The organism is Candidatus Thiothrix putei (assembly GCA_029972225.1).
Lineage (GTDB): Bacteria > Pseudomonadota > Gammaproteobacteria > Thiotrichales > Thiotrichaceae > Thiothrix > Thiothrix putei.
On the sequence record CP124756.1, the window covers coordinates 3,546,022 to 3,602,803 of the forward strand.

The 56,782-nt window shown below is 48.0% G+C and carries 63 protein-coding genes and 4 pseudogenes (2 of these 67 running past the window's edge); 26 read left to right on the forward strand and 41 right to left on the reverse strand.

Annotation, left to right across the window (positions count from 1 at the left end; all coding sequences use genetic code 11):
* The 3 genes in view from QJT81_18150 to QJT81_18160 are tightly spaced (each overlapping or abutting the next) and all read right to left on the reverse strand, a layout consistent with a single transcriptional unit that may run on beyond the window.
* A protein-coding gene (locus QJT81_18150) for a glycosyltransferase family 2 protein (GenBank protein ID WGZ93691.1) crosses the window boundary here: on the reverse strand, window positions 1-400 show its 5' portion. The gene continues 362 nt to the left of window position 1, outside the view; 400 of the gene's 762 nt are visible here — the first part of the coding sequence; it begins with the start codon at window positions 398-400; its stop codon lies off the left edge, out of view.
* Window positions 387-1,496 (reverse strand): glycosyltransferase family 9 protein, encoded by a 1,110-nt coding sequence (locus QJT81_18155; GenBank protein ID WGZ93692.1) that lies wholly within the window; start codon window positions 1,494-1,496, stop codon window positions 387-389. Before QJT81_18155 ends, QJT81_18150 begins: the two co-directional genes overlap by 14 nt.
* Complete coding sequence (locus QJT81_18160) at window positions 1,489-2,748, reverse strand: O-antigen ligase family protein (protein ID WGZ93693.1); 1,260 nt, start codon at window positions 2,746-2,748, stop codon at window positions 1,489-1,491. Before QJT81_18160 ends, QJT81_18155 begins: the two co-directional genes overlap by 8 nt.
* A 117-nt stretch (window positions 2,749-2,865) precedes the next feature.
* Between QJT81_18160 and lpxL the strand changes: the two genes are divergently transcribed.
* The 3 genes from lpxL to QJT81_18175 all read left to right on the forward strand — a co-directional run bounded on the left by lpxL (window position 2,866) and on the right by QJT81_18175 (window position 5,108).
* Complete coding sequence (lpxL, locus tag QJT81_18165; GenBank protein WGZ93694.1) at window positions 2,866-3,771, forward strand: LpxL/LpxP family Kdo(2)-lipid IV(A) lauroyl/palmitoleoyl acyltransferase; 906 nt, start codon at window positions 2,866-2,868, stop codon at window positions 3,769-3,771.
* A 106-nt stretch (window positions 3,772-3,877) separates the two neighbouring features.
* Window positions 3,878-4,483: a DUF6444 domain-containing protein gene (locus QJT81_18170; GenBank protein ID WGZ93695.1), complete on the forward strand. Its 606-nt coding sequence runs from the start codon at window positions 3,878-3,880 to the stop codon at window positions 4,481-4,483.
* Window positions 4,484-4,544: 61 nt separating this feature from the next.
* The gene (locus QJT81_18175) at window positions 4,545-5,108 is read left to right on the forward strand and encodes an ISAs1 family transposase (protein WGZ93696.1); all 564 of its coding nucleotides are present in this window, start codon (window positions 4,545-4,547) and stop codon (window positions 5,106-5,108) included.
* A gap of 4 nt (window positions 5,109-5,112) precedes the next feature.
* Here QJT81_18175 and QJT81_18180 read toward each other — a convergent pair.
* A pseudogene (locus QJT81_18180) lies at window positions 5,113-5,298 on the reverse strand (transposase domain-containing protein).
* 26 nt (window positions 5,299-5,324) lie between these two features.
* Here QJT81_18180 and QJT81_18185 point away from each other — a divergent pair.
* From QJT81_18185 to QJT81_18210, 6 genes and pseudogenes are all read left to right on the forward strand, one after another.
* Window positions 5,325-5,537: a DUF6444 domain-containing protein gene (locus QJT81_18185; GenBank protein WGZ93697.1), complete on the forward strand. Its 213-nt coding sequence runs from the start codon at window positions 5,325-5,327 to the stop codon at window positions 5,535-5,537.
* A gap of 47 nt (window positions 5,538-5,584) precedes the next feature.
* Window positions 5,585-5,779, forward strand: coding sequence for a hypothetical protein (locus tag QJT81_18190; GenBank protein WGZ96515.1), 195 nt, complete (start codon window positions 5,585-5,587; stop codon window positions 5,777-5,779).
* An 81-nt stretch (window positions 5,780-5,860) separates the two neighbouring features.
* Entirely contained in the window at window positions 5,861-6,151 is a 291-nt protein-coding gene (locus QJT81_18195; GenBank protein ID WGZ93698.1) for an IS66 family insertion sequence element accessory protein TnpB, read from the forward strand.
* Window positions 6,151-6,525, forward strand: coding sequence for an IS66 family insertion sequence element accessory protein TnpB (gene tnpB, locus QJT81_18200; GenBank protein WGZ93699.1), 375 nt, complete (start codon window positions 6,151-6,153; stop codon window positions 6,523-6,525). Before QJT81_18195 ends, tnpB (QJT81_18200) begins: the two co-directional genes overlap by 1 nt.
* Window positions 6,526-6,603: 78 nt before the next feature.
* A pseudogene (locus QJT81_18205) lies at window positions 6,604-8,142 on the forward strand (IS66 family transposase).
* An 86-nt stretch (window positions 8,143-8,228) separates the two neighbouring features.
* A pseudogene (locus tag QJT81_18210) lies at window positions 8,229-8,366 on the forward strand (transposase).
* Between the two features lie 281 nt (window positions 8,367-8,647).
* Here QJT81_18210 and QJT81_18215 read toward each other — a convergent pair.
* A complete protein-coding gene (locus QJT81_18215) occupies window positions 8,648-9,760 on the reverse strand; it encodes a glycosyltransferase family 4 protein (protein ID WGZ93700.1) in 1,113 nt (370 codons plus the stop codon).
* Between the two features lie 96 nt (window positions 9,761-9,856).
* Between QJT81_18215 and QJT81_18220 the strand changes: the two genes are divergently transcribed.
* The 6 genes from QJT81_18220 (at window position 9,857) to QJT81_18245 (ending at window position 12,885) form a co-directional block, all read left to right on the forward strand.
* Window positions 9,857-10,048 carry a glycosyltransferase family 9 protein gene (locus QJT81_18220; protein WGZ93701.1) on the forward strand — a complete coding sequence of 64 codons (192 nt, stop codon included), beginning with the start codon at window positions 9,857-9,859 and terminating at the stop codon, window positions 10,046-10,048.
* Window positions 10,049-10,105: 57 nt separating this feature from the next.
* Window positions 10,106-10,243, forward strand: coding sequence for a hypothetical protein (locus tag QJT81_18225; GenBank protein WGZ93702.1), 138 nt, complete (start codon window positions 10,106-10,108; stop codon window positions 10,241-10,243).
* Between the two features lie 167 nt (window positions 10,244-10,410).
* Window positions 10,411-10,701 (forward strand): IS66 family insertion sequence element accessory protein TnpB, encoded by a 291-nt coding sequence (locus QJT81_18230; protein ID WGZ93703.1) that lies wholly within the window; start codon window positions 10,411-10,413, stop codon window positions 10,699-10,701.
* Window positions 10,701-11,075 (forward strand): IS66 family insertion sequence element accessory protein TnpB, encoded by a 375-nt coding sequence (gene tnpB, locus QJT81_18235; GenBank protein WGZ93704.1) that lies wholly within the window; start codon window positions 10,701-10,703, stop codon window positions 11,073-11,075. Before QJT81_18230 ends, tnpB (QJT81_18235) begins: the two co-directional genes overlap by 1 nt.
* The gene (locus tag QJT81_18240) at window positions 11,072-12,712 is read left to right on the forward strand and encodes an IS66 family transposase (protein ID WGZ93705.1); all 1,641 of its coding nucleotides are present in this window, start codon (window positions 11,072-11,074) and stop codon (window positions 12,710-12,712) included. Before tnpB (QJT81_18235) ends, QJT81_18240 begins: the two co-directional genes overlap by 4 nt.
* Complete coding sequence (locus QJT81_18245; protein ID WGZ93706.1) at window positions 12,709-12,885, forward strand: hypothetical protein; 177 nt, start codon at window positions 12,709-12,711, stop codon at window positions 12,883-12,885. Before QJT81_18240 ends, QJT81_18245 begins: the two co-directional genes overlap by 4 nt.
* Window positions 12,886-13,127: 242 nt before the next feature.
* Here QJT81_18245 and QJT81_18250 read toward each other — a convergent pair whose 3' ends face one another.
* The 9 genes from QJT81_18250 to QJT81_18290 form a co-directional block, all read right to left on the reverse strand.
* Complete coding sequence (locus tag QJT81_18250; GenBank protein WGZ93707.1) at window positions 13,128-13,724, reverse strand: hypothetical protein; 597 nt, start codon at window positions 13,722-13,724, stop codon at window positions 13,128-13,130.
* Window positions 13,721-14,836: a hypothetical protein gene (locus QJT81_18255; GenBank protein WGZ93708.1), complete on the reverse strand. Its 1,116-nt coding sequence runs from the start codon at window positions 14,834-14,836 to the stop codon at window positions 13,721-13,723. The genes QJT81_18250 and QJT81_18255 overlap by 4 nt, the downstream gene beginning before the upstream one ends.
* Before the next feature lies 1 nt (window position 14,837).
* Window positions 14,838-15,218 carry a GtrA family protein gene (locus QJT81_18260; GenBank protein ID WGZ93709.1) on the reverse strand — a complete coding sequence of 127 codons (381 nt, stop codon included), beginning with the start codon at window positions 15,216-15,218 and terminating at the stop codon, window positions 14,838-14,840.
* Window positions 15,205-16,176, reverse strand: a complete 972-nt coding sequence (locus QJT81_18265) for a glycosyltransferase family 2 protein (protein WGZ93710.1) — start codon at window positions 16,174-16,176, stop codon at window positions 15,205-15,207. Before QJT81_18265 ends, QJT81_18260 begins: the two co-directional genes overlap by 14 nt.
* A gap of 68 nt (window positions 16,177-16,244) precedes the next feature.
* Window positions 16,245-20,348 carry a methyltransferase domain-containing protein gene (locus QJT81_18270; GenBank protein WGZ93711.1) on the reverse strand — a complete coding sequence of 1,368 codons (4,104 nt, stop codon included), beginning with the start codon at window positions 20,346-20,348 and terminating at the stop codon, window positions 16,245-16,247.
* A 7-nt stretch (window positions 20,349-20,355) separates the two neighbouring features.
* On the reverse strand, window positions 20,356-21,045 hold the full coding sequence (locus QJT81_18275; GenBank protein ID WGZ93712.1) for a class I SAM-dependent methyltransferase: 690 nt from the start codon (window positions 21,043-21,045) through the stop codon (window positions 20,356-20,358).
* Window positions 21,045-22,382 (reverse strand): ABC transporter ATP-binding protein, encoded by a 1,338-nt coding sequence (locus QJT81_18280; protein ID WGZ93713.1) that lies wholly within the window; start codon window positions 22,380-22,382, stop codon window positions 21,045-21,047. The genes QJT81_18275 and QJT81_18280 overlap by 1 nt, the downstream gene beginning before the upstream one ends.
* Entirely contained in the window at window positions 22,372-23,202 is an 831-nt protein-coding gene (locus tag QJT81_18285) for an ABC transporter permease (protein WGZ93714.1), read from the reverse strand. The genes QJT81_18280 and QJT81_18285 overlap by 11 nt, the downstream gene beginning before the upstream one ends.
* A gap of 7 nt (window positions 23,203-23,209) precedes the next feature.
* Entirely contained in the window at window positions 23,210-24,154 is a 945-nt protein-coding gene (locus QJT81_18290; protein ID WGZ93715.1) for a glycosyltransferase family 2 protein, read from the reverse strand.
* Between the two features lie 31 nt (window positions 24,155-24,185).
* On the opposite strand from QJT81_18290, the gene QJT81_18295 reads away from it, so the two are divergent.
* Together QJT81_18295 and cpsG are read left to right on the forward strand one after the other, a co-directional pair.
* Window positions 24,186-25,544, forward strand: a complete 1,359-nt coding sequence (locus tag QJT81_18295; GenBank protein ID WGZ93716.1) for an exopolysaccharide biosynthesis polyprenyl glycosylphosphotransferase — start codon at window positions 24,186-24,188, stop codon at window positions 25,542-25,544.
* Between the two features lie 25 nt (window positions 25,545-25,569).
* Entirely contained in the window at window positions 25,570-26,934 is a 1,365-nt protein-coding gene (cpsG, locus tag QJT81_18300; GenBank protein WGZ93717.1) for a phosphomannomutase CpsG, read from the forward strand.
* Between the two features lie 44 nt (window positions 26,935-26,978).
* Here the strand turns inward: cpsG and QJT81_18305 are convergent, their stop codons facing one another.
* A complete protein-coding gene (locus QJT81_18305) occupies window positions 26,979-27,554 on the reverse strand; it encodes a Uma2 family endonuclease (GenBank protein ID WGZ93718.1) in 576 nt (191 codons plus the stop codon).
* A 128-nt stretch (window positions 27,555-27,682) separates the two neighbouring features.
* On the opposite strand from QJT81_18305, the gene QJT81_18310 reads away from it, so the two are divergent.
* Together QJT81_18310 and ettA are read left to right on the forward strand one after the other, a co-directional pair.
* Window positions 27,683-27,874: a hypothetical protein gene (locus QJT81_18310; protein WGZ93719.1), complete on the forward strand. Its 192-nt coding sequence runs from the start codon at window positions 27,683-27,685 to the stop codon at window positions 27,872-27,874.
* A 29-nt stretch (window positions 27,875-27,903) separates the two neighbouring features.
* Window positions 27,904-29,568: an energy-dependent translational throttle protein EttA gene (gene ettA, locus QJT81_18315; protein ID WGZ93720.1), complete on the forward strand. Its 1,665-nt coding sequence runs from the start codon at window positions 27,904-27,906 to the stop codon at window positions 29,566-29,568.
* A gap of 30 nt (window positions 29,569-29,598) precedes the next feature.
* On the opposite strand, the gene QJT81_18320 is transcribed toward ettA, so the two are convergent.
* Window positions 29,599-31,077 carry an oligosaccharide flippase family protein gene (locus QJT81_18320; GenBank protein WGZ93721.1) on the reverse strand — a complete coding sequence of 493 codons (1,479 nt, stop codon included), beginning with the start codon at window positions 31,075-31,077 and terminating at the stop codon, window positions 29,599-29,601.
* A gap of 230 nt (window positions 31,078-31,307) precedes the next feature.
* On the opposite strand from QJT81_18320, the gene QJT81_18325 reads away from it, so the two are divergent.
* Together QJT81_18325 and wecA are read left to right on the forward strand one after the other, a co-directional pair.
* A complete protein-coding gene (locus tag QJT81_18325; GenBank protein ID WGZ93722.1) occupies window positions 31,308-32,219 on the forward strand; it encodes a LysR substrate-binding domain-containing protein in 912 nt (303 codons plus the stop codon).
* A 106-nt stretch (window positions 32,220-32,325) separates the two neighbouring features.
* Window positions 32,326-33,477, forward strand: coding sequence for a UDP-N-acetylglucosamine--undecaprenyl-phosphate N-acetylglucosaminephosphotransferase (gene wecA / locus QJT81_18330; GenBank protein WGZ93723.1), 1,152 nt, complete (start codon window positions 32,326-32,328; stop codon window positions 33,475-33,477).
* Here wecA and QJT81_18335 read toward each other — a convergent pair.
* The 9 genes from QJT81_18335 to QJT81_18375 all read right to left on the reverse strand — a co-directional run bounded on the left by QJT81_18335 (window position 33,431) and on the right by QJT81_18375 (window position 40,697).
* Window positions 33,431-34,318 (reverse strand): type II secretion system protein GspK, encoded by an 888-nt coding sequence (locus QJT81_18335; protein ID WGZ93724.1) that lies wholly within the window; start codon window positions 34,316-34,318, stop codon window positions 33,431-33,433. The two genes, wecA and QJT81_18335, sit on opposite strands and share 47 nt — an antisense overlap.
* A complete protein-coding gene (locus QJT81_18340) occupies window positions 34,308-34,925 on the reverse strand; it encodes a prepilin-type N-terminal cleavage/methylation domain-containing protein (GenBank protein WGZ93725.1) in 618 nt (205 codons plus the stop codon). Before QJT81_18340 ends, QJT81_18335 begins: the two co-directional genes overlap by 11 nt.
* A complete protein-coding gene (locus tag QJT81_18345) occupies window positions 34,922-35,317 on the reverse strand; it encodes a prepilin-type N-terminal cleavage/methylation domain-containing protein (GenBank protein WGZ93726.1) in 396 nt (131 codons plus the stop codon). The genes QJT81_18340 and QJT81_18345 overlap by 4 nt, the downstream gene beginning before the upstream one ends.
* Window positions 35,301-35,747, reverse strand: a complete 447-nt coding sequence (locus QJT81_18350; protein ID WGZ93727.1) for a GspH/FimT family protein — start codon at window positions 35,745-35,747, stop codon at window positions 35,301-35,303. The genes QJT81_18345 and QJT81_18350 overlap by 17 nt, the downstream gene beginning before the upstream one ends.
* Window positions 35,722-36,165: a type II secretion system major pseudopilin GspG gene (gene gspG, locus QJT81_18355; protein WGZ93728.1), complete on the reverse strand. Its 444-nt coding sequence runs from the start codon at window positions 36,163-36,165 to the stop codon at window positions 35,722-35,724. The genes QJT81_18350 and gspG overlap by 26 nt, the downstream gene beginning before the upstream one ends.
* 54 nt (window positions 36,166-36,219) lie before the next feature.
* On the reverse strand, window positions 36,220-37,455 hold the full coding sequence (locus QJT81_18360) for a type II secretion system F family protein (protein ID WGZ93729.1): 1,236 nt from the start codon (window positions 37,453-37,455) through the stop codon (window positions 36,220-36,222).
* Complete coding sequence (gene gspE, locus QJT81_18365; protein ID WGZ93730.1) at window positions 37,442-39,172, reverse strand: type II secretion system ATPase GspE; 1,731 nt, start codon at window positions 39,170-39,172, stop codon at window positions 37,442-37,444. Before gspE ends, QJT81_18360 begins: the two co-directional genes overlap by 14 nt.
* A 98-nt stretch (window positions 39,173-39,270) precedes the next feature.
* Window positions 39,271-39,780, reverse strand: a complete 510-nt coding sequence (locus tag QJT81_18370; GenBank protein WGZ93731.1) for a DUF5362 family protein — start codon at window positions 39,778-39,780, stop codon at window positions 39,271-39,273.
* An 86-nt stretch (window positions 39,781-39,866) separates the two neighbouring features.
* On the reverse strand, window positions 39,867-40,697 hold the full coding sequence (locus tag QJT81_18375) for a DUF3025 domain-containing protein (GenBank protein ID WGZ93732.1): 831 nt from the start codon (window positions 40,695-40,697) through the stop codon (window positions 39,867-39,869).
* Between the two features lie 202 nt (window positions 40,698-40,899).
* On the opposite strand from QJT81_18375, the gene QJT81_18380 reads away from it, so the two are divergent.
* Window positions 40,900-41,343: an SPOR domain-containing protein gene (locus tag QJT81_18380; protein ID WGZ93733.1), complete on the forward strand. Its 444-nt coding sequence runs from the start codon at window positions 40,900-40,902 to the stop codon at window positions 41,341-41,343.
* 16 nt (window positions 41,344-41,359) lie between these two features.
* On the opposite strand, the gene QJT81_18385 is transcribed toward QJT81_18380, so the two are convergent.
* The 4 genes from QJT81_18385 to rpoH form a co-directional block, all read right to left on the reverse strand.
* Window positions 41,360-41,836 (reverse strand): hypothetical protein, encoded by a 477-nt coding sequence (locus QJT81_18385; protein ID WGZ93734.1) that lies wholly within the window; start codon window positions 41,834-41,836, stop codon window positions 41,360-41,362.
* Complete coding sequence (locus QJT81_18390) at window positions 41,821-42,606, reverse strand: T6SS effector amidase Tae4 family protein (GenBank protein WGZ93735.1); 786 nt, start codon at window positions 42,604-42,606, stop codon at window positions 41,821-41,823. Before QJT81_18390 ends, QJT81_18385 begins: the two co-directional genes overlap by 16 nt.
* A 58-nt stretch (window positions 42,607-42,664) precedes the next feature.
* Window positions 42,665-43,267: an HNH endonuclease gene (locus QJT81_18395; protein ID WGZ93736.1), complete on the reverse strand. Its 603-nt coding sequence runs from the start codon at window positions 43,265-43,267 to the stop codon at window positions 42,665-42,667.
* A 482-nt stretch (window positions 43,268-43,749) separates the two neighbouring features.
* Window positions 43,750-44,619 carry an RNA polymerase sigma factor RpoH gene (gene rpoH, locus QJT81_18400; protein WGZ93737.1) on the reverse strand — a complete coding sequence of 290 codons (870 nt, stop codon included), beginning with the start codon at window positions 44,617-44,619 and terminating at the stop codon, window positions 43,750-43,752.
* A gap of 159 nt (window positions 44,620-44,778) precedes the next feature.
* On the opposite strand from rpoH, the gene QJT81_18405 reads away from it, so the two are divergent.
* On the forward strand, window positions 44,779-45,678 hold the full coding sequence (locus QJT81_18405; GenBank protein WGZ93738.1) for a hypothetical protein: 900 nt from the start codon (window positions 44,779-44,781) through the stop codon (window positions 45,676-45,678).
* Here QJT81_18405 and QJT81_18410 read toward each other — a convergent pair.
* Window positions 45,650-46,698, reverse strand: a pseudogene (locus QJT81_18410) (IS630 family transposase). The gene QJT81_18405 and the pseudogene QJT81_18410 sit on opposite strands and share 29 nt — an antisense overlap.
* 67 nt (window positions 46,699-46,765) lie before the next feature.
* Between QJT81_18410 and QJT81_18415 the strand changes: the two are divergent.
* A complete protein-coding gene (locus QJT81_18415) occupies window positions 46,766-47,668 on the forward strand; it encodes a hypothetical protein (protein ID WGZ93739.1) in 903 nt (300 codons plus the stop codon).
* Between the two features lie 7 nt (window positions 47,669-47,675).
* Here the strand turns inward: QJT81_18415 and QJT81_18420 are convergent, their stop codons facing one another.
* Both QJT81_18420 and QJT81_18425 read right to left on the reverse strand, forming a co-directional pair.
* Window positions 47,676-48,155 (reverse strand): DUF302 domain-containing protein, encoded by a 480-nt coding sequence (locus QJT81_18420; GenBank protein ID WGZ93740.1) that lies wholly within the window; start codon window positions 48,153-48,155, stop codon window positions 47,676-47,678.
* A complete protein-coding gene (locus QJT81_18425) occupies window positions 48,152-48,628 on the reverse strand; it encodes a DUF302 domain-containing protein (GenBank protein WGZ93741.1) in 477 nt (158 codons plus the stop codon). The genes QJT81_18420 and QJT81_18425 overlap by 4 nt, the downstream gene beginning before the upstream one ends.
* Before the next feature lie 347 nt (window positions 48,629-48,975).
* On the opposite strand from QJT81_18425, the gene QJT81_18430 reads away from it, so the two are divergent.
* Window positions 48,976-49,233, forward strand: a complete 258-nt coding sequence (locus tag QJT81_18430) for a hypothetical protein (GenBank protein WGZ93742.1) — start codon at window positions 48,976-48,978, stop codon at window positions 49,231-49,233.
* A 66-nt stretch (window positions 49,234-49,299) separates the two neighbouring features.
* Here the strand turns inward: QJT81_18430 and QJT81_18435 are convergent, their stop codons facing one another.
* The 4 genes from QJT81_18435 to QJT81_18450 all read right to left on the reverse strand — a co-directional run bounded on the left by QJT81_18435 (window position 49,300) and on the right by QJT81_18450 (window position 53,099).
* Window positions 49,300-49,923 (reverse strand): DoxX family protein, encoded by a 624-nt coding sequence (locus QJT81_18435; GenBank protein WGZ93743.1) that lies wholly within the window; start codon window positions 49,921-49,923, stop codon window positions 49,300-49,302.
* Between the two features lie 75 nt (window positions 49,924-49,998).
* Window positions 49,999-51,888 carry a 1-deoxy-D-xylulose-5-phosphate synthase gene (dxs, locus tag QJT81_18440; protein ID WGZ93744.1) on the reverse strand — a complete coding sequence of 630 codons (1,890 nt, stop codon included), beginning with the start codon at window positions 51,886-51,888 and terminating at the stop codon, window positions 49,999-50,001.
* A 69-nt stretch (window positions 51,889-51,957) separates the two neighbouring features.
* Complete coding sequence (gene ispA, locus QJT81_18445; protein ID WGZ93745.1) at window positions 51,958-52,851, reverse strand: (2E,6E)-farnesyl diphosphate synthase; 894 nt, start codon at window positions 52,849-52,851, stop codon at window positions 51,958-51,960.
* Complete coding sequence (locus QJT81_18450) at window positions 52,851-53,099, reverse strand: exodeoxyribonuclease VII small subunit (GenBank protein WGZ93746.1); 249 nt, start codon at window positions 53,097-53,099, stop codon at window positions 52,851-52,853. Before QJT81_18450 ends, ispA begins: the two co-directional genes overlap by 1 nt.
* A gap of 154 nt (window positions 53,100-53,253) precedes the next feature.
* Between QJT81_18450 and QJT81_18455 the strand changes: the two genes are divergently transcribed.
* Window positions 53,254-53,874 carry a DUF2914 domain-containing protein gene (locus QJT81_18455; GenBank protein ID WGZ93747.1) on the forward strand — a complete coding sequence of 207 codons (621 nt, stop codon included), beginning with the start codon at window positions 53,254-53,256 and terminating at the stop codon, window positions 53,872-53,874.
* 71 nt (window positions 53,875-53,945) lie between these two features.
* Here QJT81_18455 and zapD read toward each other — a convergent pair whose 3' ends face one another.
* The 5 genes from zapD to QJT81_18480 form a co-directional block, all read right to left on the reverse strand.
* Window positions 53,946-54,767, reverse strand: a complete 822-nt coding sequence (zapD, locus tag QJT81_18460; GenBank protein ID WGZ93748.1) for a cell division protein ZapD — start codon at window positions 54,765-54,767, stop codon at window positions 53,946-53,948.
* 59 nt (window positions 54,768-54,826) lie between these two features.
* Window positions 54,827-55,426, reverse strand: a complete 600-nt coding sequence (gene coaE, locus QJT81_18465) for a dephospho-CoA kinase (protein ID WGZ93749.1) — start codon at window positions 55,424-55,426, stop codon at window positions 54,827-54,829.
* Between the two features lie 72 nt (window positions 55,427-55,498).
* Entirely contained in the window at window positions 55,499-55,765 is a 267-nt protein-coding gene (rpsT, locus tag QJT81_18470; protein ID WGZ93750.1) for a 30S ribosomal protein S20, read from the reverse strand.
* A gap of 87 nt (window positions 55,766-55,852) precedes the next feature.
* Window positions 55,853-56,707 carry a ParB/RepB/Spo0J family partition protein gene (locus tag QJT81_18475; protein ID WGZ93751.1) on the reverse strand — a complete coding sequence of 285 codons (855 nt, stop codon included), beginning with the start codon at window positions 56,705-56,707 and terminating at the stop codon, window positions 55,853-55,855.
* Window positions 56,701-56,782: the end of an AAA family ATPase gene (locus QJT81_18480; protein WGZ93752.1), read on the reverse strand. Its footprint extends 716 nt past the window's final position; 82 of the gene's 798 nt are visible here — the last part of the coding sequence; its start codon lies beyond the right edge, outside the window; it ends in the stop codon at window positions 56,701-56,703. Before QJT81_18480 ends, QJT81_18475 begins: the two co-directional genes overlap by 7 nt.

Here is a 56,782-nt window from a genome sequence, read left to right on the forward strand (position 1 = left end):
ATAAGCGCCGCACATGATCGGGATACCAGGAGGTGCAGCGTATCCATTTGTCATGAAACAGGTTTTTGCGGCGAAACGCATAGGTGTCATACGGGCTATTGGTCAAGTCTAGCGTTTTGATGTCGCTGATGGCATCCGCCTCCAAACGTTCATCCGCATCCAAACTCAGTACCCATGCATGTTGGCAGTGATCTACACCGTAGTTTTTCTGTGGCCCGTAGCCGAGGAACGCTTGCGAATACACCTTGGCACCTAATTCTGTGGCAATTGCCACGGTGTCATCGCTGCTGAGGGAGTCAATCACGATGATTTCATCGCAGACTTGCCACAGCGATTCAAGGCAGGCGCGAATATTGTGTGCTTCGTTGTAGGTGATGACTAGCCCACTAATGTTGGTCATGAATGTTCTCTTTTGGAATGTTTTTCATCCAGTTACTAACTGCGGTACTGATGAGCGCAGGGTTTATCTTGTAAAGGCACTCGCTGCGACCGTGTTGATCGTCACAACCGGCTTTTCCACACGGTACGCACGCCATATCGGCTTGAAAAATCGTGATATTGCTGTAAGTCTGCTGTGGTTGGTTGTGTGTCGCCGCCGTTTGCAATGCATTATTCCACGGCGACCAAATAGGTAGCAGTGTAGGGCCAAAAATCGCAAAAATAGGCTTATCTTGCGCGGCTGCAATGTGCATGTTCAGGGTATCCCCACCCACATACGCGCTGGCGAGATGGCTGAGCGCAATGTACTCATCCAGACTGGTTTCCCCAATAAAATCGTAAAGATTGTCCAAGTCTGGCAGTGTGACTTTGATGTGTAAATCCAGCGGTGTGTTCGCGCCTGTCACCACAATCGCTATTCCCAAGGCATTGAGTCGGTGTAGCAACTGTTGGCGTAAGGTGTCTGGATAAATTTTGTAGGCATACTGAGCCGAGGGGTGGAAAATTAAAAACGTGCGGATGCCTTGCGCATGGAGTTTAGCTTGCACCCGCTGCAAGGCTTCAGCGCTATGTTGAATGTGCGTTATTACCTTACCTTGTGGAATCTGCAACACGTTTAAGGCTTTTAAATGGTTGAGAATGACGTGTTGCGTGGGGTCAAGATAATAATAACCATCGAGTAAGCGTTGTTTCCACCAGCTTTTACGGGTGTCGGTTTCAATCAGGCTGATGGCTTGTCGCCCTGCGAGTCGCGCATACAACACACTGCTATCGGTGGTGGTGAGGGAAATTGCCAGATCATACCGCCGCCACAGTTGACGAATTAAGCCGACTTGTTGGCGCATTCGCGCCCACCAGGGCAAGGTTTTCCATACATAGGAATAGCAATAAATACGGCGTACCGCTGGCAAGGCTTTGGCAATGCCCAAGGTATCGTCATTGATGAGTAAATCAATGCCTGCCCCTGCATAATAATCCTGTAACTGTTGTAGCAATGCTGAGCTTAACAATACATCGCCGTTGGAGCGGCGGATAATGACGAGAATCTGTTTAGCCATACTGATGTTCATAATCCGCAAATAACAGCGCCCCTAACCACAAGAACAAAAACGTTAAGTAATGATCCATGAGATAGCCATCCGTCAAAAAGATTACCGCATAGAAGACGGTAAATGCCAGCATGAACGGTCGAAGTGGATTGGTCGAATGCTGATAATGGTTGAACATGGTGTAAAACAGGTAGAGCAATACAGCTAAACCGAATATGCCAAACAGTACCATTTGTTGCACGTAAACATTGTGTGAGTGCGCCAATATTTCACCGCGTGTCGCTTCGGGAAACTTTTGTTGATTAACACGGTAATATTCTTGTTGGTAATCACCTGTGCCAACGCCAAATACGGGATTTTCTTGAATAATCTCAAACGAATTTAACAACATAATAACTCGTAAGCCTACGCTGGAATTGGGTACTTCTTCGTAATGCTGGGCTTCGTAAAATGCTTGATCTACCCGTTCTTGCATAACGGGACTAAGCAGATAAGCTGTTGGTACTATAGTGATTAATAAAGCTAAGTTGAATAGTGCTGGTTTGAAGTATTTGCCTTGGTAATATTGAAACACAAACAAGGATAGCAGCACTAAGAAGACCAACTGTCCCATCCGCCCTTCGGTGATAAATAAGTTAATTCCCATAAGAATGAATAAGATGATGCCAGCGATACGCTGTGTTGTGGATAATGCATCACGGCGCAAAAAAATAGCGTACAGCAGGAGGTAAAGCGTCAGTGCCAGAACAGGGCTATACACAATGTGACTGACAAACGGCGTTGTATCCTTGCTATCTGGCAGTTGTTCTAAACGCAGCCATTCATATGATGGGATCATATCAACGTACAAGCCATAAGATAGCCCCACCATCACTACCATTGACAAAATAAACGCAACCAAATAATGCCGGATATGTTCTGGGCGTACCACCGTCATGAGTACAGGGAGCAATAGGTATTTGATTTCTTTTTTTAAAACAAAACGTGCGCCGTCCCAATCACTTGTCCATAGCAATCCGATAAAATGCAAAAGGATAAATGCCAGGATTGCCCAAGTGATGGGATGATGTTTGATGCGTTGAAATTTTGCAGAAAAATTACCTTCTATCAACCATAGCAGTAAAATCAGAGTCATAATGGCGCTGCCAATGGCTATGCTCATGATAAAACTAAAAGCCAATAAAATCAGCAACCAAGAATTAATTAATCCGATGGTTGATTTCCAATTTTTAAATCCATTTAAATTGTTATTTTTTAACATGTTAGTTATTTCAGTCCTCGCTTTGTACTTACGCTGACTGTGCATCCTCACAGAAAAGCAGGCAAAATCAGAAAGAAAAGTTTACCATAAGCGGTCGCAAACAGTACTAAACCGAACGTGGAAACAACGCTTCAACACACTTTTTCATCACCGCGTTACTGGCCAACTTGGTTGGGGTTGGGGTGTTTATGGCTGGCGGTCAAATTGCCGTGGCGCTTGCAAATGTGGCTGGGTCAAGCCTTGGGGCTATTGATGTTCCATGCACTGCCTCGGCGCCGCGCGATCAGTCGAATCAATTTGGCACTGGCTTTTCCTAATCATTCTGCTGCTGAACGTGAACAGCTCAATCGGGCGCATTTTATTTCCTTAGGGCGCGGTTTGTTTGAATTGGGTTTGAGCTGGTGGGGCAATCTGGAACGTTTAAACCAACACACCACGATCGAAGGCATGGAACATTTGCAAGCCGCGCTGCAACAGGGTGGCGTGGTATTGCTGAGTGCGCATTTCACCAGTTTGGAATTGGGAGGGCGCTTATTGGCACAATACTTTCCCTTGCATGTGGTATACCGCCCGCATCGTAACCCGCTGATTGAATTACGGACGACACGCTTACGGACGCAGCGTTACGGTAAAGCGATTCCGCGTGACAATATCCGTGACATGATCCGCAGTTTGCAACAGGGCTTTGCGGTCTGGTATGCGCAGGATCAGAACTTTGGGCGTAAAAATTCGGTATTTGTACCGTTTTTTGGTGTACCGGCGGCGACGAATACCGCAACCAGCCGTTTGGCGGCGTTAGGTAAGGCGCAAGTCGTACCGTTTTTTACCGTGCGTACTGAAACCGGCTATTTGTTGCGGTTTTTACCGGCTTTGGAAGCGTTTCCGAGTGATTCGGTGTTGGCGGATACCACCTTAATTAATCAATTGATTGAGCAACAGGTGCGTGAGTTTCCAGCACAGTATTTGTGGACGCATCGACGCTATAAGGATAGGCCTGAAGGCGGCTACCGTTATGATGCTTAACATTTATGTAAATGATGAAGCTACCAATTATTTTTAGTCAGGAATATTTTATATCAATGCCAAGGGTAACTACTCAGTCTCCTAAAAAATCAGCTACACTATCGATATGAACCAGCTACCCCGCCCAACACGAGAAAGTCTCCAGCAGTTAAGCCACGCCGAATTGGTGGAGTTAGTGTTGACGCTGTTTGACCGTATTGATCAGTTGACCGCCCGCGTGAATGAGCTGGAAGCACAGCTCAACAAAAACAGTAAAAATTCACACAAGCCCCCGTCATCGGATGGACTGAAACGCCAACCCGCACAGCCGCGTCAGCTTGGACAACGCCCAAAAGGTGGCCAGCCAGGTCATAAAGGGCATAGCCTCGTGATGCACCCATCACCCGATCACGTGGAATATTACGGTGTTGCCGGGCATTGCGACTGTGGTTTGCCGCTAACCGAAGCCCTGATTGAGACAGGTGAATGTCGGCAACAGTGGGACATTCCCGAACCCCAAATCGTGGTCACGGAACACCGCCAACTGATTTGCACGTGTGGTTGTGGCAAGGTTCATAAAGGCGAATTCCCGGCAACACTCGCCCCTTACATCAGTTACGGCGCACGTTTAAAGGCCTATACGGTGGGTTTGGTACAAGGTCATTTCATTTCGCTGTCACGGGCAAGCGAGATTGTATTCGACCAATACGGTGTTCAGGGCGACCGCATATAAATTTGCATTGAAACAATGCAGTTAGCGACACTACCGGTTTTAGCCGTTACGGAAAACCATGATGAGTGCCAGTCTGATAGATCATTTTTCGCCATTGGAAGATCCCCGGATAGAGCGTAACAAACGCCACGCGCTGTTGGACATACTGGTACTGGTGGTCAGTGCGGTATGCAGTAATGCCAAAGGTTGGGAGGCGATAGAAGATTTTGGACACGCCAAACTGGATTGGCTGCGTCAGTACGTGCCGCTGGTGAATGGAGTTCCTTCCCACGACTGCATTGAATATGTAATGACCCGGCTGTCACCCGTCAAATTCCGGGAGTGCTTCATCAATTGGACGCAGGCGGTCAAACGTGAAGTTCAAGAGGTTATCGCAGTTGATGGCAAAACCGCCAGAGGTTCACGTGACCGTGCCAATGGCGGCAAGCCTTTGCACATGGTGACGGCTTGGGCGTGTGAAAACCGGCTGGTATTGGCACAAGAGGCAACCGATGAGAAATCCAATGAAATCACCGCCATCCCCAAGCTGCTTGAACTGCTGGAACTGAAAGACTGCATTGTGACGCTGGACGCGATGGGCTGCCAACGCGCCATTGCCGAACAGATTAAGGAACAGCAAGGGTAAACGGTCATTCTAGCCCGTCGTTGACATCCGCAAACAAATCCGAGCGCAATGGCTTATCCGCAAACCGTTGTTTCCAACATCTTGGCGTAAGGTCTTGCACCTGAGAAGCAGGATGCTCACTAACGCGCAACAGAACATCCATCAGATAGACATACGGGTTAATGTCGTAACTGTTCACGAGCTTGCAACTGCCACAGCTTGAGCTATGCTTGATGAATGAACGATCTGACCATCACCACCGATTTTACCGACATTGCGTTGCCCACCGATTTGGCAGCCTCCCAGCAGCTTAACCGTGATCTGCTGACGTTGGTGGTTGCTTTGCAAGCACGGGTCAAACGACTGGAAGCGGAACTGACGGAACTGAAAGAACGCCTGAATGACTCCTCCAGTAACTCATCTAACCCACCCTCACGAAGTAAGCGGTAAGCGACCAGCACGGCGGCTATAACCACCACCCCACTGAACGGCGGCAACTGTGCTGGGCGCATATCATCCGTAAGTTCAAAAAAATGGCACAACGTTACGGGCGGGCAGGCATCTTAGGGAAACGTTTGCTGCGTCTGGCACGCCTGATTGTCCACTTACATAACCGCAAGCTCGCAGGCGCTTACGCTGACAGACTCTACCGGCAACGTATGGATAAACTCCGCGAAGCCTTTCGGCAGTAAGCGACCATTTCAGCACGTCTAGCCCTCGCGATTTCCACGTCCTAAACTGGTTTCCAACCTGAACAACCGAAGGAAACCTCAATGAAACGCCCTCACCGCCGCGCCAGCGAATGGCAAACCCTCATTAGCCAATGGCAAGCCAGCGGCTTATCCACCCCGGCATTTTGTGAACAGCACAGTATCGGTTACGCCAGTTTTTGCCAATGGCGGCAGCGTCTACGCTCCGCAGATGGCGTGGAGGAACCAGCCGTTCCCGCCAATACCTTCATCGACTTGGGAGCATTATCGGCGGGTCATGCCGCACTGGGGCAAGGCTGGCACATTGTGCTGAGTTTGGGGAATGGTGTTGAACTACGCCTGAGCCAACGCTGATGTTTGCCCCCGCAGCCACCGCCCGCATCTGGCTATGCACCCAAGCCACCGACATGCGCAAAAGCTTTACGGGGCTGACCGCTTTGGTGAAAAACCAGTTAGGGCAAAATCCCCTGAGTGGGCATTATTTCGTGTTTGTGAACCTGCGTAAAACCCAGATGAAGATCCTCTATTTTGAACCCGGCGGCTATTGCTTATGGAGCCAACGCCTGGAGCAGGGCCAATACCGGGTGCAGCCGACAACTAGCGGGCAGCGCGAACTGACCCGGACGGATTTGCAGTTGATTTTGGCGGGCATTGAGGTGCAAAAATCCAGACAATTCAAGCGTTACCAGTATCCTGTGCAGCCACATTCTGGTACAATAAGCCCATGATTTTTAAAGCCATCCACCCCGTCTGACACCAGCGTTCCCATGCCGCCGATTGTGGCGGAAATGCTGGCGTTGCGTGAGGAAAATGCTGCCCTGAAACAGGATATAGCCGAATTAAAACGCCAATTAGCGTGGTTCAGGCAACATGTCTTTGGCAGCAAATCGGAAAAGCGTCCGGTTGAGATACCGGTGGCGCAGTTGCCGTTGTTTGCCCCCGCCGCCACCCCGGTTGCCGCACCCGAGGGTGAAAGCATTACCGTCACCTACCAACGCGGCAAAGCCCCCAAGCTGCGCCCCGATGACTGCGTGAATGACAGCGGGTTACGCTTTACCGCCGATGTCCCGGTCAAGGTGATTCACCTCACCCCGCCGGAACTTCAGGGGGAAGAGGCTGACCAGTATGAGGTGATCGGCACCCAGGTGACCCATCGGGTGGCGCAACGCCCTGCCAGCTACCTCATCCTGCAATACGAGCGCCCGGTCATCAAACGTAAGGGCAGTGCTTCGGCTTCGCTCAGCAACCCACCACTTCCCAGCCCTGCACCCGCCAACGTGCTGGAACGTAGTGTCACCGATGTCAGCTTTTTGGTGGGGATGTTGGTGGACAAGTTCCAGTACCACCTGCCGTTGTACCGCCAGCACCAACGCCTGACCCAAGCGGGGATCACCCTCAGCCGCACGACGCTGACCAATGCGGTGAAACGTGCCATCGACCTGCTCAAACCCATTGCCGAAGCGCAACTCGCCAGTGTACTGCAAAGCAAGCTGCTGGCGATGGACGAAACCCCCATCAAAGCCAGCCCCGCAGGCAACGGCAAGATGAAGCAAGGCTACTTCTGGCCGCTGTACGGGGATCAGGACGAAATCGTCTTCACCTTCTCCGCCAGCCGTGGGCGGCAACACATTGAAAAGACTCTTCGCCAACAGTTCAGCGGCACACTGCTCAGCGACGGTTACCGTGCTTATGCCAGTTACGTCAACGCCAATGACAAGATTACCCATGCCCAATGCTGGGTACACAGCCGTCGCACCTTCATTGCCGCCGAAACCGCTGAACCACAAGCAGTACGCCAAGCCCTTGACACTATCGCGGCACTCTATCAGCACGAAGCCCAGATTAACGAGAAAAAACTCGACGGGGAAGCCAAACGTACCTACCGCCTCACCCACAGCAAGCCGTTGGTCGACCAGTTCTTTGAATGGTGCCAAACCCAATTACAACGTACCGATTTAATCCCCTCCAACCCGCTGACCAAAGCCCTTGGTTATGTCATCCGCCGCGAACACGAACTGCGCGTGTTTCTGGAAGATCCCGACGTGCCAATGGATACCAACCACATCGAACGCGCCCTGCGGCCCATCCCCATGGGCAGGAAAAACTGGTTGTTCTGCTGGACAGAACTCGGCGCGGAACACGTGGGCATCATCCAAAGCCTGATCACCACCTGCCGCCTGCATGACATTAACCCGTATGTCTATCTGATGGATGTTCTGTTGCGCGTTAGTGAGCATCCCGCTTCTCAGGTGCAAGACCTTACGCCAAGATGTTGGAAACAACGGTTTGCGGATAAGCCATTGCGCTCGGATTTGTTTGCGGATGTCAACGACGGGCTAGAATGACCGTTTACTTTCGGCAGACATTGGTAGCAGGTAGCGGCTTACGGCAAGCACAACATCCCGATAAGCCCACTAAAACCGCCAACCAGTGCCAACGTTTACTGGATGATGAGCTTATGTTATGGACATTTCTGCGTCATCCCGGTGTTCCTCTGACCAATAATGCCGCCGAACGTGCCATCCGCCCCTATGTCATCTGGCGTAAGACCAGTTTTTTCAGCCAATCTTTCCGGGGCGACCAATTCCGCCCGTTAATACTGACTATTGTGGAAACCTGCAAACGCCTAGGTGTCAGCGCTTACCGAATTATCCGCCAGGCGTGCCAGCAGGCACTGACCAAAAAACCAGTGACGGTGCGTTTGCCGATTCCTCCACCGCAAGTACTGAATCCGGTTACTGGATTTCTTGCCGCTTAAGGGGAGCTGTTCCGTGAACAGTTACTTGTGGGTGACTCAAATCAGCAATTAATGGTTTTGCTAGGGAGTTATTATTTGAATAAGTAAAACTGTCAAGTTTTAGTCTTTTCCATTAATCCATTTATGTACTCATTAATCTCATCACGAAAACGCATTGCGGAAAATCGCTGGGCAAATTGGTTAATGATTTTGGGGTCAAAGGTATGCTGTTTTGTCTCGAATTCATCCACTGCCTGGCGGATTGCAGCTTCGGTCTGTTCCGCAAAATGGATGCCAGTTTTATTATGAATGACAGTTTCTGCGGTTCCCCCCTGATTCAGGCAAATAACCGGTGTACCACAGGCTTGGGCTTCCACAGGGATAATACCGAAGTCTTCCAACGCGGCAAATACCAGCGCCTTCGCTTTTTGCATTAGACTGGTTACGATTTCATCAGGTTGATAGCCTAAAAACTCAATATTAGCAGTTGCCATCTTGCGTAATTTTTCCATTTCAGGGCCATTACCAACCACTAGCAGCTTGTGTGAGGTATTAGCAAATACCTGTATTATCAGATCTGTCCGTTTATAAGGAACCAGTCGTGAGAAAGTTAAATAATAATTTTCTTTATTTGTCTCTAAACTGAACCGATCAGTGTCTACAGGTGGGTAAATGACGTGAGCTTCCCGCCGATAAATTTTTTGGATGCGCTTGCGGACATAGTGTGAATTGGCAATGAAATAGTCCACACGGTTGCTACTGGCTACATCCCATAGGCGCAGACGATGTAAAGCATAGCGAGTAAGCCAAGATTTTATGCTGCTTTGTAAATTTCCGTCGCGCAGGTAGTCATGATACATATCCCAAGCGTAGCGTACCGGTGTGTGGCAATAGCACACATGTAACTGCCGGTGATGAGTTAACACACCTTTTGCGACCGAATGAGATGAAGATAATATTAGATCGTACTTTTCCAGATTGAACTGCTCAATCGCGAGGGGAAATAGTGGAAGGTAATGACGAAAGTGTTTACGGGCAAAGGGTAGTCGTTGGATGAATGATGTTTGGGTTCGTTTGTCAGCCAAAAGCGATGTGCGATCAGCATCATCCAGCCAGTCTACTAAGGTGAAGATGTCGGCTTCTGGGTATAGGCTGTTGAATGATCCGACACATTTTTCTGAACCTGCGATTTCACTAAGCCATTCATGTACGAGTGCAACTTGCATCTAAAAACCTTTGTAGTATTGATAAGTGTCTGTAACAATAAGCAGATTAATGCATGAGCAGAGAACACTCAAGCGCATTGCCTGCCGCGTTGCCGTTTGGGGGAATTAGCCGCTATTCTGCAAGGGGCGCAAGGCGTTATCGGCATGGATACCGGTTTAATGCATTTGGCGGCGGCGCTCGACCAACGAGGCGTGGCATTGTATCCTGTTACCGTTGCGCAATTGACTGGCATTGTTGGCAATAGCACGACCTTGCGCCCGATGATCAGGAGAACTTACGACTGTTGAGTTAGCAGAAAAGAGGGAAGTTATTTCGGGACAGTTCCTAACCCGTATGTCTATCTGATGGATGTTCTGTTGCGCGTTAGTGAGCATCCCGCTTCTCAGGTGCAAGACCTTACGCCAAGATGTTGGAAACAACGGTTTGCGGATAAGCCATTGCGCTCGGATTTGTTTGCGGATGTCAACGACGGGCTAGAATGACCGTTTACACCGCAAGTACTGAATCCGGTTACTGGATTTCTTGCCGCTTAAGGGGAGCTGTTCCGTGAACAGTTACGATACTGTAAGCGACCATTTCAGCACGTCTAGCCCTCGCGATTTCCACGTCCTAAACTGGTTTCCAACCTGAACAACCGAAGGAAACCTCAATGAAACGCCCTCACCGCCGCGCCAGCGAATGGCAAACCCTCATCAGCCAATGGCAAGCCAGCGGCTTATCCGCCCCGGCATTTTGTGAACAGCACAGTATCGGTTACGCCAGTTTTTGCCAATGGCGGCAGCGTCTACGCTCCGCAGATGGCGTGGAGGAACCAGCCGTTCCCGCCAATACCTTCATCGACTTGGGAGCATTATCGGCGGGTCATGCCGCGCTGGGGCAAGGCTGGCACATTGTGCTGAGTTTGGGGAATGGTGTTGAACTACGCCTGAGCCAACGCTGATGTTTGCCCCCGCAGCCACCGCCCGCATCTGGCTATGCACCCAAGCCACCGACATGCGCAAAAGCTTTACGGGGCTGACCGCTTTGGTGAAAAACCAGTTAGGGCAAAATCCCCTGAGTGGGCATTATTTCGTGTTTGTGAACCTACGTAAAACCCAGATGAAGATCCTCTATTTTGAACCCAGCGGCTATTGCTTATGGAGCCAACGCCTGGAGCAGGGCCAATACCGGGTGCAGCCGACAACCAGCGGGCAGCGCGAACTGACCCGGACGGATTTGCAGTTGATTTTGGCGGGCATTGAGGTGCAAAAATCCAGACAATTCAAGCGTTACCAGTATCCTGTGCAGCCACATTCTGGTACAATAAGCCCATGATTTTAAAGCCATCCACCCCGTCTGACACCAGCGTTCCCATGCCGCCGATTGTGGCGGAAATGCTGGCGTTGCGTGAGGAAAATGCGGGGTTACGTGCAGACAATGCCGTCCTGCAACAGGCAGTTTCTGAATTAAAACGCCAACTGGTGTGGTTCAGGCAACAGGTCTTTGGCAGCAAATCGGAAAAGCGTCCGGTTGAGATACCGGTGGCGCAGTTGCCGTTGTTTGCCCCCGCCGCCACCCCGGTTGCCGCACCCGAGGGTGAAAGCATTACCGTCACCTACCAACGCGGCAAAGCCCCCAAGCTGCGCCCCGATGACTGCGTGAATGACAGCGGGTTACGCTTTACCGCCGATGTCCCGGTCAAGGTGATTCACCTCACCCCGCCGGAACTTCAGGGGGAAGAGGCCGACCAGTATGAGGTGATCGGCACCCAGGTGACCCATCGGGTGGCGCAACGCCCTGCCAGCTACCTCATCCTGCAATACGAGCGCCCCGTCATCAAACGCAAGGGCAGTGCTTCGGCTTCGCTCAGCAACCCACCACTTCCCAGCCCTGCACCCGCCAACGTGCTGGAACGTAGTGTCACCGATGTCAGCTTTTTGGTGGGGATGTTGGTGGACAAGTTCCAGTACCACCTGCCGTTGTACCGCCAGCACCAACGCCTGACCCAAGCGGGGATCACCCTCAGCCGCACGACGCTGACCAATGCGGTGAAACGTGCCATCGACCTACTCAAACCCATTGCCGAAGCGCAACTCGCCAGTGTACTGCAAAGCAAGCTGCTGGCGATGGACGAAACCCCCATCAAAGCCAGCCCCACAGGCAACGGCAAGATGAAGCAAGGCTACTTCTGGCCGCTGTACGGGGATCAGGATGAAATCGTCTTCACCTTCTCCGCCAGCCGTGGGCGGCAACACATTGAAAAGACTCTTCGCCAACAGTTCAGCGGCACACTGCTCAGCGACGGTTACCGTGCTTATGCCAGTTACGTCAACGCCAATGACAAGATTACCCATGCCCAATGCTGGGTACACAGCCGTCGCACCTTCATTGCCGCCGAAACCGCTGAACCCCAAGCAGTACGCCAAGCCCTTGACACTATCGCGGCACTCTATCAGCACGAAGCCCGGATTAACGAGAAAAAACTCGACGGGGAAGCCAAACGTACCTACCGCCTCACCCACAGCAAGCCGTTGGTCGACCAGTTCTTTGAATGGTGCCAAACCCAATTACAACGTACCGATTTAATCCCCTCCAACCCGCTGACCAAAGCCCTTGGCTATGTCATCCGCCGCGAACACGAACTGCGCGTGTTTCTGGAAGATCCCGACGTACCAATGGATACCAACCACATCGAACGCGCCCTGCGGCCCATCCCCATGGGCAGGAAAAACTGGTTGTTCTGCTGGACAGAACTCGGCGCGGAACACGTGGGCATCATCCAAAGCCTGATCACCACCTGCCGCCTGCATGACATTAACCCGTATGTCTATCTGATGGATGTTCTGTTGCGCGTTAGTGAGCATCCTGCTTCTCAGGTGCAAGACCTTACGCCAAGATGTTGGAAACAACGGTTTGCGGATAAGCCATTGCGCTCGGATTTGTTTGCGGATGTCAACGACGGGCTAGAATGACCGTTTACACGATACTGACTATTGTGGAAACCTGCAAACGCCTAGGTGTCAGCGCTTACCGAATTATCCGCCAAGCGTGCCAGCAGGCACTGACCAAAAAACCAGTGACGGTGCGTTTGCCGATTCCTCCACCGCAAGTACTGAATCCGGTTACTGGATTTCTTGCCGCTTAAGGGGAGCTGTTCCGTGAACAGTTACAAATCGGTGGTGATGGTCAGATCGTTCATTCATCAAGCATAGCTCAAGCTGGGGCAGTTGCAAGCTCGTGAACAGTTACCACCCACAAAGTTATCAACGGTAATTTCTTGGTGAATACGTAGTGATCGTCCGTTTTCTTTGTCAAGTTCCGATAGATCAAACCAAAATTACATTCACTGTAAATTTTTTAAGTTTTCTTTCTTCATGCGCAAACATTTCACTTTTTGGCGCAATGTTCTTGCAATATGACAAGGCGATAAAAACCGATCCCTAATTTGCGAAGGTCTTTACTGTCCGAGTTCCAATCAGACGGGGTTCCAGATAGCATTGGTCCAATCTCAATAGTTGAAACTTGTTCTGGCAATAAAAAATCGAATTGATAGGTATTTACAGATTCTGTTGTAAGTTGCCATACCTGCGTTATTTGCCCCATGCGTAACCATACAGGTTTACCTATTTGTTTAGGTATTGTACGCGCAGTTATAACCAAACAAATCTGACCATGTAACGGTTCTCGTAATTCAATTCTGACAATTGGACTCAGTTTAGCATCACTCCATCGCCCCCATTCTTCAACCATCGACAGTCCTGCCGTAGATGCTACAAACTCCGGTATCCCTAGACGAGAAAACACGAAACCCTCTTCCAATGTTGCTGGGTAGCGTTTCGGACGCCAGTCAAACGTTTCACGTTTGATGTAATAACTGCTGTACTCATCACTTACTACGGGATTCAGCATTAGCCAAAAGAGCCAAGCATAAAATAAACACAGCAACACGATTAAACCTAATCGAATACGGTTAGCAATATTCATATAACAAATACGCGACCAGAAAACCACGCCATAACCATAAAACCAGCTATTCCAGCAGCGTAAACGCCACCAAGTAATTTTAATAATGGGAATCGATCAAAGACAAGCACTAACCCAAATAAGAAAGGGGCTTGCCACATTACATACCGTGGCAAAGAATCTAGTCCTGTAGCTAATGGTAACAAGGTAACACATATTAGAAAAATTGCATAATGATAATATTTGTCAATCAATAACCACCCACTCATAATAAGACTGAATAATGCAAAGAATGCCATATAAGTCGATCGCCCCCCTTCCATCAATCCAAACCATAAATTTGTAAACGGGTTACTTAAAGATCTTCCCCATGCTACTTGTATATGGCTAAAAGCTAAAGCATCTCCTACATGTAAGTGAAGGTACAGCATGTATCCTCCCAAACCAACAGGTATTAACAATAAACCAAGCAGGAATGTCAGGAGCAATGAAAAATTATTTCTAAATAATGAAAATTGAGAAAAAAGCTGAAAAAAATAAGGAAACAGAAATAATATACCAACAACTCGTGTAGCAGACAAAAGACCCGTTAAGAAGCCTACCATTATCCATTGATGTTGTTTCAATGCAACAAATGCCATAGACGTGAGAAAAAAATACAGTGACTCAGTATAACCAACATGGGCGTAAATAATATAAGGATTAAAAGCTACTAAAAAACCTGCCAAAATCTTCTTCTTACTACCTAACTCTTTCTCAACCAATAACATGAAGGCGAATATAGCTATCAGAAGAAAAAATTTACTGGTTATGACCAAAGCGAGACCTGCTGAAATACCAAAAATATTTTTAACAGCAATCGCCAGTAACGGAAAAAGAGGAAAAAACGCCCAATTTGCAGCATTTCCTGCCTCATGCTCTTTTGGCTCCAAAAAGTATCCTTCATTCACGATTGAGGCATACCATCCACAATCCCATTTACAGGCTGAACTCAACGAAGAACTACTCGCCCCAAATTCAGCAACAGCCAAATCTGCAAAACCTTGCACGAAAATATTACTAAATATAAATAACAACAGAGCCAATGTCAGTGTTTTTTTATAGTGGTGCCATAATAAGTATACTTTCATCATATTACCTGAATACCCATAAATGAGATAATAAGAAAAATGCACTTGAATATACAACACCTGCGATAACTTGAGACACTATATCCCCAAACCCAATCTGTAAACTTACATGTAAAACAATGAGGTTACATAAATAAGCTACTGCAAACACAATCAGAAAACGCCTGAACTGCTGCATGACGAATCTATTGCCTACAGAAAATACGAACATCTTATTCAACAAAAATGAACACATTAATCCAACAGTATAACCCAAAATATTAGCCATATAAGGCGACATGCCCAACATCATCCCACCAAAAATAACAGCATAACCAATAATAGTATTAACAATGCCAACCGAAAAAAAACGTATAACTTGCGCAAATAATTTACTTTTCAACACAAGAATAACCAACCCATTCATCAATTATATAAATAGGGCGACGCTTAGTTTCCAGAAAAACCTTCCCCACATATTCACCAACCACCCCCAAAGATAGCATTAATAACCCACCAAGCAAATACATTGGAATCACAATAGATGACCAACCAGCAATTGCATAGCCCAACCAATGACTTGTCAGTGCATACAGGGTCATGAAAAGTGATAGAAGAAAAACAACGCTCCCCGTCAAAGCAATCAGGCGTAAAGGAATAACTGAAAAAGAAGTAATTCCGTCCCATGCTAACGCCAGCATCTTACGTAACGGATATTTACTCACACCCGCCTTACGCTCGGCACGTCGATAAAACACAGTGCTGACTTTTCGGTGCAGTAACGGTGGCAACCCACGTAAAAACAGATTTTTTTCTGGGAAGCGCTGTAAATTTTGCAATGCTTTTGCTGACATCAGGCGGAAATCCGCATGATTTTCAACCAAATCTACTCTCATCCAGCGCATTAACTTGTAAAATAACATCGCAGTATTACGTTTGAACCAAGTATCGACTTCACGTGATTCCCGCACTCCCAAAACAATTTCAGCACCGCGACGATATTCCTCTAACATTAAGTGAATCGCCGATAAATCATCCTGTAAATCAGCATCAATACTGACAGCAACGTCACAATATCCTATCACCTGATGCAAACCACACAGCAACGCACCTTGATGCCCGACGTTAGCGGCTAAACGTATTCCGCGCAAACACCCTGGGTATTGCTCTACCGCTTGCACAATTAACTCCCATGTTGTATCACGCGAACCATCATCGACTAATAGAATAAAACTACTCAATGAAGAGTTAGAAGAAGCACTTAAGTCATCCAACACTTTTACCATTTTGGGAATACTAATTGGCAGCATCTCACTTTCATTGTAACAAGGCACAACCAATGCGATTTGAACTTTCCTCATCATATCAATAACCTGCAAGTAATCAATCTTAGTCCTGTTGTGATCAAGCAAAACCATTTATTCAGGGACGACTAGTTATTTAGTTTAGTTGCCTTAAATATCAGTTGCACATCACCCAAATGCCCATATTCTGGTGCTGAATACATGTCAATAGTCGCATCAGAAAAACCGGCATCTTTCAGAGTATTCAATATATCCCATCCAAAATCGGTAAATACCAGCGAACCCTCTGCTGAAATAGGGTTGCCATGATACATCGGGGGTAAATGATGGGCTAATCTTCCCTTATCTAGTAATTGTGCACGATTTACCGAAGTACGTTGATCAACATGAAAGGGAATGCTCGCTAACATGATACCTTGGGGCTTGAGGACTCGCGCACATTCTGCAAATGCCTGAGCAGGGTGTGGCACGTGCTCGAAGACGTCATTGCTAATGATGAAATCAAACTTTTCATTCGCGAAACTAAGGTTTTCAACATCTTCGTGCCGAATACCATTAATTGTGCTTCCAGAGGCATATTGATGCCCTAAGTACTCGCTCCCTATCACTTGGTGCTGTGGAAACGTCGTGACTGCCCATTGGTAAATCGGAGTAACTTGTTCCATGAAATAAAGGCTTTTTCCCGCTGTGTTGGCTAATGCTTGATGGATCAAGGTTGCAATGAGGCGTTGGCGATTATTCATTTTGCACAGGGGGCACTCAAGCCGTTCTCGCCAGTTTGGCTGCCATCCGGTGGTTAGATATTGCCCACCAAATTGTGCATCTACTAACAATGAGACGTTGCGGTTGCAAGGCACACAAAAACCATTCACGGTAAACATTTCACTGTCAATCTGTGCCAAATACTGCTGGGCGAGGCCTTGATGGTCTTTTATCGTCGAATGCTTAAGCAGTTCCTGATATTGTTGTTGATCGTGTGCTGAACCAACAGGTAATAGTGCCGTATTTGGCATAGGTGTCGGCACTGCCAAAAACTCTGAATACAAGGATAGCGGGTATGTGTTACGTGTGACGGGCATTCCCAGTTCCGTAACAATATCCGCTAAAATCAGCCATGCAGCGGCTGCACCCCAGTGTTTTTCTGCAAAAAATTGGCTATTTTGGCTAATTTGATTCCAACGGGTTTCGTCATGGTATAGTAAGCTAATCGCATCAGCAATCGCTTGTGGTGTATCCGCTACGACAACATTTTCGCCATCCGTAAGCCCCATACCTTCTATGGCAATAGTGGTCGCAACAACAGGTAAACCGACGCTCATGGCGCTGCCGATTTTGCCTTTGATGCCTGCTCCATAGCGCAACGGTGCTACAGATAGACGCATTTTGTCCAGCAACGGGGTTAGATTTTCGATAAAACCTGTGATAATAATGTCGTCCGATGCAAGTGCTTGAATCTCAGGCGGTGGCGTGCTGCCAACCGCATAGAAACGTACCTGTGGTAGTTGCTTGCGTAGCAATGGCATGACGGTTTCGGCAAAGTATTTGACAGCATCAACATTGGGCGCGTGCTGATAACTGCCAACGAATACTAGGTCTTTGCGTCCCTGGAATCCTGTGGTCATACCACCCGGTTGCCGTGAATAGGGTAATAAGCGGATGACATCTTTCGCAAGCAGAGGTTTTAACAGCTCAAGCTCTTCCGTGCTGATGACCGTGGCAATGTCAGCGGTAAGAATGGCATTGATTTCACGTTGTTTTATGTCCTCTGCCCGTTGTGTTAAGGATGAGGTTTGGTGTAACGCAGCCTCCCGTGCTACCCGCAAAAAGTGCAAATCGACTGTGTGGAAGAGTACCTTGGCTTTCGTGCAATAGCGCCGAATGGTTTTTATATGGTGTTCAAAGACCGCTAACCTGTTTAGAAAAACCAAATCATAACGCGAGCCATATTCTTTAACGTGTTGTTCAACACTAGTGACCGTCGGAGCGTAGAGCATTTCAACGCCAACACGCTGTAATGCTGGGGTGTATTCCGGCATGTAGAAGAAATTGTCTTCGGGAATAAAAGTCACTTGAAAACCCATTTCCCGCAGTAGCAGCATGTGGTTATAGGCATCAATTGAACCAGAGTCCTTATTCGGTGTTGGGGTACAATGGTCAATGAATAAAACCCGACGGGTGGCGGCACGGTCTTTTGCCTGATCCACGTGTTGCCCTGGTGCTTGATGCAACTTGAGTCGATTGTTCCAGCGTTCAAATTGTTTTTGAGTATTCACAACTTGATAGGCTTTAGCTCCTTGAGTTAAGTCTGTCCCAGACGTAATACCTTCATAATGAATGACAACGGATAGCGGTTGATAAATAACCCGGTAGCCCTTATCGCGGATTTTCAAAGCAAGGTCACTGTCTTCACAATAAGCCGGTGTATAAAGCTCGTCAAAACCTCCCAGCTCGTTGAATAAGTCCTTAGGAATCATAATAGACGCGCCCGAACAGTAATCGACCTCTCGCGCATAATTATAAACGGGCAAGGTTGGATCTTGACAACGCCCGAAGTTCCAAGCACTACCGTCTTGCCAAATGATACCACCCGCTTCCTGCAAAAGTCCGTTAGGATAGACCAGTTTAGAACCCGCTAAACCCGTACCAGGGAATTCATGGAAAGTCCTTAATAATTCATCTGCCCAATCGGGAAAGACTTCAGTATCATTATTTAAAAACAATAAATACTCGCCAATAGCATGATGTGCGCCATTGTTGCAAGAACGAATAAAACCCTGATTTTGCGCATTTCTAATAAGACGAATGCCATTGACCTCGGACAAGGTATTGTAAGAATCATCAGGCGAGCAATCGTCGACGACGATGATTTCAAAGGCAGTATTCGGTGGATTCAGAGAAATCGAGGCAATGCATCTGATCGTATAATCTATTTTTCCGTAAATCGGAATAATGATAGAAATAACCGGATTTTCCGAAGACGGAATCACTAATGTTTTCGGATTTGCTAATGTACTGCGGGCAAGTGGTGACTGGAGCAATGGCGAAGTGTATGCCGGTAACGTTCCGGGGTGGCTGCCAGTAGCAGTTAAAATACGCGGGGATAGTTTGGCAATCCACTGCCGATGTTTAGATTTAGTCTCGATACTGAACGGGAGCGCCTGATACCAGTGCTTGATAAACCGTAAACCAGCTTTAGCGTAACGCTTCATATTAAGCTGCCAGCTAACTGGCAAGGTGTAATAGTATCGTTTAACCTCAGCGAGCAAGATTTTAATGAAGTGTTTTAGCTTCGGTAAAAATAAGATCGTTAGCTCTTTGCCTTTACGTAACGGGGCAGTTACTTTCCATGAGTAGCTGGCTAATAGACCTGTGATGTGATTATCGCGTTCAACGATTGCTTGCTGAAGATTAACAATTGCTTGCTGAAAATTAACTATTTGTGTGTCACGTTCTGTAACGATTTTTTCCAAGGCTTGCGCCCACCGTGCAAAGCCAACATAATGTTTCAATAGATCTAAGGATTCTGGGTACAGTGTGGACATTTTCAGGTCTGGTAAGGGACTCATTGCAGAGCCACACACCGCTATGAAATAGATGGGACTTTGCAGAATACCCGCATTAGCATTCAAGTCATTGCCGTTATCAGACCAAACCGAGGCAGTATCGGGTGCTATATCCAGTGGTTGAATAACGGATGCTATCTGTAAACGTTGCCCTGCGTATTGAATCAAGGAAAATTGCGTGCGGAGCAGGGTATCAAACTCCTGAAAATCCAGCTCCTTGACATGGAATTCATTGTGTTCACCACTTTCCTCCGAATAAACAGGACGATTGGGGGAAGAAATGATAAAAATGCCGTTAGAATGTAACACTCGTCTGATTTCAGCAAGCATTTGTTCTTGTTCGACGAGATGTTCAATGGTTTCAAAGGAAACAACAACATCAAACGTATTATCAGAAAAGTTGAGGTTTACCGCACTGCCTTGCTGAAACTGGAGATTCTTTTTTTCATACGTTTCGGATGCGTGAGCTACGGCCTCATGCGAAATATCAACACCAATAACGCTATGCGCAACCTCAGCCATCATAGCTGAGCCATACCCTTCACCGCACGCAACATCTAGCACCGTTTTTCCTTTGATTAGCTCAAGTACCATGGCGTACCGATGGTAATGCTCCATGCGGATTCTGCCTTGCTCAGTAGGTATATAGCGCTCGCCTGTAAAATTCATAAAAACCTTATTTCCTCGCAACTATTGTCAGAGCTGACGGATATTCGAGCGAAAAGATTTCGCAAGAGTTAAACCCAGCCCTCAAAACAGTTTGCCAAACATCTGCACCAAATTCAGTGAAAACCAATTGATCATCCGCGAGAATACCAGATTGGCCATGATAGCTAGGGGCTAGACCTGCTCGTGAACGACTCAGGCGATTAACAATGATTGGGACTGTAAAAATACATTTTCCATTGTAACGTAACACCCGACGGCATTCAGAGAGAGCTCTCTCTGGATTAGGCACATGTTCCAACGTATCGGAGTGCACCACCAAATCAATGCTCTCAGACTCAATATCAAGATTCTGCATATCAAATTGTGGATATTCAATCAGTCTATGTAAGGGTAGCTTTCCAAGAAACTGAGTCAAATTTCCAGCAGCATTTATTTCAAGAATTTTTATATCGCTCATAGACTCACAAAACTGATTAAGGGTTCCTTTGAATCCAAGCTCTTTGAGAATACAAGCTGATAAACTCATTGCACGTAAATTATTATTACATTGTCTGCAATGGAAACCTTGTTGGCGATTAATATATTCAGCCTCATTTTCGGACAATTGCCAAGCATTAATAAGTTGAGGCCAAAGTACAACAGTTGTCGAGAAATCTTCTCCACCACATATGGGACATAATTCAGAAAAAAGTTGCATCAGTGAGCTTCCAAAACTATTTTTTTCATCGGGACTCCAACTAACCCAAAGCAAATTGAACTCGTATGTACTCGAACAATCAGCGCGTCATGCGTCCAGTGGTGCTGAATGTGACTATCTTGAGTTCCTTCAGCTAGAGCGGCATCAATACTATAATCACCAGGAGGTAATATCGGTAGTCGAAAGTCAAAGCGGGCAATAATTTCAGACCCTGCATTCACGAAAAGAGGAACATCTCGATACGCAAGAAATGTGTTATCAGCAAAAATTGTTTGGCCAAGACGATCCTTAAATACGAAACCAATTATTGGACGAAAAATCTCTTTACGTGCCAAACACCGGATCTCTAACATCACACTCTCACCACCAACAATCCATGAAAAAGGCACTCTATTTTGATCGAGAATCCGTACTGATATTATTTTAGCATCACCTGTACCAAATCCAGCTTGATCAGGGTCAAAATTGAAAACTTCAATATCATTACGCAAAGTAGACGAGTTGACTAGACTTGTACGCATATCATTATATTCATCTTGATCATATATTTTGTTATCTATCTTAAAATTTTCTTCAGTTTGAATTCCATCCACATTCTGGCTCGATTCATATAACATCGAAAGATAATCTTGTGTTACTTCCTTTGGTTTACCTATTTTGGTAATCGTTCCATCACTAAGCAAAATAGCTTTACTGCATAAATTAATGACAGCACTAGTATCATGACTAACAAAAATCACAACTCCTGTTTGCATGAACTTACGCAGAAAACGCATACATTTTTGTGTGAAAAAAGCATCTCCCACTGCCAAGGCTTCGTCAATGACAAGAATATCGGCATCCACATGTGCAATTACCGCAAATGCTAAGCGCACATACATCCCACTGGAATAGGTTTTTACCGGCTGTTCAATAAAATCGCCGATATCCGCAAATGCAGCAATTTGCGCAAAGCGTGCGTCAATTTGCTCACGACTCAATCCCAGCATGGTAGCATTCATATAGACATTTTCCCGTCCGGTAAATTCTGGGTTAAAACCTGCACCCAGTTCCAAAAGGGCAGCGACTCGCCCATTCACAGTAATCGTACCGATCGTGGGGGTTAATGTGCCGCAAATCATTTGCAGCAGGGTGGATTTTCCAGAGCCATTACGCCCAATAATACCTACGGTTTCACCCTTGCGTACAGTAAAACACACATCCTTGATCGCCCAGAAATCGCGGCAATACTGCTTACTTCCACGGGCAAACATTTGCAGTAAGCGGTGATGTGGCTTGTCGTAAATGTGGTAGTTTTTTCCTACCCCTTCAACCTTGATGGCAATCTCAGAGGACATCCGCAAACCCTCGGCGTGTTTTCTGAAACCATGCAAAGCCTAACCATGCCGTCATGCTCGCAAATAGTGCGTAAATCAACAGTCCACTCCAATCCGGCAAATTTCCCCAAATCACCACCTGACGGGTTTGCTCAATAATAAACGTCAGCGGATTCAATAAGAGCCACTCCTGAAACTTTTCTGGCAACGCGGATAACGGATAAAACACAGGACTCATAAACAGCAACACAGTCGTTAACAGCCCAGTAATTTGTACTACATCCCTTAGGTATACGCCGAGTGACGCTAAAAACCAGCTAACACCCATGATCCCTACCACAAAGGGTAACCATACCAGCGGCAGTAATAATACTGTCCACGGCACATGGTTCATTAATGCCAGTTCCGCCACTAACAGTATCAACACACTAATACCGGTATGAAACAAAGCCGATATCAAAGTAACCCAAGGCAATATCTCTAAAGGAAACACAACCTTCTTCACATAGTTAACATTAGACAAAATCAAACTAGGTGCTCGGTTCAAGCATTCTGCTAATAAACCGTGCACTACCAACCCGGCAAACAAAATAACAGCGAAACTCCCTTGATTCGCGTTCGTATCCACACCCCAACGAGCTTTGAACACAACGCTGAAAACAAACGTATAAACCACCAGCATGAAAATAGGGTTAAAGAACGACCAAGCCAGACCAATCATTGAACCACGGTAGCGCCCTAACACTTCACGCTTACTCATTTGCCAAATAAGCTGACGGTTACTCCATACAGATTGCACAATTGCCAGTGGGCTAACAGAAAGGGGTTGATATAATTTCATGAATACATTAAATCTTCTTTAATAGAGCAGCAGCGATAAGCCCCAAATGGCTCCACAGCGGCTCACGGTAAATACCGACTTGCCAGAAACCCAGCAATCGAGGGAGTAACCAACGGCTTCTTGCCCGAAAGAACTTATCTAGTAACTGTTGATTACGCGGGGCAAGAATACCACGATTGCACATTAATGAGCGTAACTGACCGTCATTTCCGTTCCTAAACTTACCTTGCCATACAGCACGTACTGTCTGCAAGCGTAACATTCGCGTTAGCCAATGAGTTTCCATCCCAATCAAATTAGTACTATGCTGGCGGTAGCGTAAGTAAGCCCTAGAATCATAGAAAACATTACCACCCGCCCCCGCAACCAACAGATATAGCCACCAATCATGTGCAACCGCAGTGACCGAATGACCAACAGTCCGCAATAAGTTACAAGCAGCATGGTTGAAAACCATGGTATTACCGTTAGCAAAGTTTTGTGTTAAAGAATGAACAAAACACGGTTGACGAGTGAACAGTGGTGACAAGCTAACGCCAATGTTATTTTCATCGACCAAATGCATACGGGAGCCATACAAAGCTGGTATGTTTGCTGGCACGGAAGATAGCCAATTTACTGCCCGTTGAAGCTTGTCAGAGTCCCAAATGTCATCCTGATCACAAAAAGCATAATAATCAGCTTGAATACTTGGATTACAAGCCAATGACAAAAAGTTAGCTGCAAAGCCGCTGCTTGGCCCATGCACAACAGACAAACGCTCCTGCGACCATTTTGCTCTATACTCAGCCAGAATAGAGAGGGTATCATCTTGCGAGCCATCATCAGACGCCCACATCACCCAGTGTGGATAGGTTTGAGCAGCCACTGAATCTAACTGGTCACGCAAATAACGCTGACCATTATAAGTACAGAGCAGGATAGCAACCGTTGGGGTGGTACTCGGATTCAAGACACAATGACTTCTTTTCTATCAATAAACCATGAAATATATCCTGTTCAAGCTCACTCTGTATACCCTGCTGTTGCTGTTCAACCTATTACTGGCACGTGGGATAGCAGAATGGCTCATCCCTGATGCTCACGCCCACCCAGCCAGTAAGTATCTATGGCAGATCATGGTTTACTTATTGATTTTCTTCTACCTGCGCCTGCTGACACGGCGCATGGTAACGACTTCAGAAACCTGGCTCATTCTCAAAGGCAACAGCATTGCGCTAATCATCAACTTTGCGTTGATGTCATTGCTCAAACAGTCTGATCAGTATTCACGTCTCATTATTCTGGTATTTTTTAGCCTTAACCTGCTGCTACCTATTTGGATTTACTACCTAAAACGGCGTTGTCTGCAACACCCGTTGCTACGTGAGCGGGTACTCGTTATTTGTGACGAGACTGCTTGTGAAGATTCACGTCAATGGTTAGCGGCTGACAATCCGTTTGGTTTTGACATTGCGGCAACGGTGAACATTAACCACTATTCGCCCGAAGGTTTGCAAACCATCGTCACCAACATTCTGGAAAAAGAGCACTTCTTCGCCACCATCATTATGCTGGAAAACACTGGCATGGAGCGCATGTTCTACCTCATGGATCAAATCCAGCACAAAGTAAAACGTATCCTGCTCGTGCCACGCATGACTTCACTACCGATGTTTAATGCTGAAGTTTTCAACTCCATTAACCAGAAAGGCTTGATTTTCTTTGTCCGCAATAACCTGTTGAGTGACAGTGACCGTGCCTTTAAACACGTCTCCGACTTTATGTTGGCGCTCTTGCTAACCCTGCTGCTTTCCCCATTCTTATTGGGTTTGTACGTGTGGGTATGGTGGGCGACGGATGGCAAACCCATTTTCAAGCAACAGCGTGTCGGGCAAGACGGCAACGTCTTTAAAATCTACAAATTCCGTACCATGCGCCCAGATGCTGCCGAACAACTGGAAAAAATCCTTGCCGCTGACCCCGAAGCGCGTGAAGAATGGGAACGTGACCACAAACTCAAAAATGACCCGCGTATTACCCGCGTCGGGCATTTTTTGCGGCGTACCTCTCTGGATGAACTCCCGCAACTGATCAACGTGTTACGCGGGCAAATGTCACTGGTCGGCCCAAGACCCATTGTGGCAGAAGAAATCGTTGATTATGGCGAATACATCGACTATTACCAGCAAGTCAGACCGGGCATCACGGGCTTGTGGCAAGTCAGCGGGCGCAACGAGTTGAGTTATGAGGAACGCGTCCAACTGGATGTCTGGTACGTGCGCAACTGGTCACTCGAATTAGATTTAATCATCCTAACCAAAACCTTTGTAGCGGTGCTGCTGCGCAAAGGCAGTTATTAAAAGTAGCAACCAAGAGACATAACACATGCAAAAACTCACCTGTTTCAAAGCCTACGACATTCGCGGCAAGCTAGGGGACGAGCTTAACGACGACGTGGCTTACCGCATTGGGCGGGCATATGGGGAATTTATCGGCGCAGGCAAGCAAGTCGTGGTCGGCGGCGACGTGCGTTTGACTTCCGAAACCTTGAAGTTGGCGTTGGCAAATGGCTTGCAAGATGCAGGCGTTAACGTTATCGACATCGGCATGACCGGCACGGAAGAGATTTATTTCGCCACCTTCCACCTTGGCGTAGATGGTGGCATTGAAGTCACCGCCAGCCATAACCCGATGGATTACAACGGCATGAAGCTGGTGCGCGAAGGTTCACGCCCCATCAGTGGCGACACCGGTTTGAAAGACATTCAGCGCATGGCGGAAGAGAACAACTTTCCACCCGTCACCCAACGCGGCACACTCACACAACAATCCTGCCTTGCCGATTACGTGCAACATTTGCTCGGTTACATCGACCTCAAGGCAATCAAGCCGCTGAAACTGGTGGTGAATGCGGGCAATGGTGCGGCGGGTCACGTCGTGGATGCGCTCGAAGCCGAATGCCAACGCCTGCAAGTGCCGATTACCTTTATCAAGGTGCATAATGAGCCGGATGGCACGTTCCCGCACGGCATCCCTAACCCGCTGCTACCGGAAAACCGTGCCGATACCCGCGATGCGGTGTTGGCGCATAACGCCGATATGGGGATTGCGTGGGATGGCGATTTCGACCGCTGCTTCCTGTTCGACGAAACTGGCGAATTCATCGAAGGTTATTACATCGTCGGCTTGTTGGCAGAAGCGTTCTTGCAACAGCATCAGGGTGCAAAAATCATCCACGATCCGCGCCTGACCTGGAATACGATTGACGTGGTAGAAGCGGCGGGCGGCGTACCGATTCAATCCAAAACCGGGCACGCTTTCATCAAAGAGCGGATGCGACTGGAAGATGCGATTTACGGCGGCGAAATGAGTGCGCACCACTATTTCCGCGACTTTGCGTATTGCGACAGCGGCATGATTCCGTGGTTGTTGGTAGCGCAATTAATGAGCGTGAAAGGGCAAACACTGTCCACGCTGGTGAGTGAACGCATTGACAAATTCCCATGCAGTGGTGAAATCAATTTCCACGTTAGCGATGTGAAAGCGTGCATCGCTGCCGTGCGTGAACATTTCGCGGCATTGCAACCGCTGGTGATTGATACCACCGACGGCTTGAGCATGGAATTTGCCGAGTGGCGTTTCAACTTGCGCGGTTCTAATACCGAGCCTGTGCTGCGCTTGAATGTGGAATCGCGTCAGGATATGGCGCTGGTGCAAGAACAAGTTGCGAACATCAGCCGCTTTTTCTAATCCCATGAGGGCGGTTCGTGAACCGCCCTTACACTCCGCCTACGCTAAATCTGTTCCACAAATGCCCAATCAATGCTGAGATCAGGCAAGACTTGCAGGGCAAGCGGCTCGTCCATGCCATACACGGAGGGGCGGCTGTACTTGCCTGCCTCATCCAAGGTATACACCATGACCCAGCGTTCGGTGGGATGCACAATCCAATATTCACGCACGCCGTGCTGCTCATACAAACGGGTTTTGGTGTGCATATCCTTGAGCGTGGTGGCGGGTGACAACACTTCCACAATCCAATCCGGCGCACCTCGACAGCCTTTATCATCCAATTTGGAGCGGTCACAAATCACGGTTAAGTCGGGTTGAACCACGGTGTCTACCTTGTCATCCGCCTCATTTTGACGTGGCAAACGCACATCGAACGGCGCAACATAACCTCGGCACGATTTACCTTGCAGGTAATTACGAATCTGTCCGCCCAACTCAAACACGATTTCCTGATGAATACGGGACGGCGCAGCCATCGCATAAGCGATACCGTCGATTAACTCCCAACTCTCATCTTCCGACCAGCGGGCATAATCGGCGTAGGTGTAACGTTCTTCCAATTTTTCGGCAGTAGACATTGCTGTTCTCCACAAAGCAGGCACACCGCAAACATAGCACAGCCGCTGGTTTTGGGGCAGGCACTTTGCAAACATGACACGCCTGATAAACTGTGCAAAAATCAACAACTCCTGAAGGAAGCCGGATTATGAACACACCATCCCAAGACACCCAACAAATGCTGGATGTAATGCGTAAAGCCGTCGAAAAAGCCCTAGACCGCAAAAAACGCCTTGGTCAATACGCCGTCATTTGGCAAGATGGCAAACCCGTGCTGGTCGGAGAAGATGCGCCAAAACTGCAAGACAACCATACCATGACCCGCCCACATCCCGCATAATTAGCGTTTTCCGCACTCTGGAGCATTGGATGGCACAGTACATTTACACCATGAACGGTGTCGGCAAGGTCGTCCCGCCGAACCGTTACATTCTCAAAGACATTTACCTCAGCTTCTTCCCCGGCGCGAAGATCGGCGTACTCGGCTACAACGGCGCGGGTAAATCCACCTTACTGCGCATCATGGCAGGCATCGACACCGACATCCTCGGCGAAGCCCGCCCGCAACCCGGCATCAATATCGGCTACCTCTCGCAAGAGCCACAGCTTGACCCCACCAAAGACGTGCGCGGCAACGTCGAAGAAGGCTTAAAAGTCATCAAGGATGCGCAAGCCCGCCTCGATGAAGTCTACAACGCCTACGCCGAACCCGATGCCGACTTCGACGCACTCGCCGCCGAACAAGCCCGTTTGGAAAACATCCTGCAAGCCGCCGACGCGCACAACCTCGAACACACCCTCGAAGTCGCCGCCGACGCGCTGCGCCTGCCCCCGTGGGATGCCGATGTCACCACCCTCTCCGGCGGTGAAAAACGCCGTGTGGCACTGTGCCGCCTGCTACTGTCTTCCCCCGACATGCTAATTCTTGACGAACCGACCAACCATTTGGATGCCGAATCCGTTGCATGGCTGGAACGCTTCCTGCAAGACTTCCCCGGCACTGTCGTCGCCGTCACCCATGACCGCTACTTCCTCGACAACGTGGCAGGCTGGATTCTGGAACTCGACCGTGGGCAAGGTATCCCGTGGGAAGGCAACTATTCCTCGTGGCTGGAGCAAAAGCAAAATCGCCTCGCGCAAGAAAGCAAAGCCGAGCAAGGCCGCCAGAAAGCCATGAAACAGGAATTGGAATGGGTTCGTTCCAACCCCAAAGGTCGTCATGCCAAGAGCAAAGCACGGATGCAGCGCTTTGAAGAGCTGTCTTCCAGCGACTACCAAAAACGCGCCGAAACCAACGAAATCTACATCGCTCCCGGCCCGCGCCTTGGCGATTTGGTGATCGAAGCCAATGGCATCAGCAAATCCTTCGGCGACCGCTTGCTGTATGAAAACGTCAGCTTCAGCCTGCCCAAAGGCGGTATCGTCGGCATCATCGGCCCGAATGGTGCGGGTAAAACCACCCTATTCCGCATGATTACCGGGCAGGAACAGCCGGATGCAGGCACATTCAAAGTCGGCGAAACCGTCAAAATTGCTTACGTTGACCAGTTCCGCGACGACCTCGACCCCACCAAAACCGTGTTCCAGGAAATTGCCGACGGACACGACATTATGACGGTCGGCGGTTACCAGATTCAGTCACGGGCGTATTGCGGACGTTTTAACTTCAAAGGGGATTCACAGCAAAAACGCCTGTGCGATTTGTCAGGTGGGGAACGCAACCGCGTGCATCTGGCGAAATTGCTCAAAGAAGGCGGCAACCTGTTGCTGCTGGATGAACCGACCAACGACCTCGATGTGGAAACCTTACGGGCGCTGGAAGAAGCGATCCTCAACTTCCCCGGCTGTGCTGTGGTGATCTCGCATGACCGCTGGTTCTTAGACCGGATTGCCACCCACATCCTCGCGTTTGAAGGTGACTCCACCGTGACGTGGTTTGAAGGCAATTACAGCGATTACGAGGAAGATTACAAGCGTCGCCACGGCAATGACTTGAATCCGCATCGTATTAAGTACAAACGTCTCAAAGCCTAAAAACACCGCCAGAAGGCGGCAGAAGTTTCTTCACTTCGTGCCGCCTATCGGTTTCGGTGGGGTGCGTTCAGCCAATAATTTCATCACACCAAATACCAGCAACGGCAACATGAGCAAACCGTTGACCACTATTTCCCACCAGTCATGTTGCAACCAACGATTCAGGTGCGCAAGCAGGTAAATTATCACATAAGCCAGTAGCCCAAAAAACAAGAGACGCACGGCATAATCCGCAGAATATTGCCCAATGTGTTTGGCTATCCAGCCGTATTGCAACGGCGTTGCCAATAGCAGCAAGAACAGAGCCAGCGCCACACCGTTATGTGCATACGCGTTTCCCAACTGATACACCCCAACGAAATAGGCAATCGTACCAATAACAGCAATCAATGCTGTCAACTTAGCCTGCCCACCGCCTTGCAACACCCAATAACCGGTAACGGTATTGGAGTGTAAGAAAAAAAATACGGCGATAATCTGCAAGGTCAACGCACTTTGTTGCGCAAATTCAGGGGAAATCCACAGCGATAAAAACGCCCCTCCCACCGTAATCAACAACACCGCAATCACCATACTAATCAGAAACATGATGTCACCAACTTTTCGGTACAAAGCCAATAACGCACTGCGTTTATGCAAGGTAAATAACTCGGTAAAACGCGGAAAGGCAATATGCACCAAAGTATGAATAATACCATTCGCCATTTGTGCGATAGTAAATGGTATCTGATAATACGTTACTGTCTCTGTACCAATCACCATACCAATTAGCAATTTATCGGCACGATAAGCCACCGAACTGACAAAGTTGCCCACAAAGGTATAAAAGCTAAACGACACAATTTCCTCAAAAATAAGACGATGAAAATAGGGGAAAAACCGAATGCCGCGCGGCAGAATTCTAAGACTGAACACGTATCCTGCCACAAAAGCCAATGCTTGAATGAGCGCATAGCCCCACATCACCGTAACCAGCGAGTATCCAAACAACAGTAGCAGCGTTGCCAGTACAATCCCCCCAAGATTACCCGCATTATGAATAACCGCAGGGACATCAAAACGGTGATAGGCTTTGCACACATTCAGAAAAAACTGATTAATGTAACTAAATAGCAAAGGTAAGGCCGTAATGCGCAAGACTTCCTGAGCTAACGCCCGCTTTTCAGACGCTGTATACAAAGCATTGGCAATAGCAGGTGCAAACACATACAAGGCAAGCGCACTCAGTAGACCGATCATGACGTAGACCAGCAAGGCCACACCCAAGACTGGCTCTACCTTATGATGCTCACCGCTGACTTCGTAAGCTGACACGTATTTGATAACTGATTGACCAACACCTAAATCCACCAATGTCATAAAACCAATCAACGCAGTGCAAATAACGTATAAACCATACAAATCAACACCCAGCCTCATCACCATGACGGGAATGGTAGCCAAGGCAGCCAATAGCGGCAAAACATAGCCAATGACGCTAAAAATAACATTCCGTTGTGTATTTTGCATACTTACTCTGGTCTTTTTAAAAATTTTATCGGCAATAAAGGTTCGTTTATTTTTTGAAATTAAATTTTCACAAACTTTTACAAAAATAAAAAATAAATAGAGATATTACCCTTAAGAAAATCGACCAAAGGCAAGCCACCTATAAAAACCTTGTGCGCTCATACAAAAAATAGAATATTATCTTATTAGCAAGTCCCAAAACCGATATATTCAGCCCTGAAGAGGTTGCCATGAATCTGCCAACCGTTAAGCAATTGCGCTACTTTATCGCCCTAGAGAGTCACGAACATTTTGGTAAGGCCGCTGAAGCCTGCTTTGTCTCGCAATCAGCGTTCAGCACGGCTATTCGTGAGTTGGAAACCACCTTAGAAGTACAACTGGTTGACCGAACGAATAAAAATGTCACTGTCACGCATGTAGGACGGCAAATTGCAGTGGAAGCACGGCGTTGCTTGCGGGATATTGAAAATCTTGTGGAATTGGCCCGCAGTAACCATGCCCCCCTAACAGGTGAACTGCGTGTTGGTATTATTCCAACCATCGCACCTTTTCTGCTGCCCAGAGTCTTACCTCCCCTACGCCAGCAGTTTCCAAACTTGCGCTTGTATTTAAGCGAAGACATTACTCAACGGGTTTACGAAAAACTAATGCATGGTGAGTTGGATCTCATCATTATTGCCCTGCCCTATGCCTTACGCAATGTTGAGGTGATGTCATTGTTTAAAGACAGATTTTTCTTAGCCTGCCGCGAAGACACCCGGCACACCCGCCCCAAGCACCACATTTTTAACGACCTCGACCCGGAAAGTATTTTGCTACTGGAAGATGGTCATTGCTTACGCGACCACACGCTCTCTGCCTGCCATTTGCAAGATATGGATAAGATCAGTCGCTTCACCGCCAGCAGCCTACTCACCTTGACACAAATGGTAGACGCCGATTTGGGCATATCCTACTTACCGGAAATGGTCAAAGGTTCCACGTTACTCACCGGCACAAATGTCAAAATCTGGTCATTACAAGACGAAAGCTATCGAGAGATTGGCTTAGCTTGGCGGCGGGGTAGTGCTCGTGAAGTCGAGTTTAAACAACTGGGAGCCTTCATCAAAACAACTTGGCTAAAACTGTTGGAAGCGGTTTGATCCCCAATACTGGCTGATCCGCCCATCGGCTTTTTATACAAGGCAATTTCCACTAATCGGTCTTATCATTCATTTTGAGCAAGCGGCATAAGCAAACTGCATAAGCATGGCATACAACATCCTCAGGAACACTACTTTTCCCGAGGACACCATGCTTATACTATCATTGATAACAAGCCTGTGCGTGACATGGATTGCGCTTCATTTACTCAAGCCCGTCGCTTATCGCGCTCATTTGCTTGACATTCCCCAAGGCCGCAAACAGCATATTGGTGCGGTTCCACTCATCGGTGGCATCTCCGTATTTCTCGGTGTCTCTGCGGCTGTATTACTCACAGTACCCAACGACGTCGCTGTCACTACATGGTTGTTGTGTGCTTTAGGTATCGTGTTATTGGGTGTTGCCGATGATGCGGAAGACCTTTCCGTCAAATTACGCATCGCCATGCAAATTACCCTAACGTTAGCACTGTGCATTGGCAGTGGCGTATCCCTGGCAAATCTCGGTAACTTGTTAGGGCTAGGTGAAATCGACTTAGGTGTATTCAGCTACCCTTTCACTGTGTTGATTGTACTGGGAGTTATCAATGCCTTTAACATGATTGACGGTATAGATGGCTTGTTAGGTTCTGTCGCCTTGGTTTCATTACTTAGCTTGGTTATGTTATTTGGCTTATCTACTCATGCACATCTCTTGAGCGTCAGTGTGATTTTTGTTGCCGCACTGGTTCCATACTTACTGAATAACTTGGTACTTCCACCGTTTAAAGAAAAGATTTTCATGGGAGATGCAGGCTCTATGCTGATTGGCTTAACCATCAGTTGGCTGTTAATTGAAGGCACACAAGATACTACTCAGCAAGCGTTCCGCCCAGTAACAGCATTGTGGCTGATTGCGCTACCGCTGATGGATATGGTGCGTGTTATTTTAGTACGCCTACGGGATCGCCGCTCACCTTTTGCTGCCGGGCGTGATCACTTGCATCATCTGCTGTTAAATATCGGCATGAGTAAAGGCGCAACATTACTGACCATGGCTGCCATAGCCTTAGTGTTAGCGAGTGTTGGTATCCTCACCGAATACCTGCAAACCAGCGCCAGCGTAATGTTCTACGGTTTTTTACTGACCTTCTTGGCTTATCTGCTGATGGTCGCGCCATTGGTTGATGCTGAAAAAGACAGTCTGAAAAACTGGCTCGAAGCAGCCTCACTTACTCAAACTGCGCGGAAGATTCTTGCAAGATACGGAAATAATTAATAAACGGCGGGGTTTGCCCCGGTCTTAGGCGTAACGACCGCTCCTCAAAATACGGGGGAGCGGTTTCGTCAGTGTAGACTCTGATTTGCATACGGTATAAGGGTTGTTGACTGGCATCAAGGAAAGCCCCACCGAAATCCGGCTGCACGTATTGCCCTTCAGACTCCTCGCGCTGACGCATGTAAGCATCAACTTTTGCTGCATCCCCTTCTGCCAACAGCAACAAGGTCTGACGTGGGGCAAGCATTGGGTTAATACCCGCAGCACCGGAGTTGACTGTCAGAAAACGAGTCAATGCCTGATAAAGTGGTGGTGTCATACCCAACACTTGTTGTAATTCTTCAATACGCTCAAACGGCGCATCCTTCGCCCCGAATGGCAAACCGGCATTCTCATAATCACCATCTTCTGCACCGTTGACACGCCTTAGATCGTCCACATCACGGAAATCCTCCAGAATATCCAACATGTTTTGGGTCGCTTGCTCATCCAAGCCCGCTTGCTCCAGAATAAGTTGCAGCAACGGACGGCTGGCGTAATTGATGTCGATCAAGCCGTTTTCACCCACCACCCGGATTTCGGCTTTCATGCCCTCGTATTCCCACAACAACGGCGCACCACCTAGCTTGAGATCACGCTCTTTATTTGGCAGGAACAATTGCAACACCGCATAATGCGCCGCCGCATCCGCAGCAGCACGCGCTTGCGCACTGCGCCGTGCGTAATCCACCATACTGGTTTCGGTACGGGTCGCGTATAACAGACTGGCAGCAAGCGTCATCATCACCATAATCATCCATAACACAACGATCATGGCAACGCCGGATTGTTTATTTTGCATAATCACTTACCTGTGGCAAATCCACCAACATCTCAGGCCATGCACGTTCTGGGTCTGCCAAGGTCAGCTTCAATATATCGGGGTAACGCGGCTTATCCTCCCAGTCAGATACCCAATCAGGGTCTTCACCTTCCGTTTCTGCGCCAAAATATTCAAAAGCCGCCGCTTGCAAGCCCTCGAATACCAACACGGGTTCGGCTTCTGCAAAGGCATCGTCCCACGTCAATTCGGGGCGATAAGGTGCAAACAGCATTTCCAGCTTTTTACCTTCTTTCGCCGCCACGATATTCAGTTCAATCAGGAATACGCCCCCTTGATGCTGCAACGGTTGCAAGGGTGCGGCATAACGTAACGACGTCGCCGTTCCCTCAAACGCATACACCTTCGCCTCTTTTTCACCGGCAATCTTCACCACCATCGCTTGGCTTAACTGACGGCGTAAAAAATCGCTGATAAGGCGCATGTCTTCGGTTTTGTTCATGCGGGTATCGGCTGCATCCCAACTGCGCCCAATCGTATTGAAACTGGCAAACAAGGCGAGGAACAACAAGGACACTAACGCGAATGCAATCAGCATTTCCAGCAAAGTGAAGCCACGTTGCTTCATGTTTGCTCACCAAAACGTAACGATGACAGGTGGAATTCGCGAGCACTGTCACCACTTTTCCATGTCACGACCACTTCGACACGATAGAGTTGTAATGGCAGCGGCATTTTTTCCAGTGCCTCACTGAGTTCGATGGTCGACATTTGGACTTCCCAACGGTAAGCAGAACCCGGCTCAGTGCCACTGACGTTACCCTCTTCGACTTCAATTTCACTGCCGACGGCGGCAAGGCGCGATTCTGCCACTTGCACGGCGAAACTGTATTCATCCGCCAGTGCCACACTGCGCATCGCAGAGCCAAACAATTGCAGTAACACCCCCACGACTAACCCCATCACCACAAAAGCGACGAGAACTTCCAGCAGGGAAAAACCTTTATTGGATTGAGACACGCCCCGTCACCCATTCCACATTGACCTTGTAGGTCTGTTGATTGTGTGTCAATTCCACCGAACCACCCGTGGAACTGCCATCAGGAAAAAAGCGAATACCGCCTTGCTTAGCGGTATCAACTTCAGCAGCACTGGTATTGATTTTGGCGGTAATCGCCGTACTGAATTGGCGGTCGGCATCGGCAGCACCACCATCAATCCAGAAACGTTTTTCCTGGACATTCATCTTCCACAAGGTAGGCTGTTGACGCATCACCGCTTGCGCCCGCGCATGACGCAAGCTGGCAGCCACCTCCCGGCTACTTTTACGCAAGACGGGCCCTTCAGACAACGAAGTAGCCACCACGCCCATCAATAACCCACCGATGATCAACACCAGCAGGACTTCAAGGAGCGTGAACCCCTTATTTCCAGAGCGTAATATCGGCATCTTCGCCTTCACCCCCGGCGACACCATCCGCACCCAAGGAAATCAGATCATACGGTTGACCGTTGCTACCGGGGCGCTTGTACTGGTAGTCATTGTTCCAGGCATCTTTAGGGACTTCACCTTTTTTCAGGTAAGGGCCATTCCAGCCACGCGCACTCGACGGTGCTGCTACCAACGCTTTCAAGCCATCCGCCGTGGTGGGGTAACTACCCACTTCCAAACGGTACATATCGAGTGCCGCGCTGATATTTTCAATCTGCACTTTGCTGGATTGGCTTTTGCCTTTGCCGAGGTATTTCATCGCCTGTGGGCCGACGATCCCCGCGATTAAACCGAGGATAACCAACACGATCATCAGCTCAATCAGGCTGAAACCACGTTGTTGCACAGACGGGTATTGTTGAGACTTGGATTGCATTATTAACTCCTTGTTATTATTTATCTTTCAATAGTTTGTGATTTTCTTAGGAAACTATTTCACCAAATCAGCCATATTGATCATCGGCAATAACACCGCACCAATAATGACCAAAATGGAAAGCGCCATGACCAGAATCAGCACCGGTTCCAACAGTGCTAACATCTGTTTCACCGACGTTTTCACTTCATCGTCGTAAATATCAGCGACTTCGCGTAACAGCTCTTCCATACGCCCCGTTTCCTCACCCACGCGCAGCATGTGCAAGGCATAAGGAGGAAACACGCCTTTGCCCAATAATGTACGGGTCAGGCTTTCGCCTTGCTTAAGGCTATCCGCTGATTCTTCGACAGCCGCTGCCATCACCCGATTGCCGACGGTATTCTTCGCAATTTTTAACGCCCCCAAGAGCGGCACACCGTTATGCAGCAAGGTGCCAAGGCTACGCGAAAAACGAGCCGTTTCGATCTTGCCAATCAAATCGCCAACAATGGGCCAGCGCAACATGCTGCGATCCAATCCAGTCCGAGCCTTTTCATTGCTAAAAACGTACTGAACCCCCAACAAAATCAACAAAAAGCCACCCAACACTGCCCACCAATAATGCTGTAACGTCGCAGCAGCACCCATAACCACCTTGGTAATCGTTGGCAACTCCGCCCCCATATCGCCAAACATTTGTGCAAACTGCGGCACAACGAAGGTGAGCAACGCAAAAATCGACACCACTGCCACGAAAGCGAGAATCGCAGGGTAAATCAGCGCGGAAATCACCGTACCACGCAACTCTTTCGCCCTTGCCATGTATTCGACCAAACGTGCCAACGCATCATCAATCGAACCACCGGCCTCACCTGCCCGCACCATATTGATGTAAAAGCGTGAAAACTTACCGCTAGCTTCCAATGAATCAGCAAAGCGTTTACCACTGCGCACACTGTTTTGGATACCTTGCACCAACGCAATCACCGGCGGTTTATCGCCGATTTCCAGCAAAATACCCAAGGCACGGTCTAACGGCAAACCCGCACGTAACATGGTGGAAAGTTGCTGAGTCAAGGCCATAATATCGGGCTGACTCACGGCTTTACTGGCAAAGAAACCACTGGATTTTTTACTGGCAGTATTTGGCGCACTGACAGAAGCAGCGGATTTACCCGCGCTGATTTTGATGGGAATCAGCCCTTGCGCATTGAGACTTTCGGCGGCTTGCGCTTCATTAGTCGCTTCCAGTGTGCCCTCTTTCGCCACGCCTTGCGGAGTAATGGCTTTGTAGCTATACGTTGGCATTCGGGGTCTCCTCCGCCACGCGCAACACCTCTTCCAACGTCGTTACCCCTTTGAGCGCTTTGAGCAAGCCGTCTTCATACATGGTGCGCATTCCGCTTTTACGGGCTTGTTCTTGCAATACACCGGCGTCTTCATGCTTAAGAATCAAACGGCGCAACGGGTCATCGACAACTAACACTTCGTGGATAGCGCTACGGCCTTTGTAGCCAGAATTGCCACACGCGCTACAGCCTCTGGCGTGCCACAAACGCAATTCGCCTTCGGGTTGATAGTGACGCAAACCGAGTTCCTGCTCAATTTCCGGCAATACCGGATGCGATTCGCGGCATTGCGGGCAAAGACGCCGCACCAAACGCTGGGCAAGAATCCCATTCACCGTTGAGGTGATGAGGTAATCCTCAATTCCCATATCCATGAGCCGGGTAATGCCGCTGGCAGCATCATTGGTGTGCAAGGTGGATAAGACCAAGTGACCCGTAAGAGCCGATTGAATCGCAATGCGGGCAGTTTCCACGTCGCGCATTTCCCCGATCATAATAATGTCCGGGTCTTGACGCACGATGGAACGCAAGGCATCCGCAAAATTAAGGCCAATTTTGGGGTTAGCCTGAATCTGGTTAATCCCTTCGAGTTCGTATTCCACCGGGTCTTCAACCGTTAAGACCTTATTTTCAGGCGTATTCAATTGGGTCAAGGCAGAATACAGCGTGGTCGTTTTTCCTGATCCCGTAGGGCCTGTCACCAGAATCACGCCGTGGGGGGCATCCAATTGCTGTTGCACTTTGCGCAAATTATCATCGGAAAAGCCCAGGGTATTCAGATCAAGTTTGACACTGTGCTTATCCAGCAAACGCATGACGACACTTTCACCGTGCATGGTAGGAACCGTAGACACCCGCATGTCTATTTCTTTGCCCTGCGCCCGTAACTGGATGCGCCCGTCTTGTGGCAAGCGACGTTCAGCAATGTTGAGTCGTGCCATAAGCTTGAGACGTGAAATAATCGCGGCGGTCAGTTGTGGCGGGGGAGACTCGACTTCGTGAATCACGCCATCAATCCGGTAACGGACTTTCAGATGGGTTTCAAACGGTTCAATGTGAATATCAGAGGCGCGTTGGCTCATCGCATTGGTCATGATTTGGTTCACCAGACGAATAACCGGCGCTTCACTCGCCATGTCTTTCAGGTGTTCGATGTCATCCAAATTATGATCCTGGCTGGTAATCTCGAAATCGTCATCGCCACCACCGGCCTCTTTTTTGCTGGCGTCACTGCCATACAAGCGTTCAATATTGGCACGAATTTCGGTAGGAAGCCCTAACAAGGGTTCAACTAATTTACCACTTGCCATGCAAATGGCATGACGGGCAAATTCATCTTGTGGGTTGGACATGGCCACCACCAAGCGGTCGTCTTCTGCCTGCAAGGGAACAATCTCAGCATTACGCATGTAATTGATGGCAATGCCGGGGTTTTCGACGGGTAATGAGGGGTAGTCTTTGCTCAATGCCATGCGCACATTCAAATGACGCGACAGCACAAACGCAACCTCTTGTTCGGTAAGCATACCTAAGCGTACCAGCACGCTACCTAAGGGCTGACGAATTTCTGCCTGCGCTCGCAACGCACGCTCAAGATCAGTGGGTTTTAATTTGCCTAGTTTGACCAGCCTTTCGCCAAACAGTGCGGCTGGAGCATGGGATGTCGCAACCTGCATGATAGTATTTCTTTATTATTATAATGCGACCCCATTTTAGGGATAGGAGGGAAACATGCAAGCAGTTTCCCCCCAAACGGTCGAAAAATGACTACCGTTTAGATACCACTATTGCCCACAATCATTGCACCACCGATACCCGCAACCAGCGCGACAACCATCAGCACGATGGAAACCAAGGCCAAAATACCGATCAACTTCCAAAAACTGGCTTGTTGGCTCAGCGCTGTTTCCAAATCAGCGACGCTCAATGAACTCGTCAGACGTTTAATCGCGCTGGCATAGCGCAACAGATACAACGAGGCCATGAAGTAAATAACCCCAATGACTAAATACAAAACGCCCATACCGATCATCATACCGCTGCCAAACGGCGCAATGTCAGCATCGACACCCTCCATATTGCCCATCATGGCTCCCCCCATCATCATGGGAACCGCTGCTAATACCGTAAATGCCGTGCCAATAAATCCCAAAATAGCCAAGAATAACACCCATGGACGGGTTTTCTGCATCGCACTGATAATCTGGTCAGTCATGACACCCGTTCCACCCGCCACATCACGGACAGCCGCACGCGGGGTTGCAAAAGCTTCTTGAACACTCATCGTCTTTTCCTTTTGTTGTAAAAAATAGCCAATCTAGCACCAAACTAGACTGAACACATACTTTACTGGATAAAGTGCAGCGGGCATTAATCAGACATAATCGACGTAAGAATGCGTACCATCCGCTCCCGATTTTTAGCGCGGAAATAGTCTTTGTTTTGATAAAAATCCACGGTTTCATTAGCCCACCACCTCGGTACACCCAACAGCGGGAAAGGATTTAAGCTAGCAGTGGAAGACAAGCCCCCCTCCTGCAACAGGTTTACCACCACCTGATCCAAATAAGCGTGTTGCTGCGCCAATGATCGCAAGAAAAAGTCAGGCTCCACTTGCACCAATAAGGCATGAGCTGTCATCCCGACATAAGGTGTCAGCATCTTCTCCAAAGTGGCATGACCGATCATGAAACAGTCAATTTCACGCCCCCACGCAGCACGTTCCTGCCAAAACAAAGCCTCCCACGCGAAATCCACGACTTGCTGCAAATGCTCACGACGACTGGCGACAATGATCACACCACTCTCATCCAATACAGTTAACGCATCGCGCTGCGGGGTACGCGGTTTGCCATACCGCACTATGTCAGCAGCGTGTAAGGCATTAATCATCACCTTGGTTTGTGGAAACAAGCTCCACATTAAAGCATTAAAACAATCGTGCCAATTAGCGCGAGTGGCCACCATGCCATGCTGAAAAATTCGCTCCTCGTAGTACAACTCAGGAAACGGCAAGGTATGGTCTTGCGGTACAAAATGCACCGGCAAACCCGATTGTGCACAAAGATCAGCAGGCAATAAAAGGTTTAAATATTCACAGTCAGGCCAGTTTTCCAGGTTCGACCAACCGTCACGATTCCGCAACTGCTGGAAACACGGGTGCAAACTCTCAAAAGCAGGATTCCAAAGGTCAGGCTTCATCCTGTATCCGCTAATAACATAAACCGTGAATTTTAGCGCAACTGTGCCTCCCTTATCCGCGTCTTTTTGTCTATAGTCATAGGGCAGCAATATGCCGAAAGAGGTTGGAGTGAAGTATTCAAGCAATGTGTCATCAAGTTCCCTTGGCAAACAACACGGCTTTGTATTTAAGCTGATTCACTCATTGATATTGGTGGTAGGCGTGGTTAGCCTCGTTGTCATGTACAAAGCAGGTAAACTACCTTTTATTAATTACCGACCTGACTTATCAGGCTTGAATTTTGGTGGGAGTACCAGCAATAACAGCGACAACTTATGGGAATCAACGAATAACTACATTCAAGCACAGCAACGCAGGGCTGAACCCGTTACGCAACAGCGTGAGGACACAAAATACACGACCAATCGTTATACCGTACAGGTGGCGGCTGGTTATGATTCAAGACAATTGTATGGCTGGCGTGATGCTCTCGCCGCAGATGGCTATGATGCTTATCTGGTCAGCCTGAATACGCCGCGTGGGCTAATGTTCAAACTCAGAGTAGGTGCTTTTACGTCGCACAAACAAGCTGAAAACTTACAAGCAAAAATTCGCAAACGTTACCCCAACAATTTTGGCGCGAGTTTTATTGTGGAAGGCGACTAAACCTAATCATCATTTATTATCTGGCAAACAATTCGTACTGGAAGTTTTGTAAGCCCTGATCAGCACAGTGGACACTCCCCTGCATCACATAAGCAGAAGGCGTTACCACCCCACCTTTAATAACCACACCCTGAACTTCCTGACCACAACGGTTGCCTTTAACGGGCGTTCCCACCACCGCCACGACTGACGTGGTTTTATCATGCCGATAGACTTGGGCTTGCGCTGAACCCGGTGATTTTATGAAATAACAAGGCGCCATCGGCTTGAGCCAAAGCTGGGGTTCTGTTTTTCCTACCTGCAACCGACAGCCCCCCCCTTCATCACGTAACACTAAAGCTAAACCCGCCACCTGCATTTGATCGGTAACATGTGGCGTGGCAAGACGCTCAGGCAATACCAACGTTTGCGTTGCTGAAGACTGGTCAGATTCACAAGCCGTTAGCAACAACACTAACAGGGTTATACTCACATAACTTAATGAACCGGCCAAAACCACACCTCCTCCGAACGCTCGAAGTAATCCAGCGACCCATCAGCTAACGCAGGCCCTTCCCAACCCGGATTTTTTTCACGCATCAGAATACCCGTGCCATCCCACAGGTCGATATGATCACCTTGGTTGCCTACCCCCCAAAAATTGTGAAAACACACAAAGCCAGTACGTCCTTTGAAGGCTCCCCACGACACATTGCTGCGAATTTCCACGGTTCCAAAGCGCCCCGGATTGCGGCGCATCCACTCGGCTACTTCACGCGCTCGCAAGGTGTGTCCCTTATGCCCCCGATACCAACAGGTTGTTTTGTCATAACCTTGCAGCAAGTTACTACGCAACAAACACGTTCCCATTAAAATGGCGCACTGATTACCAAAATGTGGATTGCCATCGGCATCACGGCAGGGAAAGGTCTCTCCCGTTTCAACCGTCGGATGATTATTCCAAAGGATGCGAAAACCTAAATTTGGTCCTTCCGCTGGCAATGTTTGTACCGGCGTTTCCACATCACTGTCAGCAGGCGGATGCGTATCCCCTAACGGCACAAACGCTGGCGGGGGGGGCGGCAATGAAGGTGCATCCCGCAACTCTTCCACAATAGCCGCACGTTCTGGTTCAGTTGTTGGCAGTGCAGGAGCAGCAACCGGCGCTGGATTAACGGGGGAAACGGCTGCCGGTACTGAATGACTGGCGGGAGCTGCTGGCGTTGAGCGACGCCACCGCAATAACGACAGCAACCAGTTCCAGAACGAATTTGACTCAGGCATGAGACACTCCTTGGTAAACGTGCTATGACTATAGGCAAAAATCCCCGTATTAGCCCGACTAAAATCCTGTCAACTGCCTACGTTCCCGTAACTTACTGCTACGTGGAAAATGCGCACTCAAAAACTCCATCTGGTCAGCCAGAATATTGCGCCCTTGCAAGAAAACATATTCTGCATACGTTGGCTGAAAAGGAATAGCCAACAAGGGCATGTGCGCCTGTTCTGGGGTTCGCCCACCTTTGCGGCTATTACACAGTTTACAAGCGGTAACTACATTCGTCCAACGGTCAGGCCCCCCATGTACCAAAGGATGTACATGGTCACGGGATAAGTCTTTTTCTTGAAAATGTTGACCACAATACAAGCAAATGTGGTTATCACGCCGAAACAACAACGGGTTACTGAGGGGGGGGACATAATCCTGATGCAACTGCTGTTTGCTGCCTAGCGTCGCGATAATGGAATGGAGTTCGATGCGGCTACGTTGCCCGGTGATGGCGTTAACCCCCCCGCGAATGGAGAGAATGGGAGTCCCGCAGGTGTAAGCCACTTGCTCAGTGTAATAAAGTTTGACTGCCGTTTGGAAATGAATCCATTCCAACGGCATCCCACTGACATCCGTCCGCAGAATTAGCTGGTTCAAGCTGATCATGTGCAGCATGATTGCAGATTCCTGACATAAATCAAGTATTCATCATATTTTTCATGAAGTTGTCATCACCTGCTGAAATCATTGAGCCATGTCAAGTTTCAACAGCCGCACTTCAGGCACACTGCACGCATTGATTACTTTGAAGATACCCGAAAGGAGACCAGCATGTTTAGTTTTGATTATGGCCTGCCCGCAGCGATTGTGATTGCACTGATCCTGTTCGCATGGTTCAGCTTCTTTTCGGTGGTTTTCTCTGGCTAGATTCTCTTAGCTTACAGTAACACTTCCTGATCTTGTCAGGGAGATGCTATTCCTTTATCCTCTTATACACATAAGTATTTTAGAGGTATGTGGATATGTTTAGCTGGGATTTTGGCATTCCGATGCTGATTGTTGTTGGTCTGATTGCTTTCGCGTGGTTTAGCTTCTTGTCAGTTGCTCTTCTTGGTTAAGCATCATGCAAATAAAAAAGGCCGCTCACGCGGCCTTTTTTATGCGGCTTCCACTACAGCCAAGCGCAGTTTACTTACCGCTGCATTTTCGAGTTGGCGAATCCGCTCTGCAGACACATTGTATTTTTCTGCCAAGTCATGCAACGTTGCTTTTTCTTCAGCCAACCAACGACTCGCCAGAATATCACGGCTACGGGCATCTAAATTAGCCAGCGCCGTTTGGAAACGCCCACGAGTATAAGTGTCCCATTCTTCCGCTTCCAACATTTCTGCCGGATCAGCAGACTCTGCCACTAAATATTGGCTAGGTGAGAAATTGGTGGTGTCATCCTCGTCTTGGTCGATACTGAGATCAAATGATATGTCATGCGCACTCATGCGTTTTTCCATTTCTAGCACTTCAGCCGTACTGACGCCTAAATCATCAGCCATCGACTGCGCTTCTTCCTGATTTAGCCACCCCAAACGCTTTTTGCCACTGCGTAAGTTGAAGAATAATTTACGTTGCGCCTTCGTCGTTGCTACTTTGACAATTTTCCAGTTACGCAGGATGAACTCGTGAATTTCCGCCCGAATCCAGTGAACCGCGAAAGAAATCAAACGCACATTCATATCAGGATCAAAGCGTTTTACCGCTTTCATCAACCCTACATTACCCTCTTGAATTAAATCACCTAAGGGCAAACCATAACCACTATAGCCACGCGCCACCTTCACCACAAAGCGTAAATTGTGGAGAATCAACTGACGGGCTGCTTCTAAATCTTCTGCATATTTCAGGCGTTCTGCTAAACCACGCTCTTCTTCTGTTTCCAACACAGGAATGGCATGGATCGCATGAATGTAACTCTCCAAATTTCCAACAGGAACGGGGAGGGTCTGTCCTCTAAGCATCATTGCGTAAGTCATGCGTGATCTCCTCATTAATTCTGGCATCATTTTAGCACTCTTATCCTTAGAGTGCTAATAACCTGTTTGGTTGCGGTTTTAGTCTGGTTCATGCCACGTTATTTTTAACCCATTATGCTTTATGATAGCGCATAAACAGATAAGCAGAATATTATAACAATGAATCGTGAAGAACAGACTCTTATCGAGAAAATTGAAGGCAATCGCTTTTTAACCGCTAGCGACCGGCAAACCCTGATAGACCGATGGCGTGATGCTTGCGAGCGTTTACAACAAAGCGAAGCCAAACTACAAAGCCTTCATGATGCACTGCATAGCAAAGAGCAGCTCATTGACGCTATTGAGCAGTCATTACGGGAACGCGACCAACACATGGAGCGGAAAGAGCAATTACTCACCGACAAAGAGCAACTGTTACTGAGCAATCAACAAAACGTCTTAGAACGCGAGCAGCAAATAGCGCAACGTGACGCTGTTATTCAACAAAAAGAAGCTGTTATTCACGAACGTGACCAAATCATCCGTGAGTTAGGAACTCGCTCACGTGAAATCGAACAACTCGCCAGTCAAAAAGAAAAGTACATTCTAGAACGCGAAGATCAGATCCACATTCGTAACCGCCGCCTGGAAGAGAAAGACAATCATATCGGCAAGCGTGACCGTGAAATCGACAATCGCGACAAACAAATCAGCAAACGCGATACCAACATTCAAGAACTCAGCCAGCAACTTGAAGAGCTTAACCGCTGGATACGTGACCATCAACAACGCATTTACGCCCAAGAACAACTGTTAAGCGAACGCAACCGTCAATTATCCGAACGTGATCGCCATCTCAAAGAACGTGATCAACACATCCAACAGCGTGATTATCGCCTACGTGATTTCGATCGCTTATTGCAACGCCGCGATGATTTGATCTTCGAAAAAGATCAACAAATTCACCAACGTGACAGCCTCGTGCGGCGCAAAGTCGACCAGATCAGTTTACGCAATGAACAACTCGCGGAGCAAACCCGCCTACTATACCTTACAGCGTCAAGACCTGAACATTTTTAAAGGTTTGAAAATTTGTTGTCATCAACTGGGTCAGTTCTTTCTTGTGATCGGTATCCAGCTTGTCGAGACAGTTGGTGATGGCCTCCTTGAAAGCGGGAAACTTATCATAGTATTTCGAGTACAAGCATTTTTTCTTGACGAACTTCCACAACCGTTCAATCAGATTGAGGTTGGGTGAATAGGTCGGTAAAAATAATAGTTCAATATTGAGCCTTTTCGCACAGGCAAACACGGCTTCACAGCGTTGATACTTGGCATTATCCAAGACCAAAGTGATCGGTATTTTGAGTGCTAACGCTGCAATTTTTTCCAATAATTCACACACGCTGTTAGCGTTGATATAGGAGTCGTTAGTGATCGTGATGAGTTGTAGCGTTATCGCATTGAGTGCGCCCAATACGTTGTAGCGTTGTCGACCACAGGGGGCTTTGATGAATACGCGGGAAAATGACCACAAAAACCCCAGAAACGGTGCTAACACGAAGTGGGCGGCATCGACAAAAAAAGGGCGCGTTTGCCCTCCTTAGCCTCCTGAATGCGCGGTTTTAGTTCATTTTCCAGGAACTTTTCTTGTGCTTCCACATCAGCTTTGGCGGGTATCATCCCCACTTTATGGATGTCCATCCCTATTTTCTTCATAAAGACACGTACCCTGTCCTCACTGCGTTTGATGCCTGTCAGCTCCTCAATCTTAGCGGCTGCCGCCTTGCTGGTTGCGGGGGGATATTCACGAAAATAGGCTTCAATCTTGTCTTTATATGCCATCAAATCACTCTGTGGTTTATTGAATCGTATTTCTTTAAGAGCTTCTAAACCGTTAGGTTGTAGGTAGGCGTTTAGGTAGGCAAGCAGCGTGGCTTCTGTAATCCTTTCCAATCGTTTGATTTCCTTATGCGTCAACTGTTGGGATTTCAGGTACAGCACGGACATTTTCTTACGGACTCTGGGATGAGGATGGCGCTCCTTCCAGTAGAACAGCTCCGCTATCTCATCCTCAGTGAAAGTGATTTTTAATGTCATACATTACTCATGGCTGCTTTTGTTACCAGTCATCTAACCATATTTCCCTGATCAAAAAAACTATTTTATGGCACGGACTGGTATACACGAAAAAGAACGCATTGCCCAAGAGCGTGAACAACTGCTGCTCCAACAAGGCAATCAAGTGCTTGAAAAAGACCAACACCTTGCTCTGCGTGATCAAACAATAGGTGAACGAGAACACCATCTGCAACGGCGCGATGAACAAATCGCGGCACAATTTTTACAACTTCAAGAACGTGACAAAGAAATCCAGCAACGTGATCAGTCGATCCAAACACTGCAAGCGCACCTCAGTACGTTAGAACAACGCTTACTAGAACAGCAACAGCACATCGACACCCACCACCAACGTGTTGCAGAACTGGAGGCTGCCTTACTGAACAAGGAAAAACACCTTGCTGAATACGCTAATCTTGTTCAACACAAAGACACCTTACTGATAGAAAAAGACCAGTTCATCCAACGCTTAGAACACCAGCAACAAGACATTACCCAACAAATTGGCGAACGCGACAAAACCCTACAAGCCAAAGATCAGCATGTCTTAGAACAACACACCTTACTGCATGAACGCGAACAACGCCTACGCGAGCGTGAAGCCGAACTACAACAACGCGAAGCGCAACATGCCAACCGTGAAAACTTACTGCTGCAACATATCGCCGCATTGAGTGAACTCACTGAAAAACAACACACCCAAGAGAATAGCCTACTAGACCAGATCGACACACTGACGGTAATGGCGACCCAATACCAAGCATACAACAGGGATAATCATGCGTGGGAACTTAAACTGGAACAACGCGATAAAGTGATAAATCTAAAAGACACCATCATTGCTCAGCTCAATCAGCAACTACTGCACAAGGAAAAAGCGTTACAACAGCGGGATGCATTGCTGCAAAAACTGGGGCAACAGTTGCGCATATATAGCGCAACTGCCTAAACAAAATTTAGTGAACTTGTGCAACCTGAACAATCTGCATGTCATTCAGGACAGCACGAAAATCCCGTTCCCAAGCAACAAGCTGTTCAGCCAATGCTTTATCCGCATTCAACAACGGGGCGAGTTCAGCGGGATTCAACACGGAAAATAGCGTATCTTTGCCTTCTGCATACACGGCTAGTTTAAAAGGAAACAAAGGGACTAATTCCGGGTGTGTCTTGCTTAACTCACGCACTTCTTCCAAACGCCCGAAAAAGACTATTTTGTAGTTATCCGTGGTATAGCCCATATCCTGTAAACCGCCGTCACATTTCTGGATATGCGCAACAGTAAAGTTATGTTTTCTCAAAACCTCTTGCACTTGTTCCAACGCAAGGTCAAACGCTTGCGGAGAACGTACTGTTAGCAATTTCTCATCTGCCTGTACGGGTACTGCCAGCATCCATGCCAACAATGCTCCCCATACTCCCATGGTTAAGCGATTCATAACGTCACCTCGTCAATAATTGCCTGATATTTCTGCTCCAGATCCTGGAAGGCTGCTGTCAGCTCAGGGTTGTCAAACAATGTCAACATGGCTTGCACATTGCCCGTTAACAGTTGGACTTTACCATCCTCACCTTCTATCACCGTGATGGTACAAGGCAACACAACCCCCACCTGTGGCTCAATCTGAATCGCGGCGTATAGGTCGCTGAAATTACAAAAACGTACACTAACCTGGCGTGTATTCACTGAAAATTCATCCACTAAGCCCTCCTCAAGATAACGATCAGGAAATACCCGAAAGTTGTGGGCATGAATCGTATTGCGCAGGGATTCCAATGTCTCGTCAAACCCATACGGTGAGTCATACACCAAGGTTAGTTTAAGGTTATTGCCGTGCTCAGCACCCGTTGCAGTCATGGTCGTTGCCAACCACAACACACTCATCAGCATTAACTTTTTTAAGCGTTTCATTGTAATAGCCCATTACCAATAAATATTAGATTTTTCTAATATATTGGCAAATTTATTTAACTTCAAGCAATAGTATATTTTTTAATCAAAAGGTCACTTCATCCAGAATGGTGTCGTAGCTCGCCTTGATATGCGCAAACACCTCATCCAATTGATGGTTATTAAAAAGCTTTGCCAAGGCTGTGACGTTTGCAGCCACCAGTTTAACTGAGCCATCCTCCTGCTCAATTGATGTGGGTCAGTATATTAGGCTTAAGCACTGGCAGATTGATAAACATCAATTACCCTGAATTTCATGGAGGGGGATAATGAAACAATTCCACCACATACCCACAAGGTAAGCGCTCATGAATGAAACATCTCTCACCCGCCTTATGTATACACTCATTATTGTAGGGTTAGGCATTGCAGCGGTGGGCGTCGGGCTGGTTATTTTCACCGACATTGTGACGGGGTATGGCATACAAGGTATCGCACTCGTGGCAGGCTTGATTGCAGGTGGCTTGTTTTTATCAATTCCAGCAAAAATTTACCTGACACTGCAACTGATGAAACGCAATGATGAAAAAGTAAAAGCCAGGCGCGAACGTGGCGAAATCCGTTAAGCGATAGCCCTAAAGCAAGAAGGCCGCCAATGGCAGCCTTCTTCGCACCACAATCAAACGACCGTATTACAGCTTGCTGATACCTAGTTCGTCAGTTGCATCAATTTCAAAAGGGTCATGATGCGCGGTTTTACTGTCAATACGTTTCATGAAACCACGGTAAATGAACCAGTCTAAACTCACCCAACGCCCGGCTCCCATGAAAAATAGTGCCAGCAACAGCACGAAATAGACCAAATAGACTTCTGTCTGGTTATTCACCATAGTGGTATAGCCATGGCTCATGACTAACTGCTGCATAGTGGTGAGGAAACCCGCTTCGCCCATTGCCATTAAACCGAGTACGACAACCACAAACATTAACGCCAACACCACCCAACGCACTGCGAAACCTAAAACCAACAGAATCGCCGCTACAATTTCAATCGTACCAAGCAAAATCAGCAGCGTTTCAGCACCCATTCCAGAAAGCACCGTATTGCTCATCGCGGCAACACTTTGCTGAAAAGCTTCCGTATTAACCCAAGTTAACGGGTTATAAATCACAAAATCAGAACTGGAAAACAGTCCTAAATGCTTCACGCCAGATACCCAAAACATCGGCGCAAGAAACAGGCGGATCGCAAGCGGTGCAATAAAATCAAAGATACGCATCCATTCGAGGCTGAAAAAGCCAACAAGAAACTTCATGAAACAACTCCTCAGGAATTGGGAAATACGGGTGAAATCAAACTTTTCAGGGGATTATAGTCGATTTCTGACACATCAGTTTGTGTTGTATTGTGGCACAGGATATAAGGTTACGCCAATGCGAATCCGCCCACCATACCCGGCTTTAACCCGTTGCACGATACCCTTGGCATCTAAACCACAACTAGCCAGTTGCTCTTCACGTTGGGCATGGTCGATATAACTATCCGGCAACCCCAGATTCAACACCTCCACGCTTAATCCCGCTTCGTGCAAGTATTCGTTCACCGCACTGCCAGCCCCGCCCATAACAGCATTGTCTTCCAACGTCACCAAAAGTTCGTGGGATTGCGCCAACTCTTTCAGCATCGCTTTATCCAACGGCTTGACGAAACGCATATTGACCAGTGTTGCATTCAGATCTGCGGCAGCGGCTTGCGCTTCAGGCAATAACGAACCAAACAACACAATGGCAACCGCCTGACCGGTGCGTAACTTTACCGCTTTGCCTAAAGGAATCGCTTGCATCTCCGTTTGGGGTTCAATACCCATCCCTTTGCCACGCGGGTAACGTACTGCCGTTGGGCAATTCATCTGAAATGCCGTATACAACATCTGGCGGCATTCATTTTCATCGGCGGGAGCCATCACCACCATGTTCGGAATACAGCGCAAGAAAGACAAATCGTAATTCCCCGAATGCGTCGGGCCATCCGCCCCCACCAAACCGGCACGATCAATCGCAAATACCACCGGCAAGTTCTGAATCGCCACATCGTGTATTAATTGATCATACGCCCGTTGCAAAAAGGTCGAATAAATGGCTACCACCGGCTTTAAGCCTTCACACGCCAAACCCGCCGCCAGTGTGACAGCGTGTTGTTCAGCAATACCGACGTCGAAATAACGCTCAGGAAAACGTTCTGAAAATGCCACCAAACCCGAACCTTCACGCATCGCAGGGGTAATCCCCACCAAACGCTGATCCTGCTCTGCCATATCACACAACCATTGCCCAAACACTTGCGTATAAGTCGGTGTGGATTTTTTCGCGTTGGCGACCAGACCCGTTTTCAAATTGAAGGGGACAACGCCATGATAGGTACAAGGGTCTTCCTCGGCTGGCTCGTAGCCTTTACCTTTTTGGGTCAGTACATGCAACAAGCGTGGACCTTTGATGCTTTTGAGATTTTGCAGCACCCGTACCAACTCTTCAACATCATGCCCATCAATAGGGCCATAGTATTTGAAGCCCATCTCCTCAAACAACGTCCCCGGCAACACCATGCCCTTCATGTGTTCTTCGGTCAGTTTCGCCAGTTTGGAAAGGGATTTGCTGTGTGATAACGCTTTTTTACCACTTTCACGCATAGTGGAATACATCCGCCCCGATAATAAACGCGTCAGGTATTTACGCAAAGCACCCACATTAGGTGAAATCGACATTTCATTATCATTAAGAATCACGATCAGGTTAGCGTCTACATCACCCGTATGATTCAAGGCTTCATACGCCATCCCCGCCGTCAAAGCACCATCGCCGATAATCGCAATCGAATGGTAATCCTCGCCTTTGTGCTGTGCGGCTAACGCCATCCCCAACGCCGCACTGATCGACGTGCTGGAATGCCCTACACCAAACGTATCGTATTCACTTTCACTGCGTTTAGGGAAACCGGCTAACCCCTCTTTCTGACGAATGCTGCTCATCTGCTCACGTCGCCCCGTGAGGATTTTATGCGGGTAAGCCTGATGACCGACATCCCACACCAGCTTATCCTTCGGTGTATCAAAAGCATAATGCAAGGCTACCGTCAATTCGACCGTACCTAAATTGGAAGAAAAGTGCCCGCCGCCTGTCGACACAGAATTCAGCAAAAACTCGCGCACTTGAGCACATACTGCTGGCAGTTGCTCAAGTTCCAGGCGACGTAACTCGGCAGGAGAATAAATCGTATTAAGCACGTTGGCTAACCCCTAATCGTCAAACCGTAAATATGGCATTGTGGTGGGTTTTGATCTTACTATTGATATTTATCGTATACGCTTAACCGTGAACTCGGCAATTTCACGCAACAAATGGGCAGAGTCGCCGAAGGATACCAAAGCTTCCAGTGCTTCGTCATACAAATCCTGTAGTTTCATTTTAGAAGCCGACAAACCGATAATAGAAGGGTAAGTCGGCTTACCGGCCGCCTCATCCGCACCACGGGTTTTACCCAATGTTTGGGTATCGCTTTCCACATCCAAAATATCGTCTTGCACTTGGAATGCCAGCCCGATGCACTTGGCAAAATGATCGAGTTGTTGCAAATGTTGGACATCCAATACATCCACACTATACGCGGCTAACAACACACTAGCACGAATCAATGCGCCCGTTTTGTGGATGTGCATGTTTTCCAACTCAACTTCAGTCAATGTTTGTCCAACTGCTGCCAAATCAATTGCCTGCCCCCCCACCATACCGCGAGAACCAGCCGCCTGCCCCAACAATTCCATCATGCGCAAACGTTGCGCGGGTGAAGCCGTCATACGCGGATGAGCAGCTAATAACTGAAATGCTAACGCCTGCAAAGCATCTCCCACCAAAATCGCCGTCGGCTCATCAAAGGCTTTGTGGCAGGTGGGCTTGCCTCTGCGCAAATCATCGTCATCCATTGCAGGCAAATCGTCATGCACTAATGAATACACATGAATCAGCTCAAGTGCCGCAGCAGGAATATCCAGATGTTCAGGCGTAATTCCCAGCGCATCACCGGTAGCATAGACCAACAATGGGCGCATCCGCTTACCGCCATTCAACACCGAATAGCGCATGGCTTCATGCAACATGGCTGGATGAGTAGTGGCAGACGGCAACACCTCTTCCAACACAGATTCAATACGCGCTTGCCAAGCTTGTAGACGAGTATGCACATTCAGCATCAAGCGTCCCCCTGTTGCGGAAAATCGCTTTCCTGCCCATCAGCACTCAACAACTTAACACGCTGCTCAGCGATTTTAAGCGCCTCTTGACACAACCGAGTCAACTTCACCCCGCGTTCAAATTCTTTAAGGGAATCTTCCAGCGATAGCTCACCGCCTTCCATACGTTGCACCAAGGTCTCTAGTTCAGTCATTGCCGTCTCAAAATCCGGTTGTGCCTGGCTAGCTTCAGCCTGTTTTCTCGGCATGTTTATCCTGCCTATGCATATAAATTAAGATAGTAAAGCGTAAGTTGTCGCAAGGGGCAAGCCTAGACAGCGTATTCTTTGGAGAACGTACTGCAAATACAGTAAACTCTTTTTCATGAATATTATAATATTCTAATTTTAAGAGAGCAAAACCATGTTGAACAACTGCATGAAAACAACAGCCTTCCTGATGCTAACAGGGGTAATTAACCCGATCAGTTGGGCAGAAGAAGCGCCGATTATCTCACACCCCACCACCATACCAGCAGCAGCTCCTCCAGCACCAAGCGTTGCACCGCAACCGCAAGTAGCACGTGCCACGTTTACCACCAACATTAGCGCCCGTGAACCCGCTAATGCAGTAACGCGCATTAGTGCTGGACAAACCGTGTATTACTTTACAGAACTGGTTGGATTACAAGGTCGTGTCATCACCCATCGTTGGGAAAAAGATGGTACATTCCAACTAGGCTTGCAATTTCCTGTAGGCGGGCAACGCTGGCGAGTACACTCCAACAAAACGATCCCCCCCACCCTACCGGGGACATGGACAGTTACAGTCCTTAATGACGACGGTTCAACTTTACGGCAAGACACGTTAATCGTTGACCCGATCACACCAAGCGAACCCACCCCCACTCCTGTACCAGCCCCTGCCGCCGCGTTACCTACCTCTCCACCACCCAATGTAACAACACCGGCTATTGAGACACCAAAGGACGCCGCCACACCAGAAAAAAACTCACAAGCGATCTGGGATACGCTAACACGTTAAACGTAACAACCAGAAACGGCAAGCGGGCCAAAAAGCCCGCCTGCCATTACCTAATTTTCACCGCACAACGCTCAGAAAGAACACAACACTAATGTGAAAGGTACATCCTTTTGATTCTGCTTACCCCGCTCTGCCAACATATCAGCATTCACGAAACGCAGGGTAAAACGCTGCTTACCTGCACTGATTTCAGGGTAATAATCAACATTATCAGGCAATTCAACCCGCATCATCTGATAAGGCTTTCGTGCTTCTAACATCGACTGGTAGAAACCTTCCTTAGCCAATTCATCCTGACGCTCACCGAAATCACGCACGATATTCAGCAAGTCACGGGCTGCTGCATTAGCCGTTACATACGGTTCGATCCATTCGCGCAAATCATCGACCCGCACATGAATCGCTTGCTCTTGCCAGTAATGAAAGAGTGGAATATCAAAACCATTAAGCCCACCTGGCAACGTGGAACGTTGGCGCAAGCTATTGAAGAACATATGATTTTTTAAATGCTGTCCCAACTGCCCCCGCTGTTGATACAGCACATCGCTATGGTAATTGAGCTTTTCCAACACAGCATCAAGACGGGTAGCATCCGCCTCTTCCTTGCGCAACAATAAACGTGCTGACTGCCCCATCCGGTCAATTTCTTTGAGAATTTCACTTTTGACATCAAGGCGGGCAGACAAGTTATAAAGATCCAGCAACAAATGCAAAGCCGCTACCGTATCTTCAGGTTTAGGATCAGTGGAAATATGGTATTGAAATCGCCCCATTAGCAATTCCAATCGCATAAATAGGCGAATCTTTTCGTTTAGCGGTTGCTCATAACCAATCATGTGTGGCTCAGAAATTCGACGGATACCGTCACTCAGCGGTTGTGCATAAATCATCATAAAACACTTAAAAGCCCTGTTGAGTCGTCTTTATATCAAAAAGCCAACAGAACAAGCAACTAAGCATCTGACAATTTCATGTATTTAAAATTTAAATTATCAATTTTTTCATAAAAATCAGTAATTGATGAAGTATTGCTAATAATGTCATGAGCTTGCTGCAAACGTGCCTCACGCCCAATTTGCGATTGCATGATAGACGTGATCACACTATCATCACTGCCATCACGCTGCTGAACACGAACATGCTGCTGCTCTGGCAAGCAATCAATTACCAAAATACGCTCGAAAAGTTGAGTATAGCCCTTTTCAAACAATAGGGGTACATCAACGATAACATAAGCATTGCGAGTACAAGCAGCTATTCTGGCAAGTATTTCAGTGCGAATGCGCGGATGAAGAATGGATTCAAGTTGTTGTAAACGCACAGGGTCACTAAAAACCGCTTGACGCAACCAAGCACGATCAAGTCCACCATCAAGTTGAAGTGCTTGTGTACCGAAGACATTAGCAATTTCCCGCAAAGCAGGTTGACCTACGGCTACAACTTCACGGGCAATAACATCCGCTTCGATCACAGGAATACCGAGTTCTCGAAAACGCTGCACTGCTGTGGATTTACCACAACCAATACCACCCGTTAAACCAATTTTTAGCATAAACACCACACAAACGCGAAAGGCCGGTTGAATACAACCGGCCTTGAACAACACTAAAAACCAATCAAATGATTAGGCTTGCAGCGCTTTAATATGTGCGTTCAGACGGCTTTTATGGCGTGCTGCTTTGTTCTTGTGAATGATGCCTTTGTCAGCAATGGAATCAATCACAGGCACAGCCGCTTGATAAGCAGACAAAGCAGCTTCGCGGTCGCCAGCGTCAATCGCACGCAGGACATTTTTAATTTGTGTACGTAAACGTGTGCGCATATGACGGTTATGCATACGGCTTACTTCGCTCTGGCGAACACGTTTCTTAGCTGAAGCTATGTTAGGCAAGGGTATTCTCCCGAAAAACCAATCCGAAAAACAAGGCGCATATTATGCAGCGATTCCACTGTCACAGCAACACCTTGAGCATAAAATTTACTGAATATGACCGAGAATACCGTCGAGTTCATCTAGACTATTGTATTCAATGACTAATTTACCTTTGCCGGTGCGATTGTAGCGAATAGCAACTTTAGCACCAAGGGTATCAGCTAGCGTTTGTTCCAACTTCAACACATCAGGTGATGACTTAAATTCGGGTTCTGGCTTTTGCCCTACCTCTAGAATATTTTTAACTAGACGCTCCGTTTCCCGCACCGACAGTTGGCGCTCAGCAACTTTCCGGGCAATGTCCACTTGTTGTTGCCCCGCCAATGCGAGTAAAGCACGAGCGTGTCCCATTTCAAGCTGCCCTGCATCCACCAACGCTTTGGTTTCAGGCTGTAATTCTAACAAGCGTAATAGATTGGTCACCGCTGCGCGTGAACGTCCCACGGCTTCGGCGGTTTGCTGATGCGTCAAACCAAACTCGTCGATCAAGCGACGTAAAGCCGTTGCCTCTTCCAGCGAATTAAGGTCTTCGCGCTGAATATTTTCGATCAGCGACATTGCAGCGGCTGACTGATCGGGAATATCGCGCACAACCGCCGGAATTTCATGCAATCCCGCTAACTGTGCTGCCCGCCAGCGACGCTCGCCTGCAATCAGCTCGTATTCGCCACCACCCAGTTTACGCACCACTACCGGCTGCACCAAGCCTTGGGCTTTAATGGAATCAGCCAACTCTTGTAGGGCGTCAGGATCCATCCGAGTACGCGGTTGATACTGACCGGGGCGAATCCGTTCTACAGGAAGTCTTTTCAGAACGGTATCCTCAGCCTGCTCTCCCTCACCTCGCACAGAACTCAACAAAATATCGAGACCGCGCCCTAAAGCCGGTTTTTTTACCATGCCTGTTCTCCATCCGCTGCTACTTTGCTGGAATCTTTGCGCAGCATTTCAGCAGCCAAGGCAAGGTAAGCCAAT

Coding starts and splice junctions, on each gene's coding strand:
- QJT81_18155 (WGZ93692.1), bottom strand. CDS start 1,496: ATGGCTAAACAGATTCTCGTCATTATCCGCCGCTCCAACGGCGATGTA.
- QJT81_18160 (WGZ93693.1), bottom strand. CDS start 2,748: ATGTTAAAAAATAACAATTTAAATGGATTTAAAAATTGGAAATCAACC.
- QJT81_18170 (WGZ93695.1), top strand. CDS start 3,878: ATGAACCAGCTACCCCGCCCAACACGAGAAAGTCTCCAGCAGTTAAGC.
- QJT81_18175 (WGZ93696.1), top strand. CDS start 4,545: ATGAGTGCCAGTCTGATAGATCATTTTTCGCCATTGGAAGATCCCCGG.
- QJT81_18185 (WGZ93697.1), top strand. CDS start 5,325: ATGAACGATCTGACCATCACCACCGATTTTACCGACATTGCGTTGCCC.
- QJT81_18195 (WGZ93698.1), top strand. CDS start 5,861: ATGAAACGCCCTCACCGCCGCGCCAGCGAATGGCAAACCCTCATTAGC.
- tnpB (WGZ93699.1), top strand. CDS start 6,151: ATGTTTGCCCCCGCAGCCACCGCCCGCATCTGGCTATGCACCCAAGCC.
- QJT81_18215 (WGZ93700.1), bottom strand. CDS start 9,760: ATGCAAGTTGCACTCGTACATGAATGGCTTAGTGAAATCGCAGGTTCA.
- QJT81_18225 (WGZ93702.1), top strand. CDS start 10,106: ATGGATGTTCTGTTGCGCGTTAGTGAGCATCCCGCTTCTCAGGTGCAA.
- QJT81_18230 (WGZ93703.1), top strand. CDS start 10,411: ATGAAACGCCCTCACCGCCGCGCCAGCGAATGGCAAACCCTCATCAGC.
- tnpB (WGZ93704.1), top strand. CDS start 10,701: ATGTTTGCCCCCGCAGCCACCGCCCGCATCTGGCTATGCACCCAAGCC.
- QJT81_18240 (WGZ93705.1), top strand. CDS start 11,072: ATGATTTTAAAGCCATCCACCCCGTCTGACACCAGCGTTCCCATGCCG.
- QJT81_18245 (WGZ93706.1), top strand. CDS start 12,709: ATGACCGTTTACACGATACTGACTATTGTGGAAACCTGCAAACGCCTA.
- QJT81_18250 (WGZ93707.1), bottom strand. CDS start 13,724: ATGAATATTGCTAACCGTATTCGATTAGGTTTAATCGTGTTGCTGTGT.
- QJT81_18255 (WGZ93708.1), bottom strand. CDS start 14,836: ATGATGAAAGTATACTTATTATGGCACCACTATAAAAAAACACTGACA.
- QJT81_18265 (WGZ93710.1), bottom strand. CDS start 16,176: ATGATGAGGAAAGTTCAAATCGCATTGGTTGTGCCTTGTTACAATGAA.
- QJT81_18270 (WGZ93711.1), bottom strand. CDS start 20,348: ATGAATTTTACAGGCGAGCGCTATATACCTACTGAGCAAGGCAGAATC.
- QJT81_18275 (WGZ93712.1), bottom strand. CDS start 21,045: ATGCAACTTTTTTCTGAATTATGTCCCATATGTGGTGGAGAAGATTTC.
- QJT81_18280 (WGZ93713.1), bottom strand. CDS start 22,382: ATGTCCTCTGAGATTGCCATCAAGGTTGAAGGGGTAGGAAAAAACTAC.
- QJT81_18285 (WGZ93714.1), bottom strand. CDS start 23,202: ATGAAATTATATCAACCCCTTTCTGTTAGCCCACTGGCAATTGTGCAA.
- QJT81_18295 (WGZ93716.1), top strand. CDS start 24,186: ATGAAATATATCCTGTTCAAGCTCACTCTGTATACCCTGCTGTTGCTG.
- cpsG (WGZ93717.1), top strand. CDS start 25,570: ATGCAAAAACTCACCTGTTTCAAAGCCTACGACATTCGCGGCAAGCTA.
- QJT81_18305 (WGZ93718.1), bottom strand. CDS start 27,554: ATGTCTACTGCCGAAAAATTGGAAGAACGTTACACCTACGCCGATTAT.
- QJT81_18310 (WGZ93719.1), top strand. CDS start 27,683: ATGAACACACCATCCCAAGACACCCAACAAATGCTGGATGTAATGCGT.
- ettA (WGZ93720.1), top strand. CDS start 27,904: ATGGCACAGTACATTTACACCATGAACGGTGTCGGCAAGGTCGTCCCG.
- QJT81_18320 (WGZ93721.1), bottom strand. CDS start 31,077: ATGCAAAATACACAACGGAATGTTATTTTTAGCGTCATTGGCTATGTT.
- QJT81_18325 (WGZ93722.1), top strand. CDS start 31,308: ATGAATCTGCCAACCGTTAAGCAATTGCGCTACTTTATCGCCCTAGAG.
- wecA (WGZ93723.1), top strand. CDS start 32,326: ATGGCATACAACATCCTCAGGAACACTACTTTTCCCGAGGACACCATG.
- QJT81_18335 (WGZ93724.1), bottom strand. CDS start 34,318: ATGCAAAATAAACAATCCGGCGTTGCCATGATCGTTGTGTTATGGATG.
- QJT81_18340 (WGZ93725.1), bottom strand. CDS start 34,925: ATGAAGCAACGTGGCTTCACTTTGCTGGAAATGCTGATTGCATTCGCG.
- QJT81_18350 (WGZ93727.1), bottom strand. CDS start 35,747: ATGCCGATATTACGCTCTGGAAATAAGGGGTTCACGCTCCTTGAAGTC.
- gspG (WGZ93728.1), bottom strand. CDS start 36,165: ATGCAATCCAAGTCTCAACAATACCCGTCTGTGCAACAACGTGGTTTC.
- QJT81_18360 (WGZ93729.1), bottom strand. CDS start 37,455: ATGCCAACGTATAGCTACAAAGCCATTACTCCGCAAGGCGTGGCGAAA.
- gspE (WGZ93730.1), bottom strand. CDS start 39,172: ATGCAGGTTGCGACATCCCATGCTCCAGCCGCACTGTTTGGCGAAAGG.
- QJT81_18370 (WGZ93731.1), bottom strand. CDS start 39,780: ATGAGTGTTCAAGAAGCTTTTGCAACCCCGCGTGCGGCTGTCCGTGAT.
- QJT81_18375 (WGZ93732.1), bottom strand. CDS start 40,697: ATGAAGCCTGACCTTTGGAATCCTGCTTTTGAGAGTTTGCACCCGTGT.
- QJT81_18390 (WGZ93735.1), bottom strand. CDS start 42,606: ATGCCTGAGTCAAATTCGTTCTGGAACTGGTTGCTGTCGTTATTGCGG.
- QJT81_18395 (WGZ93736.1), bottom strand. CDS start 43,267: ATGCTGCACATGATCAGCTTGAACCAGCTAATTCTGCGGACGGATGTC.
- rpoH (WGZ93737.1), bottom strand. CDS start 44,619: ATGACTTACGCAATGATGCTTAGAGGACAGACCCTCCCCGTTCCTGTT.
- QJT81_18405 (WGZ93738.1), top strand. CDS start 44,779: ATGAATCGTGAAGAACAGACTCTTATCGAGAAAATTGAAGGCAATCGC.
- QJT81_18415 (WGZ93739.1), top strand. CDS start 46,766: ATGGCACGGACTGGTATACACGAAAAAGAACGCATTGCCCAAGAGCGT.
- QJT81_18420 (WGZ93740.1), bottom strand. CDS start 48,155: ATGAATCGCTTAACCATGGGAGTATGGGGAGCATTGTTGGCATGGATG.
- QJT81_18425 (WGZ93741.1), bottom strand. CDS start 48,628: ATGAAACGCTTAAAAAAGTTAATGCTGATGAGTGTGTTGTGGTTGGCA.
- QJT81_18430 (WGZ93742.1), top strand. CDS start 48,976: ATGAATGAAACATCTCTCACCCGCCTTATGTATACACTCATTATTGTA.
- QJT81_18435 (WGZ93743.1), bottom strand. CDS start 49,923: ATGAAGTTTCTTGTTGGCTTTTTCAGCCTCGAATGGATGCGTATCTTT.
- ispA (WGZ93745.1), bottom strand. CDS start 52,851: ATGCTGAATGTGCATACTCGTCTACAAGCTTGGCAAGCGCGTATTGAA.
- QJT81_18450 (WGZ93746.1), bottom strand. CDS start 53,099: ATGCCGAGAAAACAGGCTGAAGCTAGCCAGGCACAACCGGATTTTGAG.
- QJT81_18455 (WGZ93747.1), top strand. CDS start 53,254: ATGTTGAACAACTGCATGAAAACAACAGCCTTCCTGATGCTAACAGGG.
- zapD (WGZ93748.1), bottom strand. CDS start 54,767: ATGATGATTTATGCACAACCGCTGAGTGACGGTATCCGTCGAATTTCT.
- coaE (WGZ93749.1), bottom strand. CDS start 55,426: ATGCTAAAAATTGGTTTAACGGGTGGTATTGGTTGTGGTAAATCCACA.
- QJT81_18475 (WGZ93751.1), bottom strand. CDS start 56,707: ATGGTAAAAAAACCGGCTTTAGGGCGCGGTCTCGATATTTTGTTGAGT.